The 47,151-nt window shown below is 55.4% G+C and carries 42 protein-coding genes, 1 tRNA gene and 1 rRNA gene (1 of these 44 cut by a window edge); 24 read left to right on the top strand and 20 right to left on the bottom strand.

From position 1 onward, the window contains the following. The first annotated feature begins 165 nt into the window (after positions 1-165). Both rrf and ABIE64_RS15040 read left to right on the top strand, forming a co-directional pair. Positions 166-280, top strand: a 5S ribosomal RNA gene (gene rrf / locus ABIE64_RS15045). Between the two features lie 107 nt (positions 281-387). Beyond that, a tRNA-Met gene (locus ABIE64_RS15040) sits at positions 388-464 on the top strand. Positions 465-2,274: 1,810 nt separating this feature from the next. On the opposite strand, the gene ABIE64_RS15035 is transcribed toward ABIE64_RS15040, so the two are convergent. Together ABIE64_RS15035 and ABIE64_RS15030 are read right to left on the bottom strand one after the other, a co-directional pair. Beyond that, a complete protein-coding gene (locus tag ABIE64_RS15035; protein ID WP_354377845.1) occupies positions 2,275-3,420 on the bottom strand; it encodes an amidohydrolase family protein in 1,146 nt (381 codons plus the stop codon). A gap of 240 nt (positions 3,421-3,660) precedes the next feature. After that, positions 3,661-4,344: a methyltransferase family protein gene (locus ABIE64_RS15030; RefSeq protein WP_354377844.1), complete on the bottom strand. Its 684-nt coding sequence runs from the start codon at positions 4,342-4,344 to the stop codon at positions 3,661-3,663. A 713-nt stretch (positions 4,345-5,057) separates the two neighbouring features. Between ABIE64_RS15030 and ABIE64_RS15025 the strand changes: the two genes are divergently transcribed. Further along, positions 5,058-5,972 (top strand): SIR2 family protein, encoded by a 915-nt coding sequence (locus tag ABIE64_RS15025; protein ID WP_354377843.1) that lies wholly within the window; start codon positions 5,058-5,060, stop codon positions 5,970-5,972. Continuing rightward, the gene (locus tag ABIE64_RS15020) at positions 5,965-8,766 is read left to right on the top strand and encodes a hypothetical protein (protein ID WP_354377842.1); all 2,802 of its coding nucleotides are present in this window, start codon (positions 5,965-5,967) and stop codon (positions 8,764-8,766) included. Before ABIE64_RS15025 ends, ABIE64_RS15020 begins: the two co-directional genes overlap by 8 nt. A gap of 107 nt (positions 8,767-8,873) precedes the next feature. Here the strand turns inward: ABIE64_RS15020 and katG are convergent, their stop codons facing one another. After that, positions 8,874-11,060 carry a catalase/peroxidase HPI gene (gene katG / locus ABIE64_RS15015; protein WP_354377841.1) on the bottom strand — a complete coding sequence of 729 codons (2,187 nt, stop codon included), beginning with the start codon at positions 11,058-11,060 and terminating at the stop codon, positions 8,874-8,876. Positions 11,061-11,455: 395 nt separating this feature from the next. Between katG and ABIE64_RS15010 the strand changes: the two genes are divergently transcribed. From ABIE64_RS15010 to ABIE64_RS14990, 5 genes are all read left to right on the top strand, one after another. Further along, positions 11,456-12,388, top strand: a complete 933-nt coding sequence (locus ABIE64_RS15010) for an L-lactate dehydrogenase (protein WP_354377840.1) — start codon at positions 11,456-11,458, stop codon at positions 12,386-12,388. Positions 12,389-12,511: 123 nt separating this feature from the next. After that, a complete protein-coding gene (locus ABIE64_RS15005; protein ID WP_354377839.1) occupies positions 12,512-13,453 on the top strand; it encodes an alpha/beta hydrolase in 942 nt (313 codons plus the stop codon). 254 nt (positions 13,454-13,707) lie between these two features. Further along, positions 13,708-14,121 (top strand): universal stress protein, encoded by a 414-nt coding sequence (locus ABIE64_RS15000; RefSeq protein WP_037990365.1) that lies wholly within the window; start codon positions 13,708-13,710, stop codon positions 14,119-14,121. A gap of 66 nt (positions 14,122-14,187) precedes the next feature. Continuing rightward, positions 14,188-15,456 carry a BCCT family transporter gene (locus tag ABIE64_RS14995; protein WP_354377838.1) on the top strand — a complete coding sequence of 423 codons (1,269 nt, stop codon included), beginning with the start codon at positions 14,188-14,190 and terminating at the stop codon, positions 15,454-15,456. Then, positions 15,359-15,820 carry a BCCT family transporter gene (locus ABIE64_RS14990; protein WP_354377837.1) on the top strand — a complete coding sequence of 154 codons (462 nt, stop codon included), beginning with the start codon at positions 15,359-15,361 and terminating at the stop codon, positions 15,818-15,820. Before ABIE64_RS14995 ends, ABIE64_RS14990 begins: the two co-directional genes overlap by 98 nt. Before the next feature lie 83 nt (positions 15,821-15,903). On the opposite strand, the gene ABIE64_RS14985 is transcribed toward ABIE64_RS14990, so the two are convergent. Next, positions 15,904-16,368, bottom strand: coding sequence for an META domain-containing protein (locus ABIE64_RS14985; RefSeq protein ID WP_354377836.1), 465 nt, complete (start codon positions 16,366-16,368; stop codon positions 15,904-15,906). A 155-nt stretch (positions 16,369-16,523) separates the two neighbouring features. Between ABIE64_RS14985 and ABIE64_RS14980 the strand changes: the two genes are divergently transcribed. From ABIE64_RS14980 to ABIE64_RS14955, 6 genes are all read left to right on the top strand, one after another. Beyond that, the gene (locus ABIE64_RS14980) at positions 16,524-17,591 is read left to right on the top strand and encodes an Ldh family oxidoreductase (protein WP_354377835.1); all 1,068 of its coding nucleotides are present in this window, start codon (positions 16,524-16,526) and stop codon (positions 17,589-17,591) included. Positions 17,592-17,893: 302 nt separating this feature from the next. Then, entirely contained in the window at positions 17,894-18,733 is an 840-nt protein-coding gene (gene phnC / locus ABIE64_RS14975; protein WP_007089256.1) for a phosphonate ABC transporter ATP-binding protein, read from the top strand. A gap of 72 nt (positions 18,734-18,805) precedes the next feature. Then, on the top strand, positions 18,806-19,822 hold the full coding sequence (gene phnD / locus ABIE64_RS14970) for a phosphonate ABC transporter substrate-binding protein (protein WP_007089255.1): 1,017 nt from the start codon (positions 18,806-18,808) through the stop codon (positions 19,820-19,822). Positions 19,823-19,888: 66 nt separating this feature from the next. Further along, entirely contained in the window at positions 19,889-20,701 is an 813-nt protein-coding gene (gene phnE, locus ABIE64_RS14965; RefSeq protein ID WP_007089254.1) for a phosphonate ABC transporter, permease protein PhnE, read from the top strand. A gap of 3 nt (positions 20,702-20,704) precedes the next feature. Continuing rightward, positions 20,705-21,352, top strand: a complete 648-nt coding sequence (locus ABIE64_RS14960) for an LbetaH domain-containing protein (protein WP_354377834.1) — start codon at positions 20,705-20,707, stop codon at positions 21,350-21,352. 23 nt (positions 21,353-21,375) lie between these two features. Then, on the top strand, positions 21,376-22,071 hold the full coding sequence (locus tag ABIE64_RS14955; RefSeq protein WP_354377833.1) for a DUF1045 domain-containing protein: 696 nt from the start codon (positions 21,376-21,378) through the stop codon (positions 22,069-22,071). 60 nt (positions 22,072-22,131) lie between these two features. On the opposite strand, the gene phnN is transcribed toward ABIE64_RS14955, so the two are convergent. The 8 genes from phnN to phnG are packed head-to-tail and all read right to left on the bottom strand — an operon-like array spanning position 22,132 to position 28,559. Beyond that, on the bottom strand, positions 22,132-22,758 hold the full coding sequence (gene phnN / locus ABIE64_RS14950) for a phosphonate metabolism protein/1,5-bisphosphokinase (PRPP-forming) PhnN (RefSeq protein ID WP_354377832.1): 627 nt from the start codon (positions 22,756-22,758) through the stop codon (positions 22,132-22,134). After that, positions 22,755-23,897 (bottom strand): alpha-D-ribose 1-methylphosphonate 5-triphosphate diphosphatase, encoded by a 1,143-nt coding sequence (locus tag ABIE64_RS14945; protein ID WP_354377831.1) that lies wholly within the window; start codon positions 23,895-23,897, stop codon positions 22,755-22,757. Before ABIE64_RS14945 ends, phnN begins: the two co-directional genes overlap by 4 nt. Next, positions 23,890-24,594: a phosphonate C-P lyase system protein PhnL gene (gene phnL / locus ABIE64_RS14940; RefSeq protein WP_354377830.1), complete on the bottom strand. Its 705-nt coding sequence runs from the start codon at positions 24,592-24,594 to the stop codon at positions 23,890-23,892. The genes ABIE64_RS14945 and phnL overlap by 8 nt, the downstream gene beginning before the upstream one ends. 10 nt (positions 24,595-24,604) lie before the next feature. Further along, positions 24,605-25,387 (bottom strand): phosphonate C-P lyase system protein PhnK, encoded by a 783-nt coding sequence (gene phnK / locus ABIE64_RS14935; RefSeq protein ID WP_354377829.1) that lies wholly within the window; start codon positions 25,385-25,387, stop codon positions 24,605-24,607. After that, on the bottom strand, positions 25,387-26,316 hold the full coding sequence (locus tag ABIE64_RS14930) for an alpha-D-ribose 1-methylphosphonate 5-phosphate C-P-lyase PhnJ (protein ID WP_354377828.1): 930 nt from the start codon (positions 26,314-26,316) through the stop codon (positions 25,387-25,389). Before ABIE64_RS14930 ends, phnK begins: the two co-directional genes overlap by 1 nt. A 5-nt stretch (positions 26,317-26,321) precedes the next feature. After that, positions 26,322-27,464, bottom strand: coding sequence for a carbon-phosphorus lyase complex subunit (locus tag ABIE64_RS14925; protein WP_354377827.1), 1,143 nt, complete (start codon positions 27,462-27,464; stop codon positions 26,322-26,324). 1 nt (position 27,465) lies between these two features. Further along, the gene (gene phnH / locus ABIE64_RS14920; RefSeq protein WP_354377826.1) at positions 27,466-28,074 is read right to left on the bottom strand and encodes a phosphonate C-P lyase system protein PhnH; all 609 of its coding nucleotides are present in this window, start codon (positions 28,072-28,074) and stop codon (positions 27,466-27,468) included. Next, positions 28,071-28,559 (bottom strand): phosphonate C-P lyase system protein PhnG, encoded by a 489-nt coding sequence (phnG, locus tag ABIE64_RS14915; RefSeq protein WP_354377825.1) that lies wholly within the window; start codon positions 28,557-28,559, stop codon positions 28,071-28,073. The genes phnH and phnG overlap by 4 nt, the downstream gene beginning before the upstream one ends. Positions 28,560-28,691: 132 nt before the next feature. On the opposite strand from phnG, the gene phnF reads away from it, so the two are divergent. Continuing rightward, positions 28,692-29,405 (top strand): phosphonate metabolism transcriptional regulator PhnF, encoded by a 714-nt coding sequence (gene phnF / locus ABIE64_RS14910; protein ID WP_354377824.1) that lies wholly within the window; start codon positions 28,692-28,694, stop codon positions 29,403-29,405. 9 nt (positions 29,406-29,414) lie between these two features. Here phnF and ABIE64_RS14905 read toward each other — a convergent pair whose 3' ends face one another. Next, positions 29,415-30,050: a trimeric intracellular cation channel family protein gene (locus ABIE64_RS14905; RefSeq protein WP_007089242.1), complete on the bottom strand. Its 636-nt coding sequence runs from the start codon at positions 30,048-30,050 to the stop codon at positions 29,415-29,417. 276 nt (positions 30,051-30,326) lie between these two features. Between ABIE64_RS14905 and ABIE64_RS14900 the strand changes: the two genes are divergently transcribed. Both ABIE64_RS14900 and map read left to right on the top strand, forming a co-directional pair. Further along, positions 30,327-31,994: a diguanylate cyclase domain-containing protein gene (locus tag ABIE64_RS14900; RefSeq protein ID WP_354377823.1), complete on the top strand. Its 1,668-nt coding sequence runs from the start codon at positions 30,327-30,329 to the stop codon at positions 31,992-31,994. 65 nt (positions 31,995-32,059) lie between these two features. Then, entirely contained in the window at positions 32,060-32,809 is a 750-nt protein-coding gene (map, locus tag ABIE64_RS14895) for a type I methionyl aminopeptidase (protein WP_007089240.1), read from the top strand. A gap of 92 nt (positions 32,810-32,901) precedes the next feature. Here the strand turns inward: map and ABIE64_RS14890 are convergent, their stop codons facing one another. After that, positions 32,902-35,094, bottom strand: coding sequence for a malate synthase G (locus ABIE64_RS14890; RefSeq protein ID WP_354377822.1), 2,193 nt, complete (start codon positions 35,092-35,094; stop codon positions 32,902-32,904). Positions 35,095-35,300: 206 nt separating this feature from the next. Continuing rightward, on the bottom strand, positions 35,301-36,677 hold the full coding sequence (locus ABIE64_RS14885; protein ID WP_071239721.1) for an MFS transporter: 1,377 nt from the start codon (positions 36,675-36,677) through the stop codon (positions 35,301-35,303). A gap of 446 nt (positions 36,678-37,123) precedes the next feature. On the opposite strand from ABIE64_RS14885, the gene ABIE64_RS14880 reads away from it, so the two are divergent. Beyond that, entirely contained in the window at positions 37,124-38,086 is a 963-nt protein-coding gene (locus tag ABIE64_RS14880) for a TAXI family TRAP transporter solute-binding subunit (RefSeq protein WP_354377821.1), read from the top strand. 21 nt (positions 38,087-38,107) lie between these two features. Continuing rightward, complete coding sequence (locus tag ABIE64_RS14875; protein ID WP_240478819.1) at positions 38,108-39,931, top strand: TRAP transporter permease; 1,824 nt, start codon at positions 38,108-38,110, stop codon at positions 39,929-39,931. Here ABIE64_RS14875 and ABIE64_RS14870 read toward each other — a convergent pair. The 4 genes from ABIE64_RS14870 to ABIE64_RS14855 form a co-directional block, all read right to left on the bottom strand. Then, positions 39,928-40,407 (bottom strand): GFA family protein, encoded by a 480-nt coding sequence (locus ABIE64_RS14870; RefSeq protein ID WP_354377820.1) that lies wholly within the window; start codon positions 40,405-40,407, stop codon positions 39,928-39,930. The genes ABIE64_RS14875 and ABIE64_RS14870 overlap by 4 nt on opposite strands. A 138-nt stretch (positions 40,408-40,545) precedes the next feature. Next, a complete protein-coding gene (locus tag ABIE64_RS14865; RefSeq protein ID WP_037990397.1) occupies positions 40,546-40,728 on the bottom strand; it encodes a PLD nuclease N-terminal domain-containing protein in 183 nt (60 codons plus the stop codon). A gap of 120 nt (positions 40,729-40,848) precedes the next feature. Beyond that, positions 40,849-42,033, bottom strand: a complete 1,185-nt coding sequence (locus ABIE64_RS14860) for a BaiN/RdsA family NAD(P)/FAD-dependent oxidoreductase (protein ID WP_354377819.1) — start codon at positions 42,031-42,033, stop codon at positions 40,849-40,851. A 69-nt stretch (positions 42,034-42,102) separates the two neighbouring features. Further along, positions 42,103-43,203, bottom strand: coding sequence for a GGDEF domain-containing protein (locus tag ABIE64_RS14855; RefSeq protein WP_071239717.1), 1,101 nt, complete (start codon positions 43,201-43,203; stop codon positions 42,103-42,105). Positions 43,204-43,362: 159 nt separating this feature from the next. Between ABIE64_RS14855 and ABIE64_RS14850 the strand changes: the two genes are divergently transcribed. Further along, a complete protein-coding gene (locus ABIE64_RS14850; protein ID WP_037990649.1) occupies positions 43,363-44,322 on the top strand; it encodes a TPR end-of-group domain-containing protein in 960 nt (319 codons plus the stop codon). Positions 44,323-44,410: 88 nt separating this feature from the next. Here the strand turns inward: ABIE64_RS14850 and ABIE64_RS14845 are convergent, their stop codons facing one another. Further along, positions 44,411-45,085: a D-lyxose/D-mannose family sugar isomerase gene (locus tag ABIE64_RS14845; protein ID WP_037990402.1), complete on the bottom strand. Its 675-nt coding sequence runs from the start codon at positions 45,083-45,085 to the stop codon at positions 44,411-44,413. Positions 45,086-45,329: 244 nt separating this feature from the next. On the opposite strand from ABIE64_RS14845, the gene ABIE64_RS14840 reads away from it, so the two are divergent. The 3 genes in view from ABIE64_RS14840 to ABIE64_RS14830 are tightly spaced (at most 58 nt apart) and all read left to right on the top strand, a layout consistent with a single transcriptional unit that may run on beyond the window. After that, on the top strand, positions 45,330-46,064 hold the full coding sequence (locus ABIE64_RS14840) for an SIMPL domain-containing protein (RefSeq protein WP_071239714.1): 735 nt from the start codon (positions 45,330-45,332) through the stop codon (positions 46,062-46,064). A gap of 58 nt (positions 46,065-46,122) precedes the next feature. Next, positions 46,123-46,848, top strand: coding sequence for an rRNA large subunit pseudouridine synthase E (locus ABIE64_RS14835; RefSeq protein WP_354377818.1), 726 nt, complete (start codon positions 46,123-46,125; stop codon positions 46,846-46,848). Positions 46,849-46,853: 5 nt separating this feature from the next. After that, positions 46,854-47,151, top strand: the 5' end (the start) of a protein-coding gene (locus ABIE64_RS14830; protein ID WP_354377817.1) for a 23S rRNA (adenine(2030)-N(6))-methyltransferase RlmJ. 590 nt of this gene lie beyond the right edge of the window; 298 of the gene's 888 nt are visible here — the first part of the coding sequence; its start codon is at positions 46,854-46,856; the stop codon falls past the right edge of the window.

The raw sequence follows: 47,151 nt of genomic DNA, 5'->3' as shown, positions 1-47,151 counted from the left end.
CACGTGAAGCTAACCAGTACTAATTGATCGATCGGCTTGATTGATCCCTCTTGCTAATTGAACATTCTGACTTCTTGCGCAGCGGTAAAACCCGCCATGCAAAAACACAAAACAACCAATATCGCACATCACAAAAACTCCGATCTCTTCGCTGTGTTTCGACGGCCCGGTGGCCATAGCGGCCGGGAACCACCTGATCCCATCCCGAACTCAGAAGTGAAACCTGCCTGCGCCGATGGTACTTTGTCTTAAGGCACGGGAGAGTAGGTCACCGCCGGGCCTTCTAAACACAGCTCCATATTCCCTAATCACACAAAACATCCAGCGCCGCCTCACTCCATGATGCGGCGTTATCTGTTTAACCCACCGGTTAAAAATACACCCTGACGCGGGGTGGAGCAGCCCGGTAGCTCGTCAGGCTCATAACCTGAAGGCCGCAGGTTCAAATCCTGCCCCCGCAACCAAATAAAAAGGCGGTCCCTTCCGGGGCCGCTTTTTTTATTTGATCACGTGAAGAGCCTTTAAACCTCTGATCTTCCTGCGTTATGGGCCTGTGCTCATAACTTGAAGGCTGAGGCTGTGAAGAAATCGCTCCAGTGGAGCGATTTTAAGCCGAAGGTTGAGCACGGGCGGAGCCCGCGCGCAGACTGCGGAGGTTCGACGCATCCTCCATCCCGTCTGCAATCCGCGCCCCCATATCTTTTTCCAAAAAAGTTCTTGATTTGTTCTTTTGTTTATGGCATAAGATAAAAGTCAACGGGGGAAATGCACCCGGACCGAAACCCGCGAGGCCTTGAGCCTTGCGGGTTTTTGCGTTTGGGGCTGGATGAAAGAGGTGATCAGGATGATGCGGCAAAGAGACGGACAGAGACAGAGACACGGGCCGTGCGGCGGGGTGCTCCGCAGGATATGGGGTGGCGGATGGCGGAGCCGTTACGGCGGGATTCTGCCCAAGGACTAAGGGGACTAATCCGGTCATTTGTCATGACGGGAGAGGTGCGTCTTGTTGGAAAAGGAGCGTTGAATTTGCCGGGAGCGGCAGCGATGGCAGCAGCGGGCAGCGGTGATCTGTGACCCGTCAATGGTGGACCAGTGGGGGCCCGTGCGCCCGAAGTGTGTCCGGACCTCGGCGGTTAGCGGAAAGTGCCGTCGTTGCCGAAAGTGATCGGAGCGGGTAGTGGGCCCGAAGGCCGTCGGAGAATGAGGATAGCAGACGCCCGAGATGCGTCCGGGCTTCATCGGTTGCGGGAAATGCCGTGATGGCCGGAGGTGATGGGAGCGGGTCGTGGGCCGAGGTTGCCTGTTGGTGAGGATGGCGGAGGCCCGAGATGTGTCCGGGGGTCATCGGTTGCCGGAAGAGTCGCCTTGGCCGGGAGTGACCGGAGCGAGGGGTGAGCCCGAAGGCCGTCTGTTGGTGAAGCTGGCGGAGGCCCGAGGTTTGTCTGGGCTTCATCAATTGCCGGAAATGTCGCGATGGCCGGAGGTGATCGGAGCGGGTAGTGGGCCCGAAGATCGTTCGTCGGTGAGGATGGTGGACGCCCGAGGTTTGTCTGGGCATCATCGGTTGCCGGAAATGTCGCCTTGGCCGGGAGTGACCGGAGTGGGCTGTGAGCCCGAGGTGGTCAGTTGGCGAGGATGGCGGAGGCCGGAGCTCTGTCCGGGCTCCATCGGTTGCCGGAAGAGTCGTGATGGCCGGGAGTGATCGGAGCGAGGGGGGAGCCTGAAGGTCGTCTGTTGGCGAGCATGGCGGAGGTCCGAGCTCTGTCCGGGCTTCATCGGTTGTCGGAAATGTCGCCATGGCCGGGAGTGACCGGAGCGGGTCGTGGGCCGAGGTTGCCTGTTGGCGAGGCTGGCGGAGGCCCGAGGTTTGTCGGGGCTTCATCAATTGCCGGAAATGTCGCGATGGCCGGGAGTGACCGGAGCGGGTCGTGGGCCGAGGCTGCCTGTTGGTGAAGCTGGCGGAGGCCGGAGCTCTGTCCGGGCTTCATCAATTGCCGGAAATATCGTAATGGCCGGGAGTGATCGGACCAAGGAGCGGACCCGATGGTCGTCTGTTGGCGAGGATGGCAGAAGCCCGCGGTTTGTGTCCGGCGTCTGTGGTTGCCGGAGGAAGTTCGGTTTTACGATGCCTTTGCCGTGAAACGGGATCGCGCCACGTATAGCGCCTTTCGCGAGAAACGGATCGAATGTATCAACGGGTCTGATCTGGCATCCTTTGGCTGTACCCCAAGATACAGCCAAAGTGATCTTTATGCGTGATCCGGTGCGGAGGCATCAGACCTTTATACCGAACAGTTTTTCCGCATTTCGGAACGCAATTTTTTCCTTGGCCTCCCGGGGAAGATCGACTGCGCGAAACCAGTCGGTGCCCTGCTTCATGTCTGCAAACGGGTAATCGGTTCCAAACATCACGCGGTCCACACTGATGTATTTCAGCAAAAGATGAAGCAGTTCATCCTGGAAAAATGCGCTGGTCGTGTACCAGAAATTGTCATTGAAATACTGCCCGATAGGCCTGTTGAGCGAGCCTTCGGTCACATCGCCCAAATCTCCGACGATACGCTCGTAGTAGAATGGAAGGCCCTCTCCCATGTGGCCGATGATCATCTGCAGTTTGGGGAATCTGTCGAACACCCCGGTCATGATCAGTCGAAGGCATTGCGTAAGCACTTCCTGGTGCCATCCATATCCTGAACCACTGAGAATGTAGTCCTGATATTCGTCATTATATCCGGGCCGCGCAATGCGGTAGTAAATGTCGAAGACTTCCTTGGGCGGGAAACCCGGATGCAGGTATATCGGCACGCCCAGTGCCTCGGCACGTGCCAGAAGGGGCTCGAAATCGGGATGGTCGAGAAACTTTTTGCCAATGAAGCCATTGGTCATGGCACCGACAAAACCATCCCTGCTAACGGCGCGTTCCAGTTCGTCTGCTGATGCCGCCGGGTCCTGCAGCGGCAGGGTTGCATAGGCCCGGAACCGCCCCGGATAGGTGACCATCGGGCCCGTGGCAATCATCCTGTTGAGGCGATAGGCAAAATCGATGCCTTCCTGACCCGCGAGATCCTGCACGCCCGGCGTATGTGCCGAGAGGATCTGAACATTGATCCCCGCCTGATCCATGGCCCCGATGCGGCCAGGGCCGAGCTCGGCAAGACCGGTTTCCCTGAGGTATTCGACGTGATCATCGTTAATCGCGTTCTGCGCAATCAGCTCGTCGGTGGTATAGGTTTCTTCGGTGGCGATAAAGGGCAGGTCGTGGTCTCGCAACGCGATGATCGAAGACGTCTCTGTCGCGGCCGCGCGGGAGATAATGGCAGGTGCGGCCAATCCGGCACCAACACCAAGTGCCGCCGCGCCCCCCAGAAAGCTGCGGCGTCCGATTGCGAGGCTATGTTGGGGTTTTTCGGTCGGTTTCATGTCAATTTCAAATCCGCTTTTATTGTGGTGTGCCGTTGGGGTGCTGTTTTCGTCATCATGTTGGCGTGAAGGGGGTTCTGCGTGCCCGTGTGCGCACCAGACATCGGATCAACGGGCAAAAGAGATGCTCCTTCGGGGGGATTGGCGCAGACCGCAAGGCGGGATACACAGCGGGATAAAAGACAGGACATCTATCCGCCGCCTCAGGCCAAACCGGGACACCCTGTTGAGGTTCCGCAACTAGGGCAGATAGATCAGCGGTGTCAGCCATCCCTTTTCCTGCATCAGCTTGATGGCTTCAAAGATCGGCCCAGCCGCCAGAAACCACATCGCATCGCGTGTTGTGGTTAAAAACAGTGCCGGTTTGCACAGCAGGTTTTCCTCATCCCGCCAGCGAAACCAGGTCGGGCGAAAACGGGGGACGGTATTTTGATAGCGCCGGAATGCCTTGCCAAAACGTTCCGAGAGCAATGCCTCTTCGTGGCTGACAACATTGCGAAACACCATCCAGCACAGGCCGGCAAACAAACAGCCAAGCACGATACTGCCGGTCTGTGCGCCGACGCCGAATGCGCCGATCATGTTGAAAACGTAAAGTGGATTTCGGCAGCTCGAATAAGGCCCGGTGGTGACAAGCTCTGTTTTCTTGCGCCCACCGATATAAAGGGAGCACCAGCCACGCCCGAAGATGCATAGGCCAATCGCAAACAGCCCGGTGGCTTCGATCATGTCGTGAAGCTCGCTCTGGCGCTCCGCCATCGCCTGGCTTCCGGCAACAAGAACCAGAAGCACGACAACGCCAATTCGAAGGATACGTTTTCGTCGGCGCTGTATGGTGCGCAGAGCCGCGCCATCGGGAAGCGCCCCCGGCGTCTGGTTTGATGTGTCTTTACGGGCGGAACCGAGTTCGACCGAACGCGACATGAAATTCACTCCTGCAAGATCAAGCCGCAGAAGTCATATCGTCAGGGGCTGGTGCTGGCGTCCGGTACTGCATAACCGGTCGTTCGGATGGCCCTCCCGGACGTATGGCCGCCGACATATGCCGGGCGGCGGGATACTCCGCAGGATATGGGGCGGCGGATGGCGGAGCCATTACGGCGGGATTCTGTCCAAGGATTAAGGGGACTAACCCGGTCATTTGCCATGACGGGAGAGGTTCGTTTTCTCGAGGAGAGAAGGATAAATCTGCCGGGAGTGGCGGATTGGCCCGTCCACGGTGGACAGGTGGGGGATTCCGTGGTGACGGATCTTGGCGATTAAATGCTATTGGTCGAGGCACCATATTGCAGCCTTGGTCTCTGTCTTAGTCAGCTTCGCAAAAAAAAACCTCTGATCTTGCTGTAATTTTCCTGTGCTCATAATTGACGGTTTCGAGGGCGCGTCAGTCTTTAAGCCGAAGGGCGCAAAGGTGCTAGGTCGCGTGCAGGCTGCGTTAGCGCGTGCACTTTTATTCAATCGGAAAACTATTCCTTATAAAAATATAAAAAACTCAACTTCTCAGCCAACTCATTGAGGAGATAAATCTCCGCAGAAAATTAGATTGTAGGTATCTTTTGCTTGCATAGTTTTGTTGATACTATTTGCAAATATAGTTTGAAAAATACTTTGTGATTGCTCGTCTGGAGAGAGACGTTGTGTCTGAACTAACTAGAAAAGTATATTTGCCTCCTGAAATCGCTGATGCAGCGAAGGCTGGAAACCTTGTGCTGTTCGTTGGGGCAGGCGTTTCTCGTCTAGTTGGACTGCCTGCTTGGGATGGTCTAGCCAAGTACGTTTTGGAAGATATCCGCAAGAAAGGATTTCTGAATTACTTTGAGATTCAGTATCTGGAAAAGTTGGATCCGAAGAAGCAACTATCAATTGCTGATATTATTGCAAAAGAGAACAAATTTAAATTGGATTTCAAAAAGTACCTAATTCCACCTGAGAGTGAGTGTAAGATTTATGAATACGTAAACTCTATCGGGTGTTCATATGTTACTACAAATTATGATGACCTAATTAAACCTTTTTTGATGGAAAATGAAAAAGAGACACCATCTGAGACTAAGAGAATATATCATAAAGAAAAAATGTTAGCGGGTGTTTTAAATGAGCGGTCTGTCGTTGTTCATTTGCACGGGTTCATGGAGGACCGAGATTCCATGGTGGTTACTGCTAGGGAATATTTGGAGCACTATGAAAATGCTAATGTCCAACAATTTCTTGGGGAGTTATTTGCTAAGAAAACAGTATTATTCATCGGCTATGGCTTAGAGGAGGCGGAAATCTTAGAGCACATTCTTCGGCGAGGTTCAGTTGGATCTGAGAGTGAGCGAAAGAGATTTTTGATTGATGGGTTTTTCGGAGCTGAGCAGTCACTTTATAGTCAGCTTGAAAGCTACTACAATAAATCATTCGGTGTTCACTTAATTGGATTTATCAGAGATAATGAAGACTACCGCGGGCTAGAAACTATGCTTCGTAGTTGGAAAGATGAGATTGAGGTTCGAGATACACTTCTAACAGAAGACTACGATTTCTTGGTGAGGACGTTGAAGGATGAGTAATCTTACAGTGGACGACCAAGATTTGTTGGCGCGTATAGAGAAAAAGCCCGAGTTGAGGTCTGTTTTCTTCAGGAAAATTTCAGCCCCCAAGTGGTTTGACGTACTTGTTGAAAAAGGATATTTCAATCCGGAAAACATTCCTTCTCCGACAGAGGCGGACGAAAAAGGATATGTGAGAATTCCAGTCTGGGAGGCCTTAGAATATCTTGTCAGGCTTTCTCCTAAGCTTGTTCAGGAAAACGACAAGAATAGAATTGGGAAAATCATTGAGATTTTAGTTGATTCAACTGAGTATGCGGAAAAAAAAGAAATTAGCAACTACCAAGTTTGGTGGAGATTTGCGGAAATTCTTAGCGCATTTCCATCTGACTTGATCCCAAATGAAATCTCGAAATCAGTTCGTTATTGGTTAAGTGATATTTATGACTCATCTGTAGTCAGTAGCTCTTTATCGAAAGATATTTTGAATACTGCATTGGAGGGAAAATCATCTAATTCAAGAAATCTCGCGATATCTTTGATAGACGTATTTTTTGACTTTGAGATAAAGATCACCAAACAGAAAAGTGGAGATAGAAAGGAGGCTAATCTCCTCTTGGATAAACATTACGCATTAAAAATCGTGAAGAAAAACGGGCGTGAATTTGGCCGAGTTTTGGGAAGAGAAGTCATAGATTTACTATCTAATAAATTAAGTAATTTGGTTTTTGAGTTGGAGAATGGAAAGTGGTCGCATGTGTGGCAGCCAGCAATAGAAGATCATGATCAAAATAAATATCACAATGATGCCGAAAATATTTTGGTGTTTGCCGTGCGTGAGGCATTGTTGGGGATTTCTAGCGTAAATATAGAAGAGACCAAGAGAATAGTACGTGAATTAATTGGATCCAAAATTGATATTTTACATCGGATTGCAATTCATTTGGCAACATTTTGCGATGAAATTGCTGCCGGGTTCAGAAGTGATATTCTTGTTGGAAAGTATTTTAATTCGCATTTTCGTCACGAAGTTTGGATGTTCTTGAAGAAACGGTATCCTGAGTTCGAACCTAGTCAAAAAAAACAGGTATTGGCGATTATAGACGGCTTGAAACAATTTGATGAAGACGGAAAACAGTTGGTTGGACCGTCCGCATATGAGCAGGCATGTTGGGTTGCCGCCATTCAAGAATATGGGAAAGCAGAGAGGGAGCTCTATGATCGGTTGACTGAGGTGGCGCAATCTCAGCCAGAGCACCCGGATTTCACGAATTACTTCACTATGCGTTGGGGGGGGAGGCCATCACCATTTAGTGTCACCCAACTAGGGGCGATGGAGGTGGAGGAGTTAATAAAATCACTCTCTGACTATACGCAAGAGAAGGGCTGGGATAAGCCAGGTATTGAAGGGTTAACCAAGGTACTTATTGAAGTCTTTAAATTGGCTCCATTGAAGTATTGGCAACATTTTGATTCGTTATTTGAGTTGGATTTTGCTTACGTGCATTCCGTTCTCAAAGCTTACTCGGAAATGTGGAATGACAAAACTTCTTTGCCTTGGGCGGACATCTGGCCATCGATCATTAACTCCATAACTAATATGGTTTCAAAAGCAGAGTTCTGGTCTGAGAATAAAGCTAAGCAGAGAGAAGACTTTGTTGCTAATCGGCATTGGGTAGTGAGTTGTATAGCGGAGCTTCTTGAGAGTGGGGCGAAGTCGGACGATCACGCTTTTCCGGAAGAAGTTCATGATGACGTGTTTGCCTTACTCATTAAACTTCTTGATGAACAAGAAAGTCCAGAGTTCGGCGAAAATGACGATCCTGTTTCAATCGCAATAAACAGCCCTAGAGGACGTTGCATTGAAGCTTTCGTAAATCTGACTTTGCGAGAATGCAGGTTACGTGACTCCAAAACTAACGGAGATCACAAGACCGTTTGGGAGCGGTTTGAGCCTCACTACAACAAGGAACTTAATAAAGCTGGCTCGTACGAGTTTTCCACACTCATGGGGCAGTATTTACCCAATTTCTTATATATGTCGCGTGATTGGACGATAAAGAACCTACCTGTGTTGTTCAGTGAAGAGGATGAAAAAAAGTGGGCATGTGCGATCGAGGGATATGCGTACGTGAATGCTGTATATTCTGACGTTTACGAATTCTTAGAGCGCTCTGGGATGCTGCTTAAGGTTCTCGATAGCGGAAAGTTCGATGGTCGGATTGAAGATAAAATTATCCAGAACATTGTGATTAATTTCATTACGATTTGGCCAAATGGAGCCGAGCAACATACCCTGATAAAGGTTTTAGAGCGGAAGCATTCTGAAGAAATTCGACACATAGTTCATTTTATCAGTGGACTTAGAAAATCGGAGAATTCCAAGCTCCCAGATATAGTCCGAATGTTATGGTCAAAAATTATAGATGAGCTTGATACCACGACAGAGGAAGGAAGATTGGTAGCTTCGGACCTTTGTAAGTGGACCAGCTTTTTCTCGTCAGTTGAAAATGCAGATGAAGAGTTAATTGCGTTCGTCATCCCATTTTCTGACGTGAACTTTAATTCGTATTCTGTGTTGGAAAATTTGGCGCGTATAAGCGTAAGGCAGCCGCTTCAGGCAGGTAAGCTATGGTTGCAGATGTTGACTAATTCTGCTGCGGATTATCCAGAAGAAGCAATTAGAGAAATATTTCGAAATATGCATGCTTCGGGCAAAGATTCTCAGAGATTAGCTGATGAAATCGCTGACAGTTATCTTAAGAAAAGAGTCCTGCGACCATTGGAGATATGGCAAGACTATAGAGAAAGCTGATTGACAGCTCGAACGAAACAAAACACCCCCAGCCTCACAGCCGGGGGTGTTCGTTTGTCAGAGCTCAAAAGCTCCAATCCAGATCATTTCAAAGGCGTTTTTAAGCCTTACGCGGCGAGGTCGAACCGGTCCGCGTTCATCACCTTGGTCCAGGCCGCGACGAAGTCCTTGACGAACTTCTCGTGGTTGTCGTCCTGGGCGTAGACTTCGGCATAGGCGCGCAGGATTGAATTGGAACCGAAGACGAGGTCAACGCGGGTCGCTGTCCATTTGGTTTCGCCGGTTTTGCGATCAACGATGTTGTACAGGTTGTCGCCGACCGGTTTCCAGCTATAGGCCATGTCGGTCAGGTTGACGAAGAAGTCGGTCGTCAGTTTGCCAACACGGTCGGTAAAGACGCCGTGTCTGGTGCCGCCATGGTTGGTGCCAAGAACGCGCATGCCACCGACCAGTGCGGTCATTTCCGGTGCGGTCAGGCCCATGAGCTGGGTACGGTCCAGCATCATTTCTTCGGGCGAGACCACATAATCGTCTTTCAGCCAGTTGCGATAGCCGTCGGCCAGCGGCTCCAGCGGCTCGAAACTTGCGGCGTCGGTCATTTCGGCCGTCGCATCGCCGCGGCCCGGTGCGAACGGGACGGTGATGTTGACACCGGCATCCTTCGCGGCCTTTTCAACGGCTGCCGTACCACCGAGCACGATCAGATCGGCAAGGCTGACTTTCTTGGCAAGGCCCGCCTGAATGCCTTCCAGGGTTTTGAGAACCTTGGCGAGGCGTTCGGGCTCGTTCCCCGCCCAGTCCTTTTGCGGGGCAAGGCGGATGCGCGCCCCATTGGCGCCGCCGCGCATGTCCGATCCGCGATAGGTGCGCGCACTGTCCCAAGCGGTGTTGATCAGTTCGGCACTGGTGAGGCCAGAGGCCAGCAGTTTGGACTTGAGATCGGCGATTTCGGCGTCCGAAAGCGTGTAATCAACACTTGGGATCGGGTCCTGCCAGATCAGGTCTTCTTTCGGCACGTCCGGACCGACATAGCGGACTTTCGGGCCCATGTCGCGATGGGTCAGTTTGAACCATGCACGGGCAAAGGTTTCGGAGAAATATTCCGGGTCCTTCATGAATTTCTGGCAGATGGCGTTATAGGTCGGGTCGACCTTCATCGCCATATCGGCATCGGTCATGATCGGTTTGCAGCGGATCGAGGGATCCTCGACATCGACCGGCATGTCTTCTTCCTTGATGTCGGTCGGTTCCCACTGCCATGCGCCAGCCGGGCTTTTTTTCAGCTCCCACTCGTGGCCGAACAGCATATCGAACCAGCCCATATCCCATTTGGTCGGGTTAGACGTCCATGCGCCTTCGATGCCCGAAACCATGGTATCGCGGCCAATGCCACGGCCATTGGTTTTCATCCAGCCGATGCCCTGATATTCGACGTCGGCGGCTTCTGGTTCGGGGCTGAGGTCCGATGGCGAGCCATTGCCGTGCGATTTGCCGATGGTGTGGCCGCCTGCGGTCAGGGCCGCGGTTTCCTCGTCATCCATTGCCATGCGGGCAAAGGTTTCGCGGACTTGGGCGGCGGTTTTCATCGGGTCTGGCTGCCCGTTCACACCTTCCGGGTTCACATAGATCAGGCCCATCTGCACAGCCGCCAGCGGGTTTTGCATGGTGTCGGGGCGGGTGATGTCCTCATAACGGCTGTCGCTTGGTGCCAGCCATTCCTTTTCCGCACCCCAATAGGTGTCCTTTTCCGGGTGCCAGACATCTTCGCGGCCAAAGGCGAAGCCATAGGTTTTGAGGCCGGCGACTTCATAGGCAATCGTGCCGGCTAGGATCATCAGATCGGCCCAGGAGATTTTGTTGCCATATTTGCGCTTGATCGGCCAGAGCAAACGGCGGCCCTTGTCGGTGTTGACGTTATCAGGCCAGGAGTTGAGCGGGGCGAAACGCTGGTTGCCGGTGCCGCCACCCCCACGGCCATCGGCCAGACGATACGAGCCTGCGGAGTGCCATGCGACACGGGCGAACATGCCAACATAGCTTCCCCAGTCGGCGGGCCACCATTCCTGGCTTTCATTCATCAGCGCGCGAAGGTCGTTTTTAAGGCCTTCGACGTCGAGCTTTTTGAGTTCTTCGCGGTAGTTGAAGTCCTTGCCCAGCGGATTGGTTTTGATGTCGTGCTGATGCAGGATGTCGAAGTTAAGCGCGTTTGGCCACCAATCCATGACCGTGGTGCCCAGGGCGGTCATACCGCCATGCATGACCGGGCATTTCCCTGCTGTGTGTTTTCCGTCCATTTCTCTCTCCCGTAATGGCTGGCTGTTCTTGCTTTCCTGACCTGATCAGGTGTCTCTCTCCGGGCGGGTCGTGGGGCCGTCATATCGAGCGCAGGAACATTTGAATATTCTGGTGAACATTTCGGCGTGAGGCTTCCCTGTTCAAGGTAATGTCTAAACTTGTGATCGCAACAAGACGAGATTGTTAAATCATTGGGCGTCATGTGAGGCGATGCTGTCAAGCAGGCTAACGCGGTTTGCGTGCATAGGTTAAATAGTTATTTATGAAATTTTCGATAGATTTTATCGATGGTATTGCGGGCTGATTTTGGGTGCCTCCGGTTTTTGCTTTTAATCGGTGGGGCGGGGCCGGATAATCGGCCCGCGAAATAATGCTGTTTTGACAGGGGTTTGTGATGAAGGTCGGGATTGTCGGGGCGGGAATGGTTGGCAGTTCGGCGGGTTTTGCGCTTGCCCTGATGGGGATTGTCAGTTCGGTCGTGCTGGTCGATCACAATGCCGAACTTGCGATTGCGCAGGCCGAGGACATTGCCCATGCGGTGCCGTTCATGTCTTCCTGTGTGGTGGAGGCCGGGGATTATGACCGGCTTTCAGGTGCGTCGGTCGTGATCCTTGCCGCCGGGGTCAGCCAGAAACCCGGTGAAACGCGTTTGGCGTTGCTTGAACGCAATGCGGCGGTGTTTCGCGATGTGGTGGGCAATGTGTTGCGCGTTGCCCCCGATGCGATTTTGCTGATTGCGTCGAACCCGGTTGATATCATGACCCAGATCACGGTGCGGTTATCGGGGCTTCCGGCCGCCAAGGTGATCGGATCGGGCACGATCCTTGATACCGCACGGTTCAGGAGTTTGCTGGGCCGGCATCTGGGGATTTCGCCGCAATCAGTGCATGCCTATGTCCTTGGCGAACATGGCGATAGCGAGGTTCTGGCATGGTCGAATGCGCGGGCCGGGTCGCTTTCACTTGCCGGGTTTGCCGCCCAGGTCGGATCGGCGATTACCGCCGATGTCCGGGCCCGGATTGATGATGGGGTGCGCAATGCGGCCTATAAGATCATCAAGGGCAAGGGGGCGACCTATTACGGGATTGGCGCGGGGCTTGCGCGGATCGTCAAGGCGATTGCGCAGGATCAGCAGGAAGTCCTGACGGTGTCGATGGTCAATCGCGAGATCGAAGGGGTGGCCGATGTCGCGCTTTCGATTCCGCGTGTGATCGGGGCCACGGGCATCATGACCGATCTTTTCCCCGATCTGGATGGCGAAGAAAGGGCTGCTCTTCATCGCAGTGCGGCGTTGCTGAAAGCAACGGTGGAGGCGGTTTCGCTTTGATTTCGCTTTGATCTTGTGCGGGGCTGAATTTCAAAAGACATAATTGCCCGCTTTTCACAGCAGGGGCGAACGCGTTAGGCTTGCGGATAGATCAATCAAACATCTTTGGGGAAGTTGTGCGACATGGACGGGTCCGATCAGGCGGTGCCGGATATCGCCTATAGCCCGATGCCCGACGAAGCAGGCATCCGTGACTTCATCGCCAGATGCGACCGGCTTTATCCGCCCGATGCGGTTGCCGCCGATATTGCGCAGCAACGCAAATGGTATGAAGCACTTTGTGATGCGTTTGCCTATCCCCATCCGCCGGGGCTTCTGAGCCGTGATGACCATATTGCCGGGGTGGCGGTCAGGATGTATTACCCGGCGAAGATTCGCACAACGCGGAAGTTGCTTTACCTGCATGGCGGTGGGTTTATCGTCGGGTCGCTGGATAGCCATGATGCGATCTGTGCCGAGATTGCCGAGGCGGCGGGGGCGGAAATGATTTCGGTCGATTACCGGCTGGCCCCCGAACATCTTTGGCCGGCTGCGCATCAGGATGCGTTTGCGGTTGCGCGCGATGTGCTGTCGCACGGTGCGGAGATCGTCCTGATTGGCGATAGTGCCGGGGCGACATTGGCAGGTGGCCTTGCGATCCGGGCGCGCGACGAGGGGCTTGGCGCAGGCGTGATCGGGCAGGTCCTGATTTATCCGGCCCTTGGCGGGGACCTTGGCTGGCCATCCTATGGGCAGATGGCATCGGCCCCCGGATTAAGTACCGATGATGTGATTTATTATCGCGATGTCCTGAAGGCACCGATGGATGATCCGGTGGCCTATCCGCTTTCGGCGGAGGATTTGCGCGGGTTGCCGCCGACCTATATCACCGCGGCCTATTTTGATCCGCTGCGCGATGACGGGCGGGAATATGCCGCGCGCCTTGCCCGGGCCGGGATTGACGTGACGTACCGCGAAGAACCGCAGATGATCCATGGCTGGCTACGTGCGCGGTATATGAGCGACGGGGCGGCGACCGGGTTCCGGTTTTTGTGTGACGCGATAAAGCGCATGGCAGCGGAATAATCGCGCAGAATGTTGCGGTAATTTTCACAAGATAGATAATGATCCGGGGTTGATCGTGCAGATGATTGGCCTAATTTATTTGGCTGTTTCTTTCGATTGATTGGCGCGGTTTTGTTCCTGTATTCACCCGTGTTGTAAAATCCCCCTGCGATGGGGGTTTTGATAATTTCCTGTTCTGGTGATAGTCTTGGTCGCCTCATCTGTTTCGAAGGTGTGTTTCGCCCGTTAGGGCACCCGTAGAACGGAGGCAGGGAATGTATCGCAAGATCATGGTACCCGTGGATCTGACGCATATCGACAGGCTGGAAAAGGCGCTTTCGACGGCGGCGGATCTGGCAAAGCATTATGGTGCGGAAATCTGCTTTTTCGGGGTCGGGACAAATACCCCATCCCCCATTGCGCACAATCCGGCGGAATATGATCGCAAGATGGCGGCCTTTGCCGAGGAGCAGGGCAAGAAGACCGGTATCAGCTGTTCGGGCATGACCCGCATTTCACATGATCCGGCGATTGATCTGAGCGAAATCATTGTTGATGCGGCAACAGAGGCCAGGGCGGATATGATCGTCATGGCATCCCATGTGCCGGGTATTGCCGATCATATTTTTGCATCCCACGGCGGATATGTTGCGTCGCATTGGGATCATTCCGTGTTCCTGGTGCGTTAATAGCAGGCAAATCGGAAAAATTGCGGCCGGGGGTGGCCGCAAATATGCTTTTCAAGGGAGATTTTCATGGGATCGAATGCCGAGACGGGCATCGAAAGCCCGGATGGTGCCGCCAATCCGATCGAGACCGATTATGAGATCGGGCAGGATAACATCACCACACAGATCGGGCCGTTCGGGCTTGATGTTCATAACCCCGTCTTTCTGATATCGGGCTTGTCGATTGTGGCGTTCGTGTTTCTGACACTGGCGTTTCAGGACAGTGTGGGGCCGATGTTCAATGACATGCGGGGCTGGCTGACATCGACGCTTGACTGGTTTTTCCTGTCGGCGGCGAATGTGTTTGTTCTGTTGTGCCTGTTTCTGATCGTCTCCCCGCTGGGCAAGGTGCGGCTTGGCGGGCAGGATGCGACGCCCGATTATTCCTATAGCGGCTGGTTTGCCATGCTGTTTGCCGCCGGCATGGGCATCGGCCTTATGTTCTATGGCGTGTCAGAACCGATATCGCATTTCACCACCTCGATGGGGGGTGCGGTTGTTGGTGATGGCGGGGCCCGGACGGACTGGGCACCGCTTGGCGGGGCGATGGGCGATGCGGATGCTGCCTTTGACCTTGGCATGGCGGCAACGATTTTCCATTGGGGCCTTCATCCGTGGGCGATTTATGCCACCGTGGCGCTCGCACTTGCGCTGTTTTCGTTTAACAAGGGCCTGCCATTGACCATGCGGTCGGTGTTTTATCCGGTCTTTGGCGAACGGGTATGGGGCTGGACCGGGCATGTGATTGATATCATGGCGGTATTTGCCACCCTGTTCGGGCTTGCGACGTCGCTTGGTTTTGGGGCGGAACAGGCTAATGCCGGGCTTCAATTCCTGTTCGGGTTACCGGAATCCGACGGATCGAAGGTGTTCCTGATCATCGGGATTACCGGCATTGCGCTGATTTCTGTCCTTGCCGGGCTTGATGCCGGGGTCAAGCGGCTTTCGGAAATCAATATGGTTCTGGCGGCATTGCTTTTGCTGTTTGTCGTGCTGGTCGGGCCGACGATGGATATCATCAAGGGCTTTTTCACGAGCCTTGTCGCCTATGTCGAATATCTGCCGGCGCTTTCGAACCCGGTCGGGCGCGAGGATGCCAATTTCAGCCAGGGCTGGACGTCATTCTATTGGGCGTGGTGGATTTCGTGGTCGCCCGTTTGTCGGTATGTTCATCGCGCGCGTATCGCGGGGCCGGACGGTGCGGGAATTCATTACCTGTGTTCTGATCATTCCGTCGCTGGTTTGTGTGCTGTGGATGACCGCATTTGGCGGGACGGCGGTGCATATGGTCAATGAAGGTGTTCAGGCGATTGCCGATGCCGCCCTTCCGATCAAGCTTTTCACCATGCTTGAACAATTGCCGTTGCACTCGATCACGTCCTTTATCGGCATTGTTCTGGTGATCGTGTTCTTTGTCACGTCATCGGATTCCGGGTCGCTGGTGATTGATACGATTACCGCAGGCGGCAAGGTCGACGCCCCGGTGCCCCAGCGTATATTCTGGTGCACGTTTGAAGGACTGGTTGCGATTGCGCTGCTGCTTGGCGGCGGATTGGGAGCCTTGCAGGCGATGGCGGTTTCAACCGGTTTCCCGTTTGCGATCATTCTTCTGCTGGCGTGTTATTCCATCATTCAGGGATTGCGCAGCGAACCACGCTGAACGGCAGATCGATAGACGTAAAAAAGGGGCGCAGAAAATTGCGCCCCTTTTATTTTGCGGTTTGTTTTGCACTGACCCGTCGATTACGGCTTGATCCGTTCGAAGGTCATGATCGATTTGTTGCTGCCATCGACCAGCAGCAGGTCGTCTTCCTGCAATTTCCAGCCTTTGACATCGGCCATGGCGGCGATGAAGGCGTCCTCGATCTCCATCGCGTTTTCCATGCACATCATTTTGGTGCTGCCAAGCGGGGAGACATCAAGGGCGGTGTCGTTTCGGGTGTAATTCCCGAAATAGCGGTTGCAACCGGTCGATCCGGCAACCTTGCCGTCCTTGGTGAAATTCACACTGGCCAGGATCGGCGTCATTGGCATCAGGGTTTTGTCTTTGGCCTCTATCCGCATCAATTGCCAGTCGCGATCCGCGATGGCCGACCAGTCGGCGGGGGATTTTTCCTCGGCCGGTTTGGTCGTGGCGGCACAACCGGCAAGCCACAGGCTGCTGGCGATGCCAAATGCGGCGAAGGTTAAAGAGGTTGCTTTGCGCATTGGAAATATCCTGTGTTTGGAGGCTGTCTGGGTCTGAATGCCGTGTTTCGGGCAGCATGAACCATGCCGGGATACTCATACGACTTTGCGGCGAAATTTTAGCAGGGTCACACCGCATTTTTATCGTTTTTTCATAAGGGCTTGGCGGGGTTGCGGTGCACAAGACCTTTGCGCTTGGCGGTGTCGGGGGCTATGGTATCCGGGCCCGCCACCATCTTAAGGTCACCATCATGAAGCTTTCCCTGTCTGACGCACATGCGCTTGTGTGTGATACCCTGCTGCGTTGCAAGGTTGATCCCGACAATGCCAGATCGGTGGCAACCGCCCTGATCACGGCCGAGGCCGCAGGACAGGGCGGGCACGGTTTGCGCCGCGTTCCGGCCTATGCCGCGCAGGCCCGTGCAGGCAAGGTGGACGGGTTTGCCAAACCGGTTGCCGATCAGCCGTTTCCCGCCGTGTTGCGGATTGATGCGCAGTTCGGCTTTGCCTATCCGGCACTTGACCTGATGATCGAACGATTGCCCGATATCGCGCGTGCGCAGGGGATTGCGGTGGCGGCAATCCATAAATCCCACCATGCCGGGGTGATGGGACTTACCGTGGAAAGACTGACTGAGGCGGGGCTGGCGGCGATGATGTTTGCCAATGCCCCGGCCGCGATGGCGCCCTGGGGTGGTCGCCGCCCGATGTTTGGCACCAACCCGATTGCCTTTGCCACCCCGATCAGGGATGGCGATCCGATCGTGATTGATCTGGCATTGTCCAAGGTGGCGCGCGGCAAGATCATGGCGGCCAAGCAGAAAGGGGTTCCGATCCCCGATGACTGGGCATTGGATGCAGACGGCAATCCGACCACCGATGCGGTCAGGGCGCTTGAAGGCACGATGATTCCGGCAGGCGGGGTCAAGGGTGCGGCACTTGCCATGATGGTCGAAATGCTGGCCGCCGGGTTGACCGGTGCGCAATTCGGGCATCAGTCATCGTCGCTGTTTGATGACAAGGGTGCGCCGCCCGCATTGGGCCAGCTGGTGATTGCGATTGATCCGGTTGCGGTTGGCGGGGCGGGGATCATTGATCATTTGCGCTATATCGCAGATGAAATCGCGCTTGAGGAAACCGTGCGGTTGCCGGGGCGGCGCGGGCAGAATGCGCGCCGGGATGCGGAAATTCAGGGGCTGGATATCGAAGATGATGTCATCGCCGCGATTGAGGCCATCAAGTAAATCCATACGCGATTATGCGAAATACGAGACCCCGGCAGTTTCTTTCTGTCGGGGTTTTTCGTGATCTGGCTCGCCTGTATCCATATTTGTGAACGCGGTCACAAGTAATAATTGAATTATTACACTGCCATTTCTTGGGTGAACATTTTTTTATTTGAAGAATATATTGATGTATAGACAAGTTTGATTGTTGTCGGTGAAATGAAGGCGTCGTAATCATCGAACTGTAACATCATCGTCACCATAGAGTCGCGGTTTGTGCGTAGCTTCTTGACCAGCGAAACACAAGCAGGCGGACTTTAATGCTGGTCGTAGATATTTCCGGACTGAACAAGAGCTTCTCGCGCGATAAACGGGCATTGAACAATGTCAGTTTACAGGTCCGCGAGGGCGAAATGGTCGCGCTGATCGGGGCGTCCGGTTCGGGCAAATCCACCCTGATCCGTCATATTGCCGGTTTGCTGCGCGGGGATCGCGATGGTGGCAAGATCGAAGTATTCGGTGAAGTCATCCAGCAGAACGGCCGTATTGCAAGGGGGGCGCGCAAGGTGCGCGCCGATATTGGTGTTGTGTTTCAGCAATTCAATCTGGTCAGCCGCCTGACGGTTCTGACCAATGTTCTGACCGGGATGCTGGGCCGGGTGCCGGCATGGCGCGGGTCGCTTTGCCTGTTCACCAAGGCCGAGCGCATTCGGGCGATGACCGCGTTAAAGCGGGTCGGCATTGACGGGCATGCGATGAAAAAGGCGCGCAACCTTTCGGGCGGGCAGCAGCAGCGTGCCGCGATTGCGCGCACGATCACGCAGGGCGCACGCCTTATTCTGGCGGACGAGCCGATTGCATCCCTTGATCCGGCGTCATCACGCAAGGTGATGAATACGCTTGATCGTGTGAACCGCGAAGACAATGTCACCGTGATCGTATCGCTGCATCAGGTCGATTATGCCCGTGATTATTGTGCGCGCACGATTGCGATGCGCGATGGCGAAGTCGTTTTTGACGGCCCATCCACCGAACTGACGCCGGAATTCCTGCGCGAACTTTACGGCGAATATTCTTCCGAGCTTTTCGCACCTGCCCCGGATGACGTTCCGGCCAAGAGCAGGGTCGCGGAGAAGGATCTGGCTTTCGTTTCAAGCTAGATCAGGACGATTTCTCTCTGCCTTACCTCTTTTTATTTCACCTCTACCAACCAACCTGACGGGGGACTTCCCATGATCCGCAAGACAATTGCATCCGCGGCCCTTGCTGCCAGCATGCTCGTAACCGGCATGGCCTATGCCGATGTCGAATTCAAGCCGCTTGAAAAAGACCCGGAAACCATCGTGTTCGGTTTCATTTCGACTGAGTCGAGTGCCAACCTGAAGGCACAGTGGCAGCCGATGATCGACGATATGGAAGAAGCGCTTGGCAAAAAGGTCGAGGCATTCTTTGCCCCGGATTATGCCGGCATCATCGAAGGCATGCGTTTTGGCAAGGTTCACGTTGGCTGGTTTGGTAACAAGTCGGCGATGGAAGCCGTTGATCGTGCGGGCGGCGAAGTTTTCGTCCAGACGTCCAAAAGCGATGGTACGAACGGCTATTATTCCCACATCATCACCCAGGCCGATAACGACAAGCTCAACACGCTTGCCGATATGCTGAAATGCGACGGCACGCTTAACTTCGGTATCGGTGATCCGAACTCGACCTCCGGCTTCCTGGTTCCGACCTATTACGTCTTTGCGCAGAACGGCGTTGATCCGAAGAACTGCTTCAAGACCGTTCGCAACGCGAACCATGAAACCAACCTGATGGCGACCGCCAATCATCAGGTTGACGTTGCGGCCAACAATTCCGAACAGCTTGCGCGCACCCAGATGGTCAAGCCGGAAATCACCGACAAGGTCAAGGTTATCTGGACCTCGCCGCTGATCCCGTCTGATCCGATGGTTTATCGCAAGGATATGTCGCGCGAACTGAAATCCGAAATCAAGGCGTTCTTCCTTGGTTATGGTCGTCTGGGCAATGTTGAAGAAGCCAACAAGGTTCTTGGCGGCATTCAGGATGGCATGGGCAAATTCATGGAAAGCAGCAATGCGCAGCTTTACCCGATCCGTCAGCTTGAACTGTATAAAAACAAGCTGAAAATCGAGAACACCGCCGAACTGTCCGCCGACGAGAAAGCAAAACGCGTTTCTGAAATCGACAAGAAACTCGCAGAACTCGATATCCTGGTTTCTTACGAGTAACCGGCATCCGAACGGGGAGCCCCGCATAAGGGCTCCCCGTTTGTTTTTATTTCCCGGGAAAAGCACATGAACAGCAGCCTTTCGACATCGGCCGTAACCGCCGCAGAACTTCCGCCGCGCGATCTGAAACGTTCAGGCGCAAGTTTCCTTCTTTGGGCGTTCATTCTGGCCATTCTGGCCCTGTCCTGGGAGGGGGCCGACATGCGGCCCATGGCCCTGATTGAAAACAGTGGCAACATGGTCGATTTCGCGGACGGGTTTTTCCCGCCGGATTTCCTGATGTGGAAAACCTATGTCAGCGAAATGTGGATCACCATCCAGATTGCGATCTGGGGCACGGCGCTTGCGATTGTCTGTTCGATCCCGTTTGGCATTCTGTGTTCTGAAAACATCGTTCCGTTCTGGGTTTACCAGCCGGTACGCCGCCTGATGGATTCCTTCCGCGCGATCAATGAAATGGTTTTTGCCATGCTGTTTGTTGTTGCGGTTGGTCTTGGTCCGTTTGCCGGTGTGCTTGCGCTTTGGATCCATACCACCGGCGTTCTGGCAAAGCTGTTTTCAGAAGCCGTCGAGGCGATTGATCCCGAACCGGTCGAAGGTATCCGGGCCACCGGTGCCAACGGGTTGCAGGAGGTCATCTTTGGGGTGATCCCGCAGGTTCTTCCGCTTTGGATTTCTTATTCGCTGTATCGGTTTGAAAGCAATGTGCGGTCGGCAACCGTTCTTGGCATTGTTGGTGCGGGTGGTATTGGCATGGTTTTGTGGGAATATATCCGCGCATTTTATTACGCGGAAACCGCAGCGGTCATGATCATCATCATCATATCGGTTAGTCTGCTTGATGTGATTTCGCAGCGTCTGCGCAAACTGGTGACCTGATCGATGACGTTCAAGATTACGCAGGCCAAACCGGCAATGAAGCACTTGTCGGAAGCCCCGACGATTGATCAAACGGCGGTTGTTGTTGATTGCGAGTTTGGTGTCTGGACCGAAATTGGCCCGCGCACCAGCATCCGCGAAAGCGTGATGGGTGATTATTCCTATGTCGTCAATGACAGCGAGATCATCTATTCCGACATCGGGAAATTCGTAAATATCGCCGCCCATACACGGATCAATCCGGGGCAGCATCCGATGGACCGGGCATCGATGCATCATTTCCAGTACCGGTCGAGTGCCTATGAACTTGGCGAGGACGATCCGGCGTTTTTTGACTGGCGGCGCGAAAAGCGCGTCAAGCTTGATCATGATGTCTGGATCGGGCATGGCGCGATTGTTCAGGGCGGGGTCACCATCGGGATCGGGTCGGTGGTTGGATCGGGTGCGGTGGTGACCAAGGATGTGCCGCCCTACACGATTGTGACCGGTATTCCGGCCACGCCATTGCGCCCGCGATTTGACGCGGAAATTGTCGATGCGCTGCTTCGCATTTGCTGGTGGGACTGGGATCATGCAACATTGGCAGACCGGCTTGACGATTTTCGTCGTTTGCCGGTACGGGATTTCTGTCTGAAATACGATCTGCGATAAATCGACATCCAATCCGAGGCCCCATGACCGATTATCAGCGTTATGCTGTTTATTATGCACCAAAAGCCAACAGTGATCTGGCGGGTTTTGGCAATGCCTGGCTGGGGCGTGATCCGGCAACCGGGCGGGAAATTGACCGCCCGGATATTGCGGGACTTGACCGGGACGAGATCGCATCAATCACCGTTTCCCCATCGCGATACGGGTTTCATGGCACCCTGAAACCGCCATTTGCCTTAAAGGATGGGCAGACACGCGCGCAGCTTGAAAACGCGATTGTCGGCTATTGCGCCGGGGCAAGCCCGGTTTCGTGTGGTCCCCTGATCCTGAAAGCCATCGGAAGTTTTATCGCACTTGTCCCGACCGACCCGGTCGGCGGGCTTGGCGATCTGGCATCCGGTCTTGTGAAGGTGCTTGACGGTTTCCGCCAGCCCGAAGACGAAGCCGCGATGAATAAACGCCGTGCATCGGGGTTAAGTGATCGACAGGAAGAATATCTGGTCCGGTGGGGTTATCCCTATGTGATGGAAGAATTCCGTTTTCACCTGACGCTGACAGACAAGCTTGACCCGGACCGGATGATGCGGGTGCGCGATGCGCTTGCCCCGATTGTTGCACCCTTGTGCGAGGCACCATTTACGATCAGCGATGTCTGTCTTTTTGGTGATCCGGGTGATGGAAAGCCGTTTGATTTGTTGGGGCGCTTTGCGCTTGGATGACAGGTGATTGCGCCGTGGGAAATAAAAAATGCTGCAGCGTTTTGCTGCAGCATTTTTTGTTCAGACTACCCGGTTTCCGGGCGCTTGGTCCGTGTGTGCCGGGCGGTGGAAAATGGCATCAATGAAGCGGCCAATACCGGTTTCAAGGTCATTGTCATTTTCAACGGCGATCACGTTGGGACCATCGACCTGATAGGCCGATGCGCGCCGCAGGCGTTGTTCGATATCGTCGGAACTTTCGCGGCCACGGGCCACAAGGCGTTGGCGAAGGGCATCTTCGTGCGCCCGGATGCTGATGACCCGGACGTGATCGGAACCCAGAAGATCGCGGGCATCGTCAATCACGCTGCGCGAGGCGTTGACGACAACGATTTTGCCGTTGGCGACGTCGTTCTGGACATGATTGGGAATGCCGTAACAAAGATTGTGCGCCCGCCAGCTCAGCAGAAAGGCACCCTGCTTTGCCATGGATGCAAAATCCTCGGCGCGGACCGGAATATGGATTTCGCCAACCGACCCGGCCGGGCGGGTAATGCAGCGACGGGGAAACAGGATGGTTTCATCGTCGTGCAAACGCGCCCGTGCCGCATCCAATAGGGTATCCTTGCCAACCCCGCTGGGGCCGACGACAAGAATCAGTAATCCATTTTCCGATGCGCCATGATGGATGTCATGGCGCGCGGTCATGACACGCGGCTTCCCAGACGCCAGACACCGCGCACAATCGGATGATGCGGTGAATGATGGACCCGGATCAGATCGCCGCGTTTGCCAACCGCAATCTCGCCCCGGTCATCAAGGCCGACCTGTCTGGCCGGGGTCAGGGTCGCGGTGCGCACCGCACGCGGAAGATCATAGGCGTCGAAATCATCAAACAGCTTCATGACGCCATGCAGCAGGCTGTGGGGGACATAGTCGCTTGAAATAATGTCGAGATAGCCGTGTTTCGCCAGATCGCCCGCCGCGACATTGCCGCTGTGTGAGCCGCCGCGCACAAGGTTTGGCCCACCCATCATCACGCCAAGCCCGCCTTCGTGCGATGCCTTGGCGGCCGCCAGTGTCGTTGGGAATTCGGCCACGGTCATTTTATCGGCGACGGCTTCGGCGACATGTTCCTCGGTTGCGTCATCGTGGCTTGCCAGTGCAAGGCCCCGGCTATGGGCGACGTCGACAACGTGACGGCGATGTTTGGCTGAATACAGTTCGGAATCACGTTTGCGGCTGGCGACGAATTTGCGCATTTCCTCGTCCGAGAGGCCGTATTTGCCCTGATAATAGGTGTAATAGGCATCCAGACTGACGAATTGGCGTTGGCCCGGCGTGTGATCCATCACCGAGAGCATCTTGACCAGAGGCAGATCAACCAGATTATCGAGCGCCTCGACCAGCCCACCATAGGACGTTTCACAGCGCAGATGCAGTTTGTGATCTGCACGCAAAAGGTTGTTCTCGAGCGCATGCTGAAGGGCGGTCACTGATTCAACCAGTCGTTCGATCCGTTCTGATCCGTCTGAGACGTCGCCGACAGAGATGGCATCAAAGACCGTTGTGATGCCGGCACTGGCGACCTGATTGTCGTGCGCAATCACGGCGGCGGTGGCGGGCCAGCGGGTTTTGGGGCGCGGGGTCAGGTGTTTTTCGAGATTGTCGGTATGAAGTTCGACCAGTCCGGGCATCAGGTAATCGCCGCCCATGTCTTCGGCACCGGGCAGGTTGGACGGGCGGTCCGAGATATCGGTGATCAGTCCGTCCCTGATCTGAACGGCACCCTCGATGACATCATTGGCGAGGACAATTTTGGCATTGGTAAAAATCTGTTCAGTCATTGGCCCCAACTTTAAACGAAGTCACATCAAACGATCCCGTGCAGACCGCATCGCGGGTTTCGTGATCATGGAAAATACCGGCAATGGCAGCGCCGCGTGCCTTGGCTTCTTCAATCAATGCCAGAACCGTGGCACGATTTTGGGTGTCAAGCGATGCGGTCGGTTCATCAAGCAGCATGATCGGATAATCGGCGATAAAACCGCGCGCGATATTCACGCGCTGCTGTTCGCCCCCGGAAAAGGTCAGGGGGGAAAGTTGCCACAGACGTTCGGGGATGCGCAAGCGGGTCAAAAGGTCGCGGGCCTTTGCCAGTGCCGTTTCGCGGGCGGTACCCAGCGCGATCAGGGGTTCGGCGACGATTTCAAGTGTTGGTACGCGCGGAATGACGCGCAGGAACTGGCTGACATAGCCCATGGTGCGTTTGCGCATATCAAGGATCGCATGCGGGCTTGCGGTGGTGATATCAAGCCAGTCACCATCGTGAAACACGCTGATCGAGCCGCTTGAACAGGTATAATTGGCATAAAGCATGCGCATGAAGGTGCTCTTCCCCGATCCGGATTCACCGGTCAGCGCAATGCATTCACCGGCATTGAGGCGGAATTCGACCCCTTCGAATACCGGGATCGTGACGCTGCCCTGAGTATGCAGGGTAAAGCCCTTGGCGACGTTTGTGGCGTGAAGCATTTCAGACATTTCAATCGCCCTAATTTTGCAGGATGGAAGAAACAAGCAGCTGGGTATAGGCGTGCTGCGGATCGTCGAGCACCTGATCGGTCAGGCCGCTTTCGATCACTTGGCCGTTCTGCATGACCATCAGGCGATGCGATAGCAGGCGGGCAACCGCCAGATCGTGGGTGACGATGATCACCGCCAGATTAAGGTCGTGAACCAGCCCGCGCAGCAGATCGAGCAGGCGGGCCTGAACCGAGACGTCCAGACCACCCGTGGGTTCGTCCATGAAAACGAGACGCGGGCTGGTTACGAGGTTGCGGGCAATCTGCAGGCGTTGCTGCATGCCACCCGAAAAGGTTGAGGGCAGATCATCAAGGCGTTCGGTGGCAATTTCGACCTTGCCAAGCCAGTTTTCGGCGGTGCTTCGGATATTGCCGTAATGACGATCACCGACCGCCATCAGGCGTTCGCCGATATTGGCCCCTGCACTGACATTCATGCGCAAACCATCGCGGGCATTCTGGTGGACAAACGCCCAGTCGGTGCGCATCAGCAATCGACGTTGCGCTTCGGACATCTGATAGACATCGCGGATGCCATCGATGCGGGTATGGTATTCGACTGTGCCCTTGGTCGGTTCCTGCCGGGCTGCAATGCTGCGCAGCAAAGTTGATTTGCCCGAACCGGATTCACCCACGATGCCAAGCACCTCGCCGGGGCGGAGTTCGAAACTTACATTGCGGCAACCGACCCGGTCACCATACATCATGGTCAGGTCGGAAACGCGCAGAAGCGGTTCATTTGAACGGGTCATTATTCTGCGGCCTTTCCGTTGCTGTGGCTGGTGCCAAGGGGCTGGTCATGATGTTGCGGGCCGCGATGGCCGGCTTCCTGCCGTTCGCTGCAATAATCGGTGTCCGAGCAGACAAACATCCGGTTGCCCTTGTCATCGAGGATGACCTCGTCAAGGTAGCTGTCGGTTGCGCCGCACATGCCGCATTCGTCTTTCCAGCTTTGCACCTCGAACGGGTGATCTTCGAAATCGAGGCTTTTGACCTTTGTGTAAGGCGGCAGGGCATAGATGCGTTTTTCGCGTCCGGCCCCGAAAAGTTGCAGGGCGGCCATCATGTCCATTTTCGGATTGTCGAATTTCGGTGTCGGCGACGGGTCCATGACATAGCGATCATCAACCATCACCGGATAGGCATAGGTGGTGGCGATATGGCCGTGGCGCGAAATGTCTTCATAGAGCTTCACATGCATCAGCCCATATTCCTCAAGCGCGTGCATCTTGCGCGTTTCGGTTTCGCGCGGTTCAAGGAAGCGAAGCGGTTCGGGGATCGGCACCTGATAGACAAGGATCTGGTCTTCGCGCAGTTCCTTTTCGGGAATGCGGTGGCGGGTCTGGATGATCGATGCCTCGGCGGTTTTTTCGGTGGTGGCGACATTGGCGGTCTTGGCAAAGAACTGCCGGATCGATACCGCATTGGTGGTGTCATCCGCGCCCTGATCGATGACCTTAAGCGTATCGTCCGGGCCGATGACGGCGGCGGTGACCTGCACCCCGCCGGTACCCCAGCCATAGGGCATCGGCATTTCGCGGCCAGCAAACGGCACCTGATATCCGGGGATGGCAACGGCCTTTAGCAGCGCGCGCCGGATCATGCGTTTGGTTTGTTCATCAAGATAGGCAAAATTATAGGCCGAAGATGCTTGCGCCGGATTATTTACGGTCTGTTCCATATTGGTTACTCCGCGGCTTCGGGTTGTGATCTGGCGTTTTTGGCATCGGCTGCATCCGCCTTTGCCAGACGTTCCAGCACTTCGGTACGCATGCGCCGGACAAGTTCAAGTTCGCCCTGGAAATCGACATAGTGCGGCAGCTTGATATGTTCGACAAAGCCGGTTGCCTGCACATTGTCGCTATGTTCCATGACGAATTCCTCGTCCTGGGCCGGGCCCATGACCTGTTCGCCCATTTCGCGCGCACGCATGGCGCGATCCACCAGCGCCATCGAAATCGCCTTGCGTTCGTTCTGACCAAACACAAGCCCGTAACCACGGGTGAATTGCGGCAGCTTGGTTTTTGATCCCTTGAACTTGTTGACGGTTTCGCATTCGGTCAGCTCGATATCGCCGATATCGATGGCAAAGCCGAGTTCTTCGGGTTCGATTTCGACCGCAACGCTGCCATAGCGGATTTCACCGACAAAGGCGTGGCTGTTGGCGTAGCCGCGCTGGGTGGAATAACCGAGCGCCAGAACAAAGCCCTCGTCCCCGCGGGCGAGATTTTGCAGGCGCAGATCACGATCCGCCGGGAATTTGACCGGCTCGCGCGTCAGATCGGCGACCGGGGCGTCATCATTGGTCGGGTTGGGTTCATCCTGTATCAGGCCCTCGTAATTCAGAAGGTCGTCAAGAACGCGGGGCATGGTTTCATCCACCGGATGATCGGCGGTGTGGGCGGTTGCCGGTTCCTCGCCATTGGCCATCAGGGTGAAATCAAGCAGGCGGTGGGTGTAGTCAAATGTCGGGCCGAGAATCTGCCCGCCCGGCAAATCCTTGAAAGTTGCCGAAATGCGGCGTGCGATATCCATTTCGGCGGTTTTGACCGGCTTGGAAAAGGCAAAACGCGGCAATGTCGTGCGATAGGCGCGCATCAGAAAGATCGCCTCGATCAGGTCCCCGCGACCCTGCTTGATGGCAAGGGCGGCCAGATCGCGGTCATAAAGCGATCCTTCGGCCATGACGCGGGTGACGGACAGCGACAATTGCTGTTCGATCTGGCTGGTTTCAATTTCGGCAACGTCCCTGTCGCCACGGCGTTTTTCGGCCAGAAGCCGGTGGGCATTGTTGATGGCGCGTTCGCCACCTTTGACGGCTACATACATTTTATCTGACCTCGATCCGGGTGGTGCGCGGAAGGGCGGCGATTTTGCGATCTGCGGCAAAGACGACATCGACACCGCAGGGGAACAGATGATGGTTTTCCGCGCGCCATGCGTGGAAGGCGGCAGGCAGGCCGGGCACGGAAAGGTTCTGGCTTTCCTTGATGCCGGGGCCACGCAGGATCATGTCGGCCTTGTCCGATATGTCTTCGACCATCAGGATCAGGGTTGCCGACTGATCGGGATATTCGGCATTGCCAAGCGCCAGATCGGTGATGAAACCAAGATCACCATCAAGGCGGGCGACGGCAAAATCGGAAGCGGACGGTGTGCCGGTGATCGGGCTGCCGCAATGGAATTTCAGATGGGCATTGGCAGCGTCCGATGCGCAATCAGGTGACAGCCAGATTGTCGTATCCATATCGGCCATGGCCAGCAGAAAGGCGGTTGCGGATTTGTTCAGCCCGGCCGGTGCCGGGATATCAAGCGGCAGATCGTAAATCCGACCGGGATGCGCCATGGCATCCAGAAGGGTGCGAAACACGGCATTGGACTCAAAGGCGGCATTTTCAAAACCGCGCAGCAATTCGGGGGACCGTGGTTGCAGGGTCATTCGTCTTCTCCGCGGACAAGGGTAAAGAAATCGACCTTGGTGGCGGCAACCTTGCGGGCGTTTTCGCGTTTTGCCTCGGCCTGCTGGCGGGCGAGCATGTCGATGAAATCGGACGCGGCGTCGTCGCGTTGCATGATGGCATCAAACAGGGCGGCATATTGCGCCTGTATCTTGTCGCGCCCCTTGACATAGGAATGACCGACGGTGCCGTCGGACAAAGTGACCGCGCAGCGTGTGACGGTCATTTCGCCAAGGTTGAAGCGCTGCCCGGCCCCACCGGCGCGACCGCGCACCATGACCATGCCGATTTGCGGTTCGCGCAGGTGGCTCCATTGCACATCGGCAAAATGATCGTGCCATTCCTGTTCAAGAATTGTGCGGCCTGTCCGCGCCAGCACCGCCATCCAGCGTTGGCGTGCCTGTGTGGCGGGATCGATGTTCGATCCCTGGTCTGATCCGGATTGCGGGGCGGGTTGCGCCGTCATCTGTTTGATCCTTCTATGCGGGTATCGACAAATTCAAAATTTGTCTAGACGTCTATACATATTCACGTTATAAGACGATTACGCGGGCTTGGCAAAGGCCTTGCGGTGAAAGTTTTGTGAATGGGGATTTCGATGAATTGGGAAATCGGGCTATCTATCTGGAAGCAAATCGAAAAACAGCTTCTTGCCGATATTGCCAGCGGGGTCTTCGCGCCCGGCGATAAAATGCCGACCGAGATGGAACTGGTCCGCCGATTCGGCGTGAATCGCCATACGGTGCGACGTGCGATGTCAGCCCTTGTCGATGCCAATGTCGTGCGTGTCGAACAGGGACGGGGGGCATTTGTCCAGGAACAGATTCTGGATTATCCGCTTGGTGCCAAAACGCGGTTTTCCCAGATCGTATCGGGCCGTCATCGATTGCCCGACAAGAGATTGATTTCGTCAGAAATCCTGAAAGCCAGTGCAACCATCGCCCAGTTTCTGGATGTCAAACCGGGGACGCGGGTTGTCGAATTGTTTTCAGTATCGGAGGCCGATGGCATTCCGCTGGCGGTGGCGACAAGCTATCTGCCGGTTGCGCGGTTCGAGGGAATTGTCGAGATATTTACCCAGACAAAATCCCTGACCGAAGCTTTCAGGCATTTCGGGATTGATGATTACAGCCGCAAAACCACCCGCATCAGTGCCCAGTTGCCATCATCACGTGTGGCAAGCCTTTTGAAACAGGCCAAAAACCGGCCGGTGATATCGACGGAAAGTGTCGATGTCGATTCTGCCGGTGTACCGATTGAATACGGGATTACCGCCTTTTCCAGTGACCGGGTGCAGTTGATTGTCGAGTAGCAGACAGGTTCAGTATTCCCGCCCCGGACGGGCCCTATAGACCGGGAAGCTGAGTTTAAACCATATGGCACTTGCGCGCAGGGCGAAGGAACAGAGGAACGCGATCAGGGCGACAGGGGCACGGGGAAGCGACAGTATATCGGTGCCGATCACATAGATGGACGCGCCGAGAAGCGCGCAGGTAATGTAAATTTCCGGGCGCAGGATCAGCGGGATTTCGTTACACACCACATCACGGACCATGCCGCCAAATGTGGCCGTGATGGTGCCAAGGATGATGGCAACCAATGGCGATACGCCAAGGTTAAGGCCGATAGCCGCCCCCGTCACACCAAACATCGCAAGACCAAGCGCATCAAGCCAGATCAGCGCGACATAACGCCGTTCAACCAGATGGGCGGTGAAATAGGTGAAGACGGCACTGCCGATACAGGTAATGACCCAGGCCGGGTCCCTGATCCAGAAAACCGGTGTGGCGCCGGTGATCACGTCGCGTACCGTCCCGCCGCCGATGCCGGTAAAGGTCGCGATCAAAACGAAGCCGACAATATCCATCTGGCGCCGCGATGCTTCCAGCGCGCCGGTCACGGCAAAAACGGCAACGCCGGTCAGTTCGAGCCAATAAATAATCTGGGTAATTGTCATAATGTCGCTTCAACACCGTTTCAGATATGCAGTCTTATCGGATCGATCTGACTTGCCGGATGGCATAGAATTTCAGTATCACCGATTTTTCAGTATGTTTGGTGCCATCATGCCAAACGTAAGATGGCTTTGGAAAATGTTTTCCCCGTTCGTCTTAAAAAGCCGTGAGCGCGGTCTTATATGCAGCACACGATAAGCTGCATGTCTTAAAAATGACGGCATATAAATCGGGCAATCGCAAATAAGGCTGTCCGTAGGGAAGTGAGAGGATTGACTGTGAAAAGCTTTTCGCAGGTGGGTGTCCGTGTCCAGATCGCGCTGGTCACTGCTGTGCTTGTTGCGGCACTTGCCGGCATCATGAGCTATGTCGTTGGTCAAAGGTCGGCCGACGTTCTGACAAGGCAGATCGGCACTGGTGTGGCCGATGTTGCCCTGCAAATGGCAGACGAGCTTGATCGCACGATGTGGACCCATCGCGGTGAAGTCGCGGTTCTCAGTACCTTGCGCGCGATCCGAAACCTGAATGACATTGATCAGGCCAGCGAACTGATCAACCGGTTGCAGCATGAATTGCCAATTTTCACATGGATCGGCGTGCTGGATGCGGATGGCACCGTTGTTGCCGCTACGGGGGATATTCTGGTCGGCACGGATGCTTCGGCACGGCCGGTTTTTGAGTTTGGCCGCAAGGAGATGTTCATTGGCGATGTCCATGACGCCAAATTGCTGGCCGAAAAATTTCCGGGCCCGACCGGCGAGCCGATCCAGTTTGTTGATATTGCCGTTCCGTTGCTAAACGATGCCGGTAACTTCAATGGTGTTCTGGCAACGCATCTGAGCTGGGAGTGGGCGAATACGGTAAGGCGCAACCTGTTCGCAGGCCAGGGTTTGCATCGGAGCGTTGATATCTTTGTCATCAGTGCCGATGGCACGGTCCTGCTTGCGCCGGATTTTGAAAGGGCGGGCCAGAAGCTTGATCTTGATCTGAAAAGTGCAAACGACACGCCGAATGCTGGCTGGCAGATTGCCCGCTGGCCCGATGGCAATGACTATCTTACGGGGGCGGCACCGGCCGATGGCCACCTTGATTATGCCGGGCTTGGCTGGACTGTGCTTGTGCGCCAGCCGGTAACCTCGGCATTGATGCCGGTCAACGATTTGCGTTCCGATATTCTGGCGCTGGGCCTTGGTCTTGCGGTGCTGTTTAGCATCATTGCCTGGTGGGGGGCTGGTTTCATCGTCGGCCCGCTGGTCAGGATCGCGAATGCCGCCGGGGAGCTTAAACGTGGTGAGATCGAAAACCTGCCACAGGTTGCAGGGGCGCGCGAAATCCGCACGCTTTCAAGCAGCCTGAACAGTCTGGTCGTTAAACTGACCGAGAAGGACAACGCCCTTGGCGAGATGAAGCATATTGCGCATCATGATCCCCTGACCGGGCTTGGCAACCGTCTGGCACTGGATGTTTATTTCGAACATGCCCTGGCACAGGCCAACCGCCAGCGCAGTCAGCTTGGCGTTCTTGTTCTTGATCTGGACGATTTCAAACCGATCAATGACCGGCTGGGGCATGCGGCAGGGGACGAGGTGCTATGTGAAGTTGCCCGTCGGCTGCGTCGCTGTGTGCGCGGTGGGGATCTGGTTGCCCGCACCGGCGGGGACGAGATGGTCATTGTTTCGCATCTTGGCGAAAACGGTGTGACCGAAATAGGTGCATTGGCCGAAAGAATCCTTAATGACATTCTGATGCCGTTCATTACCGGCGGAAACCGGATATCGATCAATATCAGCATCGGTATTGCCGTTTATCCCGATCATGCCACCCGCCCGGAGACGCTGCTGGAGCAGGCCGATCAGGCGCTTTATGTGGCCAAAAGCAAGGGCAAGCATCGCTATGTCATTCATGGCGATGAAAACCGCGCGCAGAATTCAGGCTCACGCACCTGAAATCGGGTCAGATATGACTATCCAATGGCTTGACTTGGTGGTGATTGCTAAGCATTAAGCAATCCATGACCATTTCATCAGAAACCGAACTTGAACATCTGCGCCGTATTGGACGCATCTGTGCGCGTGCGCGCGACGTGATGGGGGCTGCGGCCGTTGCCGGAATGACCACGGCCGAACTTGATGCCATTGGCCGCAAGGTCCTTGAGGATGCCGGGGCGGTTTCCGCACCCGAAAGCGAATATGATTTTCCCGGTGCGACCTGCATCAGTGTGAATGAAGAAGTCGCGCACGGTATTCCCGGTGACCGGGTTCTGGCCGATGGCGATCTTGTGAATATCGATGTATCGGCGTCGCTTGACGGCTATTTTTCCGATACCGGTGCCAGCTTTATCGTCGGAACGCCGCGCCCTGAAATCGTGAAGCTTTGTGACGATGGCAAAAAGGCAATGTGGGCGGGGATCAAGGTCGTGCGCGACAAGGCACCGATCCGTGAAATCGGTCTTCGGATCGAAAATTTTGCCCGAAAGGGCGGTTACAGCCTGATTAAAAATCTGGCCAGTCACGGGATCGGCAAATCATTGCACGAAGCCCCGGAAACCATCCCGACATGGGATGATCCGCGCGAACGCCGGTCGCTGAAAAAAGGTCAGGTCATCACCATCGAACCGTTCCTGTCGCGGGGGTCGAACTGGGCGCTTGACGGCGATGATGGCTGGACGCTGTATGCCGATACCGGTGCACCGACCGTGCAGTACGAACATACGCTGGTGGTAACCCAGAATGGCTATGAAATCATGACATTGGCCGGATAAACCCGACCGGTTTATATTGCGCTGCATGATGGATATGAAAAAGGCCGCCCGGAACATGTCGGGCGGCCTTTTTAGTGCGGTATTGATGGCAGTTATGCGCCGTATTTTGCCTTGGCTTCGCGGCGACGCGCATGCAGGACCGGCTCGGTATAGCCGTTTGGCTGTTCGCGGCCCTTGAATACCAGATCACAGGCGGCGGCAAAGGCAACACTGTCATCGAAATTCGGTGCCATGTTGCGATATTCCGGGTCGCCTGCGTTCTGTTTGTCAACGACGGCGGCCATGCGTTTCATGGTTTCCATCACCTGATCCTTGGTGCAAAGCCCGTGATGGAGCCAGTTGGCGATATGCTGGCTGGAAATGCGCAATGTGGCGCGGTCTTCCATCAGGCCGACATTGTTAATGTCGGGCACCTTGGAACAGCCAACCCCGGCATCGATCCAGCGGACAACATAGCCAAGAATGCCTTGGGCGTTGTTATCAAGTTCTTCCTGGATTTCGCTTGGCATCGGGTTGATGTCGCCAAGGCGCGGGATCGAGAGGATATCATCGAGGCTTGCGCGTTCGCGTTTGCCAACTTCGTCCTGTACGGCACGGACATCGACCTGATGGTAATGCATGGCATGCAGGGTGGCCGCAGTGGGGGATGGAACCCATGCGCAGTTGGCCCCGGCTTTGGGATGGCCGATTTTGGCGGTCATCATTTCGGCCATGCGATCCGGTTTGGCCCACATGCCCTTGCCAATCTGGGCGATGCCCTTCATGCCGCATTCAAGGCCGACATCGACATTCCAGTTTTCATAGGCCGAAATCCAGTACTGGTCTTTCATCGCTTCCTTGCGAACGACCGGGCCTGCTTCCATGCTGGTGTGGATTTCATCGCCGGTGCGGTCGAGGAACCCGGTATTGATGAAAACAACACGGTCCTGGGCAGCACGGATGCATTCCTTGAGGTTCACCGTCGTGCGGCGTTCCTCGTCCATGATGCCGACCTTAAGGGTATTTTCCGGCAGGCCGATTTCACGTTCGACAAAGGCAAACAGATCATTGGTCAGGGCGACTTCTTCCGGCCCGTGCATTTTCGGCTTCACGATATAGACGCTGCCATGGCGCGAGTTCGAGACGCTGCTGTTGCCGTCAATGTCGTGTTTGGCAATCAGGCTGGTGAACATCGCATCAAGGAAGCCTTCGGGGACTTCGTTGCCATTGGCGTCAAGCACCGCGTCGCTTGTCATCAGGTGGCCAACATTGCGCACCAGCATCAGACTGCGCCCCGGCAGGACAACATTGTGGCCATCAAACCCCTGATAGGAACGGTCCGGGTTGAGGCGGCGGGTAACGGTTTTGCCGCCCTTTTCAAAGCTTTCTTCCAGCGTGCCTTTCATCAGGCCAAGCCAGTTGCGATACACCGCAACCTTGTCTTCGGCATCAACGGCGGCAACCGAATCCTCGCAATCCTGAATGGTGGTCAGGGCGGATTCCATGATCACATCGCAGACACCGGCCGCATGGGTTTTGCCAATCGGGTGCGTGGGATCAATGCGGATTTCCAGATGCAGGCCATGATTGCGCAGCAGGACTTCGGAAAGGGCACCGTCTTTTTCGTTGTAGCCAATAAATTGCGATGGCTGTGCCAGCGATGTTTCGCTGCCGTCTGACAGGGTCACCACCAATGTCCACCAGCCAGAACCGTCTTCGCGGACTTCGTATTTGGCGACATCGGCATGTTTGCCATTGGCCAGCGGCACCGCCTGATCAAGGAATTTTGCGGCATAGGCAACGACGGCTGCCCCGCGCTTGGGATTAAAGCCAGCGGTCTTTTCCTTGCCATCGGCATCGTCAATGACATCGGTGCCATAGAGCGCGTCATAAAGGCTGCCCCAACGGGCATTGGCCGCATTAAGCGCGTAGCGCGCATTCATCACCGGTACGACCAGCTGCGGGCCGGCGACGCGGGCGATTTCCGGGTCAACATTGGTGGTCGAAATATAGAAATCGTCGCCTTCGGGCAGAAGATAGCCGATTTCCTTGAGGAATTCCTTGTAGGCCAGCGGGTCGCGGGCCTGATCCTGCCGAGACAGGTGCCATTCGTCGATTTTGGCCTGCAACTCGTCGCGCTTTGCCAGCAGCGAACGGTTGCGCGGGCCAAGTTCGTTCACGAGCTTTTCGAACGATGCCCAGAACTGGTCGGAGGAGACACCGGTGCCCGGGGTGATTTCGTTGGCAACCAGATCATGCAGAACGGTTGCGATCTGAAGTCCGCCTTTGGTGATACGTTGGGTCATGTTTCCTCTCGACAGGCTTGAAGTCTTTTGCAACGGCCCGATGTGACCGATGCATATCTTTGTCACAACATATGGGCTGGAAGCGGGCAGGGTCCACAGCCGGTTTCACTTTCGTGGGATGTTTTCCGTATTGTGGAAACGATACCGAAGCCCGGCGGGTGATTATTGCCGTTATATGCCGCTATATTTTGCCCAAAGCGGGGGTGTTAAGGATTGTGTCTGTTTTGATTTGGGCCTTGATCCGGGGCAGAACCCGCCTGATCAGCGGTGTCATCTGTCGCGGGATGGCCGATATCGTCCGGTCGGTCGGCGGCATGTGAGGCGCTGCCGTCTTCTTCCTCGACGATGTCATCGGTGATGGGCGACATTTCAAGTGCCATGGGCGTGGTGCGCGGCACGGCGACAAACTGACCCTGTTCCTCGATCGTGATGCGGCGACCGAAACCTGCACGATAGATGGCAAAGCTTGCCACCAGCACGCCGACAATCGCAAACAGAACCGGCATGCCCCAGGGACCAAAATGACCAATGGCAAGCGACCCGATGATCGGCCCGGTGGCAGCAGACCCGCCATAAATGATCAAGAGGCCACCCGATGCGGAAACAATCTGGTCCGGTTGCAGATAGTCATTCACATAGGCGACCGACAGGCCATAAACCGGCATGATGAAAATGCCGATGATCGCGCCCCACACAGTAAGATTGGCGCGCACGACTTCCGGCGCGACAAGCGGGAACAACCCGCAGATGGCAAGCCCGATCAGCACGGCGATCATCACATACTGGCGCGGGACAATGTCGGACAAACGGCCAATCGGCCATTGCATGATCATGCCGCCCAGAATGACGAAGGCCATGAAGTTGGCGACCTCATTGGTTGCCAATCCAAGGTCGGAGGCAAAGATCGGACCGACGCCATAAATCGCACCGGACAGAACGCCACTGCCGGCGGCGGCGACAAAGCCGAGCGGCGAAATGGCGTATAGCTGGCGGAATTTCATGCGTGCGCCACTGACTGCGGCGGGCGGGGGCTGCCGGGTGAGTGCAATCGGCACCAGAGACAGCGACAAAAGGACCGATGCCACGGTAAACAGTTCGAAACTGCCAATCGGTGACACGTTCAGCAACAGCTGCCCGATGGCAAGACCCGCCAGCGACACGGTCATGTAGGCGGCAATCATGCCGCCGCGCGATGTATTGTCGACCTGTTCGTTGAGCCAGCTTTCAATCACCAGATACAGGGCCGAAATGCACAGGCCCGTCATGGCACGAAACAGCGACCAGGTAATCGGATCGACAAACACGGCATGCAAAAGCGTAATTGCCGATCCGGTCGATGCCAGTGCGGCAAAGGTCCGGATATGCCCCACACGGTTGACAAGTCCCGCGCCCCAGATGATCCCGCCGATAAACCCGGCATAATAGGATGCCATGATGATACCGGTATAGATCGGGGCAAATCCCTCCGACGAGGCGCGCAACGCCAGCAGCGAGGATTGCAGCGACGCCCCGGTATTGAGGGTGAAGGCTGCAAACAATGTCGCAGATAATGCGATGATCAGTGCGACCGGCGAACGGGGCATTGCTATCCTCTGGTGGTAAAGTCGCGGCAGGGTCTACCCTGCGCGAAGGTCGGGAACCCTGTCAATCTTTACAAGTTGCTGTTCTGAAAGGTCTTGTCAGCCTTGCGGGACATGTGACGGATCGAACGTTACGGCGCATAAGATGTTCCGCAGAATTTCAAGCATTGGATTAAAGTCGAAGCCCTGCCGCGAACAGTACCGGTTTTGCGCAACTGCCATGTTAAAAGTGCGATAAGGTTGAAACCGGTAAAGGGTGGGCTGATTGAATAACCGGCTTGACCTTCGGCCCTTTGATGCGCTCTATGACTTGGAATTGGAAGCAATTTGCCAAAATCCGTTGCCGTAAAGACGGATTTTTGCGTTGATCGCCACTATTGGCCCGATCCGCACCCAAGTTCGGTATTTGCAAACCGACCGGTGCCCGGGTTCTGCAAGGGGAGGAAACCTTGAACATTCTTCGTACAATCGGCGCGATCGCGACCGGTATTGTTGCCCTGTCGGCCGTAAGTGCCGCCCAGGCAGAAACCCGCGTCACTTTCAAATCGGCCAAGGCGGCGTCATCCTATTATCAGATGGCAGCCCAGTTCGCAGAAGCGATCAAGACCGGTACGGACGGCGAAATCATCGTCACGGTCGAGGAAAGCCAGGGATCGGTCCAGAACGTGATGGAAGCATCGGTTCGCCCGGGCAATTATCTTTTCACAAGCCCACCCGCACTTGTTGGCCTTGCGCAGGCAGGCAAGGGCGCGTTTGAAGGGCGTCCGACCGAAAAATTCAATGAAGTCCGGGCCCTGTTCCCGATCCCGTCGCTGACCATGCATTTCGTGATGCGTGCCGATGCCGGTGTGACCGACTTTGCCGGACTTGAAGGGAAAACCATTCTGCTTGGCAAGGGGTCGTTTGGCGCGAATGAGGGTGAAAAATACCTCGATCTGTTCGGGCTTAAAGATAAGGTGACACTGTCAGAAGCGGAGCTGTCCAACGCGGTTGCTGCCCTTAAAAACGGGCAGATTGACGGTTTCGTTACCGCCGGTTCATGGCCCGCGCCGAACGTGATCGAGGCCGCGGCGGGCACGGATGTCAATATCCTGTCGCTTTCCGATGAGCAGCTTGCGATGACCAAGCGCGATCTGACGGTGATCCCGGCCGGAACCTATAACGGTCAGAAGGATGATATCCGCACGTCTTCCCTGTCGGTGGTTGCCTACGCCACGACCCAGATGGATGATGAAACCGCCTATCAACTGACCAAAACTTACTGGGGCCAGAAATCCGCCATGAGCTCGAACGCGTCATGGTGGAAAGGTGTGACCCAGGAAATGCTGGCCAATATCAAGGGTAAAATTCACCCCGGCGCGCTTCGTTTTTACGCCGAGGCCGGTTTTCCGGTTCGCGACGATCAGAATTGATCGCCGATTGGCAATAATGTGATGACAGGCCCGGCCGCCACAGCCGGGCCGTTCTTTATCGGACGTATCAGGATTACGATGTCTGCTGTTTCCCGCCCTTTCTGGATTGCGCTTGGCGCGGTATCCATCTTTTTTCATCTCTGGCTGATTTTTTCGGGGCTGGTTCCCAATCTGGTCAGTCGACCGTTGCATATGGCTTTGGCGTTGCCTTGGGCATTGGTGTTTGTTGCCAAAACACCGTGGCAGAAAATCAGCGGTCTGATCCTGACCGTGATCGGGCTTGCGGCGTGTTTGTGGGTGGCGTTCAATCACGGCATGCTGGGTGATCAATACGGGTTCCTGGTCGGGAATCTGCAAATTGCCATATCATTTGCCCTGCTGGGCATTGTTCTTGAAATGGCACGGCGCGCCATCGGATGGCCTTTGCCGAGTGTGGCGGCGATTGCGCTGCTTTATGGGTTCTTTGGCGAATATATTCCCGGTGAATTCGGCCATGGCGGGCTTCCGATTGAAAGCATGCTGGGTACGCTAACCATTGCCGAAGGCGGCCTTTGGGGAAGCCTGACCGGGGTTTCGGTCAGCATCGTTGCGATCTTTGTCATCTTCGGCGCGATCCTGAATGGTGGCGAAGCCGGGCAGGGCTTCATGAATGTTGCCGGTGCGGCTGCGGGGCGGCTGCGTGGTGGCGCGGCCAAGGTTTCGGTGATTTCGTCGGCGTTGTTTGGCTCCATTTCCGGGTCTGCGTCGGCCAATGTGGCGTCCACCGGGGCGATTACCCTTCCGGCCATGACCAAGCTTGGCTATCCGAAAAAACTGGCCGCCGCGGTCGAGGCGGTGGCATCGTCGGGCGGGCAGATCATGCCGCCATTGATGGGGGCCGGGGCCTTTGTCATGGTCGAGCTGACCGGGCGGCCCTATGTCGAGATCATGGTTGCGGCCATTTTGCCGGCAATCCTTTATTTTCTGGCGGTGTGGGTCGGGATCAATGCCTTTGCGCTTCGCTATGATTTGCCCGGTGTGCCGGAAAAAGACCGGCCTGATACCCGTGCTGTGATTGTGACGTCGGCGTTTTTCCTTGTGCCGTTTGCCATATTGCTTTGGGGCATGTTTGGCGGTGGCTATACGCCGCAATATGCCGCCTGCCTTGCGATGATTGCCGGTGCGGCCCTGCTGTTTTTAGATGGCAATCTGCAATTCAGCCTGAAACGGACGGGCGAAAGATTTACCGAGGTCTGCCTGAGTGCCGGGCGGCAGGTATCGATGATTGCTGCGATCATTTTGTGCGCATCGATTGTGATTGGTGTTTTGGGTCTGACCGGGCTTGGCGTGAAGATCACGTCGCTTTTGCTGTCGGGATCGGGCGGGATGTTGTGGCCGGCCTTGCTGCTGACGGCGGTGGCGTGCCTGATCCTTGGCATGGAAGTGCCGACAACGGCGGCTTATGTGATCTGTGTTTCGGTGGCCGGACCCGCCCTGACCGAGCTTGGGCTTGATCCATTGCAGGCGCATCTTTTCGTGTTCTGGTTTGCCCTGCTGTCGACGATTACCCCGCCGGTTTGCGGTGCGGTGTTCATTGCCGCGGGCATGGTCGAGGAAAACTGGCTGAAGGTGGCCGGAACGGCAATGGCGCTTGGCGTCGGGCTTTACATCGTGCCGCTGGCGATGATCGCAAACGGGTCATTGATTGATCTTGCGGCCAATCCGGTTTGGGCTTTGGTTGCCGGGCTTAAGGTTGCGGTTGGTCTGACGGCGATTTCCTATGGCCTGATATCGCCTCGCCCGGTTCTGGTCCGCATCGCATCGGGCGTTATGGGCGGGCTTGTCATTTTTGTTGCCGGGGTTTAACCCCGGCGGCTTCCCTGTTGGTCCTGCGTCTGCCTGAAATCATCAAGCAGCTTCATGAAATCATCGACATCCGGGAAGCCCGTGAAGCTGTGCTGTGCCGGGATGCTGACCCATGGCAGTTTTTCAGATGTCATGGTTTCAATGAAGGGTGTGGCAAGGGACTTCTGATCAAACAGGGTCGGGCGGACATTGACAAAATCATCCATGCCGATGATCCGGGTAAACATCCATGTCTTGCAGTCCGGACAGAAAAAATGATCCAGTTCGGGGCCTTGAGCGCCGCCTTTGACCGGTGTTCCGCGCACAACGCGAAAGCTGTCTGATTTGCACATCGCTGTTAGCGAAAAGGCGCTTGAGCTCATTTTCTGGCAACCGCGACAATGGCAGGCTGCGGTCAGGACCGGGGGTGCTGCCAGCGCGATTTCAAGTTTCCCGCAACGGCAGGATCCTTTGACAGGATAGGAAATCTTGTCCATCGACTGGCACCCGGTTGTAATTGCGCACAAAAAAGGTCAGGCATGCAAATTAATGCGTGCCTGACCGGAATGCCAACAGGTTCGTCGCCAGGGTGCTTTGTCCCTGGCGGCTATTGGGTGCTGTTAGTGATTTCTGCGTTAAGCGCGTCCGCTACGCGGACCGGCAAACAGCCAGATGATCAGGCCGAGAACCGGCAACACGAGGATCAGAATCGTCCAGATGATTTTTGAACCGGTGCTGGCACCGCTGCCCATGACATTGATGATCGCCCAGATATCGGCAATCAGAATGATCAGTCCGATAATTCCACCATATTCCATAACCCAACCTCATTTTTCTGTGTCAGCAGACAGGAAAGCTGTCGGCTGTTCTTGAAAGTCAAACGGCTTGGATGGGAAGTTGTTCCCGCGGGGTATTTTGCGACCAAATGGCGAAATTACCTAGACGACTTGTCCGGCCGACCAGCCCGATGACCAGGCCCACTGGAAATTGAACCCGCCAAGGTGGCCGGTAACGTCAACGACTTCACCGATGAAATAAAGGCCGGGGACATCGCGGCATTCCATGGTTTTCGATGACAGGGCGTTGGTGTCGACCCCGCCCAGCGTGACCTCGGCGGTGCGATAGCCTTCGGATCCCTGCGGCATGACCGACCACTGATTGACATCGGTTGCAAGCAGACGAAGCGCCTTGTCCCCGGTTTCACCAATCGGGCGATCAAGCCCGTGGCGGGCGGTGATCATCTGGGCCAGACGGTTTGGCAGAATGCGTGACAGCACATTATGCACGGCCTGTTTCGGGCTTTCGGCCTTGGCCGATTTCAGAAGATCAAAGGCGTCTTCTTCGGGGTTCAGATTGACCGTGATGGCATCACCTTCATCCCAATAGGATGAAATCTGCAGGATGGACGGGCCGCTGAGCCCGCGATGGGTGAACAGCAACCCTTCGCGGAACTGCTTTTTGTGGCACTGGACAATCGCATCAACCGAAATGCCGGAAAGCTGGCCCAGATCGGCCCGCATATCCGGGTCAAAGGTCAGCGGGACAAGGGCGGCCCTGGTCGGAACGATGTCGATGCCAAACTGTCGGGCAATCTGATAGCCAAAGCCGGTTGCGCCGATTTTGGGAATGGAAAGGCCGCCACAGGCCACGACAAGGGATTGGCAGGTCCATTGCGCGCCGGTGCGTGTGGTGACGTCGAACCCGGCATCATCGCGGCGGATGATGTTGCTGATTTCGGTGTTCAGGCGCAGCTCGACATGGGCGGCATCACATTCATCGAGCAGCATGTCGATGATCTGGAACGAGGATTCATCGCAGAAAAGCTGCCCCAGTGTTTTTTCATGCCAGGCAATGTCATGGCGATTGACCAGATCAATGAAGTCAAACTGTGTGTAACGTTTGAGTGCCGAGACGCAGAAACGCTTGTTTTGCGAAATGAAATTTTCCGGGCTGGCATGCAGATTGGTGAAGTTGCAGCGACCGCCCCCGGAAATCCGGATTTTTTCAGCCGGTTTCGCCGAATGATCGACAATCACAACCGAACGGCCGCGTTTTCCGGCTTCGATTGCACACATAACGCCGGCGGCACCGGCACCAATCACAAGGACATCAATCTTCTTCACGCAGCAGGCCAATCTTTCGGGGAAAACGACCTGCCTTATACGGATAAATTGGTGTTCTGTCAGTGCCTGTCAGGCGTAACGCTGCTTTTTGGGCTGTGGTGTTGTGATATCGGGTGTCTGGGCCGTCGGATGGGCATCTGCAATCTGGCGTTCGGTTGCAACCCGGTTGCGGCCTTTGGCCTTGGCCAGATAAAGCGCCTGATCGGCGCGTTCGATAAAGCGGCCAAGCGGCTCGCCATAGGCAAAGGTGCTGACCCCGATTGAAACGGTGACCTTGCCCAGTTCTTCATGGCGGATGCGGCTGACCACCTTGCGGGTTTCGACATTGTGGCGGATATGTTCGGCCAACTGGCGGGCGCAACCAAGCCCGGTCATCGGCAGAATGACGGCAAATTCCTCCCCACCGTAACGGGCGGCGGTGTCGCGGCCCTTGACGTTCTGCTGAAGGGTTTGGGCCATCAGCCGAATGACCTGATCGCCGGCCTGATGCCCGTGGGTGTCGTTGAATGTTTTGAAATGGTCGATATCGATCAGAAGCAGGCTAAGCGGTTTGCCGGTTTCCATCGACTGCATCGCGCAATCGCGCAATCGCAGATCAAATGCCTTGCGGTTGGCAATGCCGGTCAGACAGTCGGTCATGGCCTCGCGCTTCATGTCTTCGAGGTCCCGGCGCAGTTTCGATATTTCGGTCGAGGTATTATCAAGCCGGGTTTCAAGAAGGCGGTTTACGCCTTCGATGTCGCGGGTCGCACCGAGCAGCGTTTTAAGCGCCTGTTCCAGATTGGTGAAATCCTTGTCTCCGATATATTCGCAGAAATGATCAAGGGCCTCGCCATAGGCACAGGTGTCAATTCCGGCATTGCGCACGGTTTCCAGAACCGATGTCAACTGATTGCGCAGATCTTCGGTGATGCGGGTGACGATTTCGCGTTCATTCACGGTGTCAAAAAACCGCGTGAAAAGGTCGCGGCACTGCAATTCGTCGAATTCGCGATTGTTGCTGCGCAGGATATCAATCGTCTGCGTAAGATCGGGTTCTTCGCCAGACAGGTAATTGAAAAAGATCGTAAAATTGTTCGGATGCGCGATAACGCCCAGTTCGGACATCATGGCGAGGGCTGCGTTTGACAATTGCTGTGCCCGATCCGGGCTGGTGCCGTATTCGATCATCGATACCTGCGCGACTTTCCAAAAAATGTATGTTTTGGCAGGGGCAATATATCGTTACAGTCCAATCATAACGTTGATTTGGATCATGGCCGAAGCCGGGTTACAAAAGCCCCGCCAATAAAACCAATCCATAAAAAAGAAACAGGGAAGCAGCAGGAAATGACGTTACGGTTTGAACGCATGGTCGCCGGTATCATCGTGATGATGGTGGTTCTGGTCTCATCACCGGTTCTGGCGCAGGATGGCATGGGGGCTGCCCCTGCAACATCTGGCACATCTGGCACGTCATCGGGCGATACGTTGCCACCGGTCGATTTTCGTCCGATTGAAGCTGGTGAACGCACCAATATGCCGCCGCTTATGGAACGCTATGTACTTGACGAGTTAAAGGCATTGCGGACCGAAATGCAGGGCATGCGCGCCGAATTGCTGCGCGAGGTTGTTAACCGGCAGCTTGAGGCCATCGACAAGGCGATTTCCTATTCGTCGAACACGGTGACCTATTTCTTTTATTTTGTGGCCGCCGTCGGTGCGCTTCTGACCATGCTGGGCTGGCAGTCGTTGCGGGAACTTAAATCAAGTGTGCGCAACCTTGCCGATACGGAATTGCGCCGCCTGTCCGAAGAATTTGAAACACGTCTGAGCGCGCTTGAAGACGAGCTGCGCCAGAAAAGCATGGTGATCAACGATCATCAGCAGGAAATCGAAAATACCCAGACCATTCATGCCTTCTGGCTGCAGGCCAACAAGGTGACCAATCCGCGGTCCAAGATCGAGATTTACGACAAGATCCTTGAACTGTCGCCGGGCGATCCGGAAGTCATGGCCTATAAGGCGGATGCCGCCCTTCAGCTGGGTGATCGTGACTGGGCGCTTAGCCTGTGTAACCGGCTTCTGGCCGAGGCGCCGGATAATGCCAATGGCTATTATCAGCGGGCGTGCGCCAATGCAGGGCTGGGTTATCCGGAAGCCGCCCTTGCCGATTTGCAGCGTGCGGTGGCCCTTTCGGATGCGATGCGTCAGCCTGCTTGGACCGAGGTTGAGTTTGAGCCGCTTCGCAATTTGCGGGAATTTGCCGAAATTCTTGGTAATCCCGAGAGTGCTGCGCCCGCGGAATAACGTCGAGGGCATTTTACGCCCCAAGCCAAAAACAAACCCCCCGGCAGTGCGGACTGCCGGGGGGGTGCATATCAGTTGATCGGTGATCTTAACCGGCCAGTTCATTCCACAGCGGGTGGATCGGGGCGACATCGTTTTCGATTTCGCTGAACCGGGCGTCGCAGTCAAAGAAGTAGTTGTCAGCAAGGTCGTCATTGACCTGCGATACTTCGCCAACGATCACCGGGCCTTTGCCTTCTTCGCCATAGAAGCGATGCACAAGCGTGCGCGGCAGGGTGACACTTTGACCGGGTTCGAGCACGACCTTGCCACCGGCCGGAAGGATATTGAGCTTGCCATCGGTGCGGACATGCACGTCATTGACCATGTCCATTTTGCCGTCTTCGGTCAGATTGGTCAGTTCGATCACCAGATTGCCGCCGCCACGCACAATGATGTCTTCCATTTTGACCTTGTGGTAATGCCACGGGCATTCCTGATTTTCGCCGACAATCATGATTTTTTCGGCATAGGGGACTTCACCCGGCTGGCGCAGGATGCCGTTGCGCAGGCAAAACAGGATCAGGCCGCGACGGGCGAAATCGCCTTCGCCGTAATCGGTTACGTCCCAGCCCATCTGATGGGCACGGCACCATTTCGCAAGATCAGGCTCGGCATCCCACTGCGCCGGGGAATAGTGGCCCCAGACGGGCAGTTTGAAGGAAATGGACTCGAACAGTTCCTTGGCATGCGTGATATGTGCATTGATATCGGAACGGCGCATGGACGACCTCGTAAAGCTTTTGCGTGTTTGAATGGTTGGCCGCGCGATGCGCAGGCGTTGCTGGCTTTTAGCATGTTCGAAAAAGGATTGCGACCCAATTTGAATGCATTCAAATGCCCGTTATCCGATTTCGCAAACCTGCAAAATGACTGCCCTGATTTTGTCGATTTTGTTCCGTCTGATAAGGTGTTCAAAACAAAAGCTATGCGTTTAGCGGAACAACAATAATCAAGGAAACACGGGCATGTCTTCTTCTTCGGGATTTGCGAAATTTGTTGCGGCGGTTGTGGTCAGTGCCGGTATTGCCGGTGCCGGATGGCTGGTCGGCAAGGGGCTTTCTGACATGCGGTCGCTTGACCGGTTTGTCACTGTCAAGGGACTGGCCGAACGCGATGTCATGGCGGATCGCGCGGTGTGGCCGATTACCTATGTTGCGACCGATGATGTTCTGCAAAACGCACAGGCCAAGATCGAAAGCGATACAACCGCCCTTCTGGCGTTTCTTGAAACGCATGGCATCACCAAGGACATGACCGAACTGCAAAGCCTTCAGGTTACCGATCAGCTTGCGCAATCCTACCGTTCTGGCCCGATTGAAAGCCGTTATATCGTCAGTCAGACGATTCAGGTCCGGACCGACAAGATCGAGGCAGTCGTTGCGGCAACGCAGGATATTGGCAAATTGCTTCAGGGCGGGATTGTTCTGGGCGGGCAGGGTTATAACCCCGGCCCGAGTTTCATGTTCACCAAGCTTAATGACATCAAACCCGAAATGATTGCGGCGGCCACGGCCAATGCGCGTGAAAGTGCGCAGCAATTCGCAACCGATTCCGGTGGTCATCTGGGCGGTATTCGCCGCGCAACGCAAGGGTTGTTCCAGATCCTTCCGGCGGATGGTGCCCCCAATACGATGGAAAGCCAGCAGATCAATAAAACCGTGCGTGTTGTCACCACCATGGAATATCTGATCGAGGATTGATCACGTTCGGCCGGACTGATTGACTTGCCCAGTTGACTTGTTTGGCAAAAATGGTTCTATGCGGCGCATGGCGCAGCTGATCCTTTTTAACAAGCCGTATGGCGTTCTGACCCAGTTTACCGACCGTGAAAACGGTCGGGCGACGCTGGCCGATTATATCGATCTGCCCGGTGTCTATGCCGCCGGGCGGCTGGATCGCGATAGCGAAGGACTGCTGCTGCTGACAGATAACGGGCCGCTGAATGCCCAGATCGCCCACCCGAAATTCAAAAAGCCGAAAACCTATTGGGTTCAGGTCGAGGGCGAGCCGACCGAAGAAGCCCTTTCGGCCCTTCGTAACGGGGTGGAGTTGAAAGACGGCATGACCCGACCGGCGCGCGCGCGCCTGATGGGGGAGCCCGAAAATCTTTGGCCGCGTGATCCGCCGGTGAGGTTTCGCAAATCGGTTCCGACAAGCTGGATTGAACTGAGCATCACCGAAGGTCGTAATCGGCAGGTCCGCCGGATGACGGCTGCGGTCGGCTTTCCGACCTTGCGTCTGATCCGTTATGCGATTGGTGACTGGACGCTGGATAATCTGGCACCCGGTGACTGGCAGGTGATCGAGGTCAATGCACCCGAACCCGGCCCGGTTCAGGTCAAACCCCTGCCCGGGAACATGCAGGCCAACCGGCGACCCCGTACTGAGGGTGAGGGTAAAAACGCATTCCGGTCCGGGCGGCCCCAAAAGTCGCGCAACCCCAAACAGTCACGCGGTGGCAAGCCACGCGCATCTAAAGGATAAAGGCAATGCTGAGCTATCTGCACGGCTTTCACGCGGGCAATTTTGCCGATATTCACAAGCATGCCGCGATGCGGATCATCCTTGATTATCTATGCAACAAAGAAAAACCGTTCTGCGTGATCGATACCCATGCCGGGTCAGGCTGGTACGATCTTGGCAGTGCGCAGTCGGCGAAAACCGGCGAATGGAAAAACGGTATTGCTGCGGCACAGAAAAAGGGAAATGCGCCCAAACAGATGCAGCCCTTCCTTGATCAGATCGCGGCCTTTGATCCGATTGCCAAGGGCCGCGATTACGGCGTGT

The sequence above is a fragment of the Thalassospira sp. MBR-102 genome, assembly GCF_040549275.1.
In the GTDB taxonomy this organism is placed as follows: domain Bacteria; phylum Pseudomonadota; class Alphaproteobacteria; order Rhodospirillales; family Thalassospiraceae; genus Thalassospira; species Thalassospira xiamenensis.
Note: the sequence above shows the minus strand (reverse complement) of the source record. Positions and strands in the feature narration are given on the sequence as shown.

Excerpts from the sequence above, each read along its gene's own strand:
- ABIE64_RS15035 (WP_354377845.1), bottom strand. The coding sequence starts at position 3,420 with ATGAAACCGACCGAAAAACCCCAACATAGCCTCGCAATCGGACGCCGC.
- ABIE64_RS15030 (WP_354377844.1), bottom strand. The coding sequence starts at position 4,344 with ATGTCGCGTTCGGTCGAACTCGGTTCCGCCCGTAAAGACACATCAAAC.
- ABIE64_RS15020 (WP_354377842.1), top strand. The coding sequence starts at position 5,965 with ATGAGTAATCTTACAGTGGACGACCAAGATTTGTTGGCGCGTATAGAG.
- katG (WP_354377841.1), bottom strand. The coding sequence starts at position 11,060 with ATGGACGGAAAACACACAGCAGGGAAATGCCCGGTCATGCATGGCGGT.
- ABIE64_RS15010 (WP_354377840.1), top strand. The coding sequence starts at position 11,456 with ATGAAGGTCGGGATTGTCGGGGCGGGAATGGTTGGCAGTTCGGCGGGT.
- ABIE64_RS15005 (WP_354377839.1), top strand. The coding sequence starts at position 12,512 with ATGGACGGGTCCGATCAGGCGGTGCCGGATATCGCCTATAGCCCGATG.
- ABIE64_RS15000 (WP_037990365.1), top strand. The coding sequence starts at position 13,708 with ATGTATCGCAAGATCATGGTACCCGTGGATCTGACGCATATCGACAGG.
- ABIE64_RS14995 (WP_354377838.1), top strand. The coding sequence starts at position 14,188 with ATGGGATCGAATGCCGAGACGGGCATCGAAAGCCCGGATGGTGCCGCC.
- ABIE64_RS14985 (WP_354377836.1), bottom strand. The coding sequence starts at position 16,368 with ATGCGCAAAGCAACCTCTTTAACCTTCGCCGCATTTGGCATCGCCAGC.
- phnC (WP_007089256.1), top strand. The coding sequence starts at position 17,894 with ATGCTGGTCGTAGATATTTCCGGACTGAACAAGAGCTTCTCGCGCGAT.
- phnD (WP_007089255.1), top strand. The coding sequence starts at position 18,806 with ATGATCCGCAAGACAATTGCATCCGCGGCCCTTGCTGCCAGCATGCTC.
- phnE (WP_007089254.1), top strand. The coding sequence starts at position 19,889 with ATGAACAGCAGCCTTTCGACATCGGCCGTAACCGCCGCAGAACTTCCG.
- ABIE64_RS14960 (WP_354377834.1), top strand. The coding sequence starts at position 20,705 with ATGACGTTCAAGATTACGCAGGCCAAACCGGCAATGAAGCACTTGTCG.
- ABIE64_RS14955 (WP_354377833.1), top strand. The coding sequence starts at position 21,376 with ATGACCGATTATCAGCGTTATGCTGTTTATTATGCACCAAAAGCCAAC.
- phnN (WP_354377832.1), bottom strand. The coding sequence starts at position 22,758 with ATGACCGCGCGCCATGACATCCATCATGGCGCATCGGAAAATGGATTA.
- ABIE64_RS14945 (WP_354377831.1), bottom strand. The coding sequence starts at position 23,897 with ATGACTGAACAGATTTTTACCAATGCCAAAATTGTCCTCGCCAATGAT.
- phnL (WP_354377830.1), bottom strand. The coding sequence starts at position 24,594 with ATGTCTGAAATGCTTCACGCCACAAACGTCGCCAAGGGCTTTACCCTG.
- phnK (WP_354377829.1), bottom strand. The coding sequence starts at position 25,387 with ATGACCCGTTCAAATGAACCGCTTCTGCGCGTTTCCGACCTGACCATG.
- ABIE64_RS14930 (WP_354377828.1), bottom strand. The coding sequence starts at position 26,316 with ATGGAACAGACCGTAAATAATCCGGCGCAAGCATCTTCGGCCTATAAT.
- ABIE64_RS14925 (WP_354377827.1), bottom strand. The coding sequence starts at position 27,464 with ATGTATGTAGCCGTCAAAGGTGGCGAACGCGCCATCAACAATGCCCAC.
- phnH (WP_354377826.1), bottom strand. The coding sequence starts at position 28,074 with ATGACCCTGCAACCACGGTCCCCCGAATTGCTGCGCGGTTTTGAAAAT.
- phnG (WP_354377825.1), bottom strand. The coding sequence starts at position 28,559 with ATGACGGCGCAACCCGCCCCGCAATCCGGATCAGACCAGGGATCGAAC.
- phnF (WP_354377824.1), top strand. The coding sequence starts at position 28,692 with ATGAATTGGGAAATCGGGCTATCTATCTGGAAGCAAATCGAAAAACAG.
- ABIE64_RS14905 (WP_007089242.1), bottom strand. The coding sequence starts at position 30,050 with ATGACAATTACCCAGATTATTTATTGGCTCGAACTGACCGGCGTTGCC.
- map (WP_007089240.1), top strand. The coding sequence starts at position 32,060 with ATGACCATTTCATCAGAAACCGAACTTGAACATCTGCGCCGTATTGGA.
- ABIE64_RS14890 (WP_354377822.1), bottom strand. The coding sequence starts at position 35,094 with ATGACCCAACGTATCACCAAAGGCGGACTTCAGATCGCAACCGTTCTG.
- ABIE64_RS14885 (WP_071239721.1), bottom strand. The coding sequence starts at position 36,677 with ATGCCCCGTTCGCCGGTCGCACTGATCATCGCATTATCTGCGACATTG.
- ABIE64_RS14875 (WP_240478819.1), top strand. The coding sequence starts at position 38,108 with ATGACAGGCCCGGCCGCCACAGCCGGGCCGTTCTTTATCGGACGTATC.
- ABIE64_RS14870 (WP_354377820.1), bottom strand. The coding sequence starts at position 40,407 with ATGGACAAGATTTCCTATCCTGTCAAAGGATCCTGCCGTTGCGGGAAA.
- ABIE64_RS14865 (WP_037990397.1), bottom strand. The coding sequence starts at position 40,728 with ATGGAATATGGTGGAATTATCGGACTGATCATTCTGATTGCCGATATC.
- ABIE64_RS14855 (WP_071239717.1), bottom strand. The coding sequence starts at position 43,203 with ATGATCGAATACGGCACCAGCCCGGATCGGGCACAGCAATTGTCAAAC.
- ABIE64_RS14850 (WP_037990649.1), top strand. The coding sequence starts at position 43,363 with ATGACGTTACGGTTTGAACGCATGGTCGCCGGTATCATCGTGATGATG.
- ABIE64_RS14845 (WP_037990402.1), bottom strand. The coding sequence starts at position 45,085 with ATGCGCCGTTCCGATATCAATGCACATATCACGCATGCCAAGGAACTG.
- ABIE64_RS14840 (WP_071239714.1), top strand. The coding sequence starts at position 45,330 with ATGTCTTCTTCTTCGGGATTTGCGAAATTTGTTGCGGCGGTTGTGGTC.
- ABIE64_RS14835 (WP_354377818.1), top strand. The coding sequence starts at position 46,123 with ATGCGGCGCATGGCGCAGCTGATCCTTTTTAACAAGCCGTATGGCGTT.